Annotated in this window: 53 protein-coding genes and 1 riboswitch (2 of these 54 cut by a window edge); of the genes, 31 read left to right on the top strand and 22 right to left on the bottom strand. The window is 64.7% G+C overall.

What is annotated here, in order from left to right:
* Positions 1-1,783: the 5' portion of a M16 family metallopeptidase gene (locus FSZ13_RS14285; protein WP_145480826.1), read on the bottom strand. It extends 1,061 nt beyond the left edge of the window; the window shows 1,783 of its 2,844 coding nt (coding positions 1-1,783); it begins with the start codon at positions 1,781-1,783; its stop codon lies off the left edge, out of view.
* A 407-nt stretch (positions 1,784-2,190) separates the two neighbouring features.
* Between FSZ13_RS14285 and FSZ13_RS14280 the strand changes: the two genes are divergently transcribed.
* Positions 2,191-2,661, top strand: a complete 471-nt coding sequence (locus FSZ13_RS14280) for a hypothetical protein (RefSeq protein WP_145480825.1) — start codon at positions 2,191-2,193, stop codon at positions 2,659-2,661.
* Between the two features lie 58 nt (positions 2,662-2,719).
* Positions 2,720-3,199 carry a tRNA (uridine(34)/cytosine(34)/5-carboxymethylaminomethyluridine(34)-2'-O)-methyltransferase TrmL gene (gene trmL / locus FSZ13_RS14275; RefSeq protein WP_145480824.1) on the top strand — a complete coding sequence of 160 codons (480 nt, stop codon included), beginning with the start codon at positions 2,720-2,722 and terminating at the stop codon, positions 3,197-3,199.
* 10 nt (positions 3,200-3,209) lie between these two features.
* Here trmL and FSZ13_RS14270 read toward each other — a convergent pair whose 3' ends face one another.
* The gene (locus tag FSZ13_RS14270) at positions 3,210-4,373 is read right to left on the bottom strand and encodes an acyl-CoA dehydrogenase family protein (protein WP_145480823.1); all 1,164 of its coding nucleotides are present in this window, start codon (positions 4,371-4,373) and stop codon (positions 3,210-3,212) included.
* A gap of 287 nt (positions 4,374-4,660) precedes the next feature.
* Between FSZ13_RS14270 and FSZ13_RS14265 the strand changes: the two genes are divergently transcribed.
* Positions 4,661-6,337 carry an electron transfer flavoprotein-ubiquinone oxidoreductase gene (locus tag FSZ13_RS14265; protein WP_145480822.1) on the top strand — a complete coding sequence of 559 codons (1,677 nt, stop codon included), beginning with the start codon at positions 4,661-4,663 and terminating at the stop codon, positions 6,335-6,337.
* Here the strand turns inward: FSZ13_RS14265 and FSZ13_RS14260 are convergent, their stop codons facing one another.
* On the bottom strand, positions 6,338-9,916 hold the full coding sequence (locus FSZ13_RS14260; RefSeq protein ID WP_145480821.1) for an ATP-binding protein: 3,579 nt from the start codon (positions 9,914-9,916) through the stop codon (positions 6,338-6,340).
* Between the two features lie 78 nt (positions 9,917-9,994).
* Between FSZ13_RS14260 and FSZ13_RS14255 the strand changes: the two genes are divergently transcribed.
* The 10 genes from FSZ13_RS14255 (at position 9,995) to FSZ13_RS14210 (ending at position 20,370) form a co-directional block, all read left to right on the top strand.
* Positions 9,995-10,633, top strand: a complete 639-nt coding sequence (locus tag FSZ13_RS14255) for a response regulator transcription factor (RefSeq protein WP_145480820.1) — start codon at positions 9,995-9,997, stop codon at positions 10,631-10,633.
* Positions 10,634-10,652: 19 nt separating this feature from the next.
* Positions 10,653-11,786 carry a phosphotransferase enzyme family protein gene (locus FSZ13_RS14250; RefSeq protein WP_145480818.1) on the top strand — a complete coding sequence of 378 codons (1,134 nt, stop codon included), beginning with the start codon at positions 10,653-10,655 and terminating at the stop codon, positions 11,784-11,786.
* A 41-nt stretch (positions 11,787-11,827) separates the two neighbouring features.
* Positions 11,828-11,923, top strand: a riboswitch (TPP riboswitch).
* Positions 11,924-11,990: 67 nt separating this feature from the next.
* On the top strand, positions 11,991-14,159 hold the full coding sequence (locus FSZ13_RS14245) for a TonB-dependent receptor (protein WP_145480816.1): 2,169 nt from the start codon (positions 11,991-11,993) through the stop codon (positions 14,157-14,159).
* A complete protein-coding gene (gene pnuC, locus FSZ13_RS14240) occupies positions 14,156-14,740 on the top strand; it encodes a nicotinamide riboside transporter PnuC (protein WP_429000004.1) in 585 nt (194 codons plus the stop codon). Before FSZ13_RS14245 ends, pnuC begins: the two co-directional genes overlap by 4 nt.
* Before the next feature lie 10 nt (positions 14,741-14,750).
* On the top strand, positions 14,751-15,191 hold the full coding sequence (locus tag FSZ13_RS14235) for a helix-turn-helix transcriptional regulator (protein ID WP_145480814.1): 441 nt from the start codon (positions 14,751-14,753) through the stop codon (positions 15,189-15,191).
* 30 nt (positions 15,192-15,221) lie between these two features.
* Positions 15,222-15,653 carry a VOC family protein gene (locus tag FSZ13_RS14230; protein WP_145480812.1) on the top strand — a complete coding sequence of 144 codons (432 nt, stop codon included), beginning with the start codon at positions 15,222-15,224 and terminating at the stop codon, positions 15,651-15,653.
* A gap of 331 nt (positions 15,654-15,984) precedes the next feature.
* Positions 15,985-16,185, top strand: a complete 201-nt coding sequence (locus FSZ13_RS14225; RefSeq protein ID WP_145480810.1) for a hypothetical protein — start codon at positions 15,985-15,987, stop codon at positions 16,183-16,185.
* A gap of 66 nt (positions 16,186-16,251) precedes the next feature.
* Positions 16,252-16,896, top strand: coding sequence for a CPBP family glutamic-type intramembrane protease (locus FSZ13_RS14220; RefSeq protein WP_145480808.1), 645 nt, complete (start codon positions 16,252-16,254; stop codon positions 16,894-16,896).
* 118 nt (positions 16,897-17,014) lie between these two features.
* Positions 17,015-19,129, top strand: a complete 2,115-nt coding sequence (locus FSZ13_RS14215; protein ID WP_145480806.1) for a peptidase domain-containing ABC transporter — start codon at positions 17,015-17,017, stop codon at positions 19,127-19,129.
* Positions 19,130-19,263: 134 nt separating this feature from the next.
* Positions 19,264-20,370, top strand: coding sequence for an HlyD family secretion protein (locus FSZ13_RS14210; RefSeq protein WP_260844192.1), 1,107 nt, complete (start codon positions 19,264-19,266; stop codon positions 20,368-20,370).
* 99 nt (positions 20,371-20,469) lie between these two features.
* On the opposite strand, the gene FSZ13_RS14205 is transcribed toward FSZ13_RS14210, so the two are convergent.
* From FSZ13_RS14205 to FSZ13_RS14195, 3 genes are read right to left on the bottom strand one after another with little or no spacing between them, the layout of a single operon-like run.
* The gene (locus FSZ13_RS14205; RefSeq protein WP_145480802.1) at positions 20,470-23,535 is read right to left on the bottom strand and encodes an efflux RND transporter permease subunit; all 3,066 of its coding nucleotides are present in this window, start codon (positions 23,533-23,535) and stop codon (positions 20,470-20,472) included.
* Positions 23,532-24,629 (bottom strand): efflux RND transporter periplasmic adaptor subunit, encoded by a 1,098-nt coding sequence (locus FSZ13_RS14200; RefSeq protein WP_145480800.1) that lies wholly within the window; start codon positions 24,627-24,629, stop codon positions 23,532-23,534. The genes FSZ13_RS14205 and FSZ13_RS14200 overlap by 4 nt, the downstream gene beginning before the upstream one ends.
* Positions 24,630-24,673: 44 nt before the next feature.
* Entirely contained in the window at positions 24,674-25,306 is a 633-nt protein-coding gene (locus tag FSZ13_RS14195) for a TetR/AcrR family transcriptional regulator C-terminal domain-containing protein (RefSeq protein ID WP_145480798.1), read from the bottom strand.
* A gap of 256 nt (positions 25,307-25,562) precedes the next feature.
* Here FSZ13_RS14195 and FSZ13_RS14190 point away from each other — a divergent pair, with 256 nt between their 5' ends.
* The gene (locus FSZ13_RS14190) at positions 25,563-26,186 is read left to right on the top strand and encodes a response regulator (protein ID WP_145480796.1); all 624 of its coding nucleotides are present in this window, start codon (positions 25,563-25,565) and stop codon (positions 26,184-26,186) included.
* A 3-nt stretch (positions 26,187-26,189) separates the two neighbouring features.
* On the opposite strand, the gene FSZ13_RS14185 is transcribed toward FSZ13_RS14190, so the two are convergent.
* On the bottom strand, positions 26,190-26,723 hold the full coding sequence (locus FSZ13_RS14185; protein WP_145480794.1) for a hypothetical protein: 534 nt from the start codon (positions 26,721-26,723) through the stop codon (positions 26,190-26,192).
* 199 nt (positions 26,724-26,922) lie between these two features.
* Between FSZ13_RS14185 and FSZ13_RS14180 the strand changes: the two genes are divergently transcribed.
* Together FSZ13_RS14180 and FSZ13_RS14175 are read left to right on the top strand one after the other, a co-directional pair.
* Positions 26,923-27,747 carry an alpha/beta fold hydrolase gene (locus FSZ13_RS14180; RefSeq protein ID WP_145480792.1) on the top strand — a complete coding sequence of 275 codons (825 nt, stop codon included), beginning with the start codon at positions 26,923-26,925 and terminating at the stop codon, positions 27,745-27,747.
* Between the two features lie 33 nt (positions 27,748-27,780).
* Positions 27,781-28,701: an alpha/beta hydrolase gene (locus FSZ13_RS14175; RefSeq protein WP_145480790.1), complete on the top strand. Its 921-nt coding sequence runs from the start codon at positions 27,781-27,783 to the stop codon at positions 28,699-28,701.
* 76 nt (positions 28,702-28,777) lie between these two features.
* Here the strand turns inward: FSZ13_RS14175 and FSZ13_RS14170 are convergent, their stop codons facing one another.
* Positions 28,778-29,668, bottom strand: coding sequence for an AraC family transcriptional regulator (locus FSZ13_RS14170; protein WP_260844200.1), 891 nt, complete (start codon positions 29,666-29,668; stop codon positions 28,778-28,780).
* A 92-nt stretch (positions 29,669-29,760) separates the two neighbouring features.
* Between FSZ13_RS14170 and FSZ13_RS14165 the strand changes: the two genes are divergently transcribed.
* The 7 genes from FSZ13_RS14165 to FSZ13_RS14135 all read left to right on the top strand — a co-directional run bounded on the left by FSZ13_RS14165 (position 29,761) and on the right by FSZ13_RS14135 (position 36,281).
* Positions 29,761-30,297 carry a carboxymuconolactone decarboxylase family protein gene (locus FSZ13_RS14165; protein WP_145480786.1) on the top strand — a complete coding sequence of 179 codons (537 nt, stop codon included), beginning with the start codon at positions 29,761-29,763 and terminating at the stop codon, positions 30,295-30,297.
* A 70-nt stretch (positions 30,298-30,367) separates the two neighbouring features.
* On the top strand, positions 30,368-30,619 hold the full coding sequence (locus FSZ13_RS14160) for a hypothetical protein (protein WP_145480784.1): 252 nt from the start codon (positions 30,368-30,370) through the stop codon (positions 30,617-30,619).
* Positions 30,620-30,723: 104 nt separating this feature from the next.
* Positions 30,724-31,962: a GAF domain-containing sensor histidine kinase gene (locus FSZ13_RS14155; protein ID WP_145480782.1), complete on the top strand. Its 1,239-nt coding sequence runs from the start codon at positions 30,724-30,726 to the stop codon at positions 31,960-31,962.
* On the top strand, positions 31,934-32,362 hold the full coding sequence (gene arsN2, locus FSZ13_RS14150; protein ID WP_186308962.1) for an arsenic resistance N-acetyltransferase ArsN2: 429 nt from the start codon (positions 31,934-31,936) through the stop codon (positions 32,360-32,362). Before FSZ13_RS14155 ends, arsN2 begins: the two co-directional genes overlap by 29 nt.
* A gap of 268 nt (positions 32,363-32,630) precedes the next feature.
* Positions 32,631-33,878: an alpha/beta fold hydrolase gene (locus FSZ13_RS14145; RefSeq protein WP_260844191.1), complete on the top strand. Its 1,248-nt coding sequence runs from the start codon at positions 32,631-32,633 to the stop codon at positions 33,876-33,878.
* Positions 33,879-34,207: 329 nt separating this feature from the next.
* The gene (locus tag FSZ13_RS14140; RefSeq protein ID WP_145480778.1) at positions 34,208-34,474 is read left to right on the top strand and encodes a hypothetical protein; all 267 of its coding nucleotides are present in this window, start codon (positions 34,208-34,210) and stop codon (positions 34,472-34,474) included.
* A gap of 430 nt (positions 34,475-34,904) precedes the next feature.
* On the top strand, positions 34,905-36,281 hold the full coding sequence (locus FSZ13_RS14135; protein ID WP_145480776.1) for a hypothetical protein: 1,377 nt from the start codon (positions 34,905-34,907) through the stop codon (positions 36,279-36,281).
* 665 nt (positions 36,282-36,946) lie between these two features.
* On the opposite strand, the gene FSZ13_RS14125 is transcribed toward FSZ13_RS14135, so the two are convergent.
* Together FSZ13_RS14125 and FSZ13_RS14120 are read right to left on the bottom strand one after the other, a co-directional pair.
* Positions 36,947-37,333, bottom strand: coding sequence for a hypothetical protein (locus tag FSZ13_RS14125; RefSeq protein WP_145480774.1), 387 nt, complete (start codon positions 37,331-37,333; stop codon positions 36,947-36,949).
* A gap of 341 nt (positions 37,334-37,674) precedes the next feature.
* A complete protein-coding gene (locus tag FSZ13_RS14120; RefSeq protein WP_145480772.1) occupies positions 37,675-37,962 on the bottom strand; it encodes a hypothetical protein in 288 nt (95 codons plus the stop codon).
* 1,715 nt (positions 37,963-39,677) lie between these two features.
* Between FSZ13_RS14120 and FSZ13_RS18505 the strand changes: the two genes are divergently transcribed.
* The 3 genes from FSZ13_RS18505 (at position 39,678) to FSZ13_RS18905 (ending at position 41,468) form a co-directional block, all read left to right on the top strand.
* On the top strand, positions 39,678-39,818 hold the full coding sequence (locus FSZ13_RS18505; protein ID WP_186308951.1) for a hypothetical protein: 141 nt from the start codon (positions 39,678-39,680) through the stop codon (positions 39,816-39,818).
* Entirely contained in the window at positions 39,815-40,450 is a 636-nt protein-coding gene (locus FSZ13_RS18770; RefSeq protein WP_260844190.1) for a hypothetical protein, read from the top strand. The genes FSZ13_RS18505 and FSZ13_RS18770 overlap by 4 nt, the downstream gene beginning before the upstream one ends.
* Positions 40,451-41,255: 805 nt before the next feature.
* Entirely contained in the window at positions 41,256-41,468 is a 213-nt protein-coding gene (locus FSZ13_RS18905; RefSeq protein WP_429000010.1) for a metallophosphoesterase, read from the top strand.
* A gap of 783 nt (positions 41,469-42,251) precedes the next feature.
* Here FSZ13_RS18905 and FSZ13_RS14100 read toward each other — a convergent pair.
* Positions 42,252-44,093, bottom strand: coding sequence for a caspase family protein (locus FSZ13_RS14100; RefSeq protein WP_222116620.1), 1,842 nt, complete (start codon positions 44,091-44,093; stop codon positions 42,252-42,254).
* 78 nt (positions 44,094-44,171) lie between these two features.
* Entirely contained in the window at positions 44,172-44,423 is a 252-nt protein-coding gene (locus tag FSZ13_RS18900) for an MbcA/ParS/Xre antitoxin family protein (protein ID WP_429000009.1), read from the bottom strand.
* A gap of 550 nt (positions 44,424-44,973) precedes the next feature.
* Between FSZ13_RS18900 and FSZ13_RS14090 the strand changes: the two genes are divergently transcribed.
* The gene (locus FSZ13_RS14090) at positions 44,974-45,546 is read left to right on the top strand and encodes an Ax21 family protein (RefSeq protein ID WP_186308960.1); all 573 of its coding nucleotides are present in this window, start codon (positions 44,974-44,976) and stop codon (positions 45,544-45,546) included.
* Here FSZ13_RS14090 and FSZ13_RS14085 read toward each other — a convergent pair.
* The 7 genes from FSZ13_RS14085 to FSZ13_RS14055 all read right to left on the bottom strand — a co-directional run bounded on the left by FSZ13_RS14085 (position 45,536) and on the right by FSZ13_RS14055 (position 49,533).
* Complete coding sequence (locus FSZ13_RS14085; RefSeq protein WP_145480764.1) at positions 45,536-45,898, bottom strand: type II toxin-antitoxin system RelE/ParE family toxin; 363 nt, start codon at positions 45,896-45,898, stop codon at positions 45,536-45,538. The two genes, FSZ13_RS14090 and FSZ13_RS14085, sit on opposite strands and share 11 nt — an antisense overlap.
* Complete coding sequence (locus FSZ13_RS14080) at positions 45,895-46,179, bottom strand: ribbon-helix-helix domain-containing protein (protein WP_145480762.1); 285 nt, start codon at positions 46,177-46,179, stop codon at positions 45,895-45,897. The genes FSZ13_RS14085 and FSZ13_RS14080 overlap by 4 nt, the downstream gene beginning before the upstream one ends.
* Before the next feature lie 233 nt (positions 46,180-46,412).
* Entirely contained in the window at positions 46,413-47,438 is a 1,026-nt protein-coding gene (locus tag FSZ13_RS14075) for an NAD(P)H-dependent glycerol-3-phosphate dehydrogenase (RefSeq protein ID WP_145480760.1), read from the bottom strand.
* Positions 47,439-47,458: 20 nt separating this feature from the next.
* Positions 47,459-47,974, bottom strand: a complete 516-nt coding sequence (gene secB / locus FSZ13_RS14070; protein WP_068848278.1) for a protein-export chaperone SecB — start codon at positions 47,972-47,974, stop codon at positions 47,459-47,461.
* Between the two features lie 105 nt (positions 47,975-48,079).
* A complete protein-coding gene (locus tag FSZ13_RS14065; RefSeq protein ID WP_145480758.1) occupies positions 48,080-48,517 on the bottom strand; it encodes a rhodanese-like domain-containing protein in 438 nt (145 codons plus the stop codon).
* A gap of 77 nt (positions 48,518-48,594) precedes the next feature.
* Positions 48,595-49,032 carry a hypothetical protein gene (locus tag FSZ13_RS14060; protein WP_145480756.1) on the bottom strand — a complete coding sequence of 146 codons (438 nt, stop codon included), beginning with the start codon at positions 49,030-49,032 and terminating at the stop codon, positions 48,595-48,597.
* A 30-nt stretch (positions 49,033-49,062) separates the two neighbouring features.
* On the bottom strand, positions 49,063-49,533 hold the full coding sequence (locus FSZ13_RS14055; protein WP_145480754.1) for a YiiD C-terminal domain-containing protein: 471 nt from the start codon (positions 49,531-49,533) through the stop codon (positions 49,063-49,065).
* Positions 49,534-49,576: 43 nt separating this feature from the next.
* Between FSZ13_RS14055 and FSZ13_RS14050 the strand changes: the two genes are divergently transcribed.
* The 3 genes from FSZ13_RS14050 to FSZ13_RS14040 all read left to right on the top strand — a co-directional run bounded on the left by FSZ13_RS14050 (position 49,577) and on the right by FSZ13_RS14040 (position 52,804).
* Positions 49,577-50,353, top strand: a complete 777-nt coding sequence (locus FSZ13_RS14050) for a uroporphyrinogen-III synthase (RefSeq protein ID WP_145480752.1) — start codon at positions 49,577-49,579, stop codon at positions 50,351-50,353.
* A gap of 108 nt (positions 50,354-50,461) precedes the next feature.
* The gene (locus FSZ13_RS14045; RefSeq protein ID WP_145480751.1) at positions 50,462-51,433 is read left to right on the top strand and encodes a uroporphyrinogen-III C-methyltransferase; all 972 of its coding nucleotides are present in this window, start codon (positions 50,462-50,464) and stop codon (positions 51,431-51,433) included.
* A 3-nt stretch (positions 51,434-51,436) separates the two neighbouring features.
* Positions 51,437-52,804: a heme biosynthesis protein HemY gene (locus tag FSZ13_RS14040; RefSeq protein WP_145480749.1), complete on the top strand. Its 1,368-nt coding sequence runs from the start codon at positions 51,437-51,439 to the stop codon at positions 52,802-52,804.
* A 108-nt stretch (positions 52,805-52,912) separates the two neighbouring features.
* Here the strand turns inward: FSZ13_RS14040 and FSZ13_RS14035 are convergent, their stop codons facing one another.
* Positions 52,913-54,208 carry an acetyl-CoA C-acetyltransferase gene (locus FSZ13_RS14035; RefSeq protein WP_145480747.1) on the bottom strand — a complete coding sequence of 432 codons (1,296 nt, stop codon included), beginning with the start codon at positions 54,206-54,208 and terminating at the stop codon, positions 52,913-52,915.
* Between the two features lie 92 nt (positions 54,209-54,300).
* Here FSZ13_RS14035 and FSZ13_RS14030 point away from each other — a divergent pair, with 92 nt between their 5' ends.
* Positions 54,301-55,188 (top strand): hypothetical protein, encoded by an 888-nt coding sequence (locus FSZ13_RS14030; RefSeq protein ID WP_145480745.1) that lies wholly within the window; start codon positions 54,301-54,303, stop codon positions 55,186-55,188.
* A gap of 159 nt (positions 55,189-55,347) precedes the next feature.
* On the opposite strand, the gene FSZ13_RS14025 is transcribed toward FSZ13_RS14030, so the two are convergent.
* The gene (locus FSZ13_RS14025; protein WP_145480743.1) at positions 55,348-55,977 is read right to left on the bottom strand and encodes a superoxide dismutase family protein; all 630 of its coding nucleotides are present in this window, start codon (positions 55,975-55,977) and stop codon (positions 55,348-55,350) included.
* Positions 55,978-56,030: 53 nt separating this feature from the next.
* A protein-coding gene (locus FSZ13_RS14020; protein WP_145480741.1) for a superoxide dismutase family protein crosses the window boundary here: on the bottom strand, positions 56,031-56,372 show its 3' portion. The gene runs 228 nt beyond the window's last position; only the last 342 of its 570 coding nucleotides appear in the window; its start codon lies beyond the right edge, outside the window; the stop codon is at positions 56,031-56,033.

Below are 56,372 nucleotides of genomic sequence, written 5' to 3'. Positions count from 1 at the left end.
CCGACAGGTAAACGCTGGCGCCATCCAGCGAGGCCGAGGCGCCCAGGCTGGCGCCCAGCGCGTCGGCGGCATTGGCGAACGGCAGTGCGCCCAGCTTGCCGGCGCCTTCGCCCATCAGGTCCATGGTGAAGTTGGCGGTACCGGACTTGCGACCCTGGTCGGCGGTGAAGCCGCCCGGGAACTCATAGCTGAACTGCACCACCGGAATGTCGTGGCGCTCGGCCAGGATGACCTGGGTGCCGTTCTTCAGCGTGGCGCGGTGCAGCTGCGGGAACTTCAGTTCCGGGAAGCTCTTGGTCTGCGGCACGCCGGTGCTGCGGTCGAGCTGGGCAGCGGTGGTGGTGAACTTCGGGTCCACGGCCGGCACAGTGAACGGCTTGGGCGTGGCCGACGGCAGTTCCGGCAGCGCCACGCGGGCGCCCGGCTCGACCACCAGGGTGTGGTCGCCCGGGCCCAGCCACTTGGCGCCAACCGCGCGCACGTCGGCGGCAGTGGCCGCGTCGATGGTGGCCAGCGAGCGACGGAAGCAGCCCGGGTCGCCCTCGAACACGGTGCATTCGGCCAGCGCGTCGGCCTTGCCGCCGAAGCCGCCAATGCGTTCGATGCCACGGATGAAGCCGGCGCGGAAGGCGGTCTTGCCACGGCTCAACTCATCGGCGGTGGGACCGTCCTTGACCAGGCGGCGCACTTCCTCGTCGATGATCGCTTCGACCTTGGCCGGGTCCACGCCCTGCTTCACGGTGGCCATGATCATGAAGTTGGAGCCCAGCTGCGAGGTGTAGGCACCGGCGCTGACGTTGTCCACCAGCTTGTCCTGGTGCAGCAGGCGCTGGTCCAGGCGCGAGGATTTGGCCCCGCCCAGCACCTGCGCGAACAGCTGCAGCTGGTCGATGTCGGTGGTGCCGGTCTGGGCGACATTCCAGGCGCGGTAGATGCGCGCCTGCGGCACCTTGTCGGTCATCGTTTCGCGGGTCGACGCGTCGCGCCTGGCGACGTTGACCGCCGGCTGCGCCATGCTCGGGCCGGCCGGGATGTCGCCGAAGTAGCGGGCGACCTTCTCTTTTGCGGTGGCCACGTCGATGTCGCCGGCCAGCACCAGCACCGCGTTGTTGGGGCCGTACCAGGTGCGGAACCAGTTCTTGACGTCCTCCAGCGAGGCTGCGTTGAGGTCGTTCATCGAACCGATCACGCCGTGGTGGTACGGGTGGCCTTCCGGGTACATGGCGCGGCTGAGCTTTTCCCACACCTGGCCATAGGGCTGGTTCTCGCCCTGGCGCTTTTCGTTCTGGACCACGCCGCGCTGTTCGTCGAGCGCGGCCTGGTCGATCGCGCCGAGCAGGTGGCCCATGCGGTCGGACTCCATCCACAGCGCCATGTCCAGCGCGGTGGTCGGCACGTTTTCGAAGTAGTTGGTGCGGTCGGTGTTGGTGGTGCCGTTCTGGCCCGTCACCCCCACCTGCTTGAACGGCTCGAAGTATTCGCCGGCGTGGTTTTCGCTGCCCTGGAACATCAGGTGTTCGAACAGGTGCGCGAAGCCGGTGCGGCCGGCCGGTTCGTCCTTGCTGCCCACGTGGTACCAGACGTTCACCGCCACGATCGGCGCCTTGCGGTCGGTATGCACCACCACGCGCAGGCCATTGGGAAGGGTGAACTGCTCGAACGGAATGTCGACCTTGGCGACCTGCGCGGGCTTGGCCATCACCGGGGCCGGGGCCAGGCCGCCTAGTGCGGCAGAGAGCGCAACAGCCAGCAACGCGGCACGCGGTCGAAGTTGGGCGGTCATTCCTGTTCCTTGGTCATGAAAGTGAAGCCGGAATGCTAGCCCGCCCAGCCCGGTTACGGCATCGGCCAACAGTCATTGCCCTTGTAGGGGAACTTTCTGGACGCAGCGCACATGTCGCTTGCGGCGCTGGGACCTGCCTGAACGCTTCTGCGGCCAGCGCGGCGCGCCGGAATCGGACAGGTGTCCGGACAGCGGACACCTGTCTCCCGCATAAAAACCCTTTCAAATCAAGGATTAAAAGTTGGCACGAAGCCTGCTGTGCCCTACATGCAGAAAAAGAGCGATCAAACACAACATGACTGCTCGCTGAACAAAACACCAGATTTGAAGATTGTTCTTGCATCCCCAGATTCGGTGTACTACCTTACTACCACACCACCGCTCAACAACACTAAACAGGCCCCGTCATGAACACCAAGACCATCGCAATCGCCATCGCCCTCGCCGCCGGCTCCGCGTTTGTTTCGAACGTGCATGCCGCTTCCGCCATCACCACCCTGCCGACCGTGCAGGTCCGTCCCGCCGCCGACCAGCTGGCCCAGGCCGAGCTCGAGCGCTCCAGCAGCATCCCGACCCTGGCGCTGGTGGAAGTGCGGCCGACCGCCGGCCAGGTGGCCGAATACCGCGCCGAACTGGCCAACAGCCAGCGCGTCACCACCCTGGCCGCCGTTGAAGTCCGCCCGACCGCCGAACAGCGCGAAGCCCTGGCTGCCGAGCAGGACACCCGCAGCACCGATTACATGGGTGCCCTGGCCTCGGTCGCCGGCGTGCTGGCACGCGACGTCATCATCAACCTGCCGGCCCTGCAGGTGCGCCCGTCGCCGAACGACCTGCAGGCCTTCGCAGTTGAAACCGCATCGGTCCTGGTTCGTCCGTAACCGCAGGTATCGACCGACGGTCGATACCTGCCAGGGGGTCGCGGCGTAAAATGCACGAATGACCGCCAACCCTACGTTCCATGTTGTGTTGTTCCAGCCGGAAATTCCCCCGAATACCGGCAATGTGATCCGGCTCTGCGCCAACACCGGCGCGCGACTGCACCTGATCGAGCCGCTCGGTTTCGACCTGAGCGACAAGCAGCTCAAGCGCGCCGGCCTGGATTACCACGAATACGCCCGACTGCAGGTGCATCCGGACCTGGATACCGCCCTGCAGGTGATCGCGCCCAAGCGCCTGTTCGCGTTGAGTACCCGCGGCAGCGTGCGTTACGACACCCCACAGTTCGAAGACGGTGATGCGTTCCTGTTCGGCCCGGAAACCCGCGGCCTGCCGCAGGACGTGCTGGATGCATTGCCGCACGGCCGCCGCCTGCGTTTGCCGATGCAGCCGGACAACCGCAGCCTCAACCTGTCCAACACCGTCGCCGTGGTGATGTTCGAGGCCTGGCGCCAGAACGGGTTCGTCGGCGGCGCGTGACGTGGGTGCGTCAGAACGCGTTGATCCCCGTCAACTCGCGCCCGATCACCAGCTGGTGCACGGTCTCCGTGCCTTCGTAGGTGATCACCGATTCCAGGTTCAATGCATGCCGGATCGCGACGTGCTCGGTGGTGATACCCGCCCCACCCAGCAGGTCGCGGCATTCACGCGCGATGTCGATCGCCATGCGGCAGTTGTTCCACTTGGCCAGGCTGACCTGCTGCGGCTGCAGCTGGCCGGCATCCTTCAACCGACCCAGCTGCAATGACAGCAGCTGCGCGGTGGTGATGCGCCGGGCCATGTCGGCCAGTTTGATCTGCGCGCTCTGCGTGGCCGCGACCGGGCGCCCGAACAGCACGCGCTCCTTGGTATAGCCCAGCGCTTCGTCCAGGCAGGCCACCGCCGCGCCGATCGGGCCCCAGCTGATCCCGTAACGGGCCTGGTTGAGGCAGCCCAGCGGCCCCTTCAGGCCCTGCACGTTGGGCAGCCGGTTGCGCTCGGGCACGCGCACGTTGTCGAAGAACAGCGCGCCAGTCAGCGAGGCGCGCAGGCTCATCTTGTGCTTGATCTCCTGGGTGGTGAAGCCGGGCATGCCCTTCTCCAGCACGAACCCCTGGATGCCATCGTCGGTGTGCGCCCAGACGATGGCGATGTCGGCCACCGGCCCGCTGGTGATCCACATCTTGCTGCCGTTGACCAGCCAGTCGCCGCCCTCCTTCACCGCGCGCGTCTTCATCGCCGCCGGATCCGAGCCGCCGTGGGCTTCGGTCAGCCCGAAACAGCCGATCACCCGCCCGGCCGCCATGTCCGGCAGCCAGCGCAGGCGCTGCTCCTCGCTGCCGTAGGCGAAGATCGGGTACATGCACAGCGAGCTCTGCACCGAAACGAAACTGCGCAGGCCGGAATCGCCGCGCTCCAGCTCCTGGCAGATCAGGCCATAGCTCACCGCGTTCAACCCACCGCCGCCGTACTGCTCGGGCAGGCTGGAGCCCAGCAGGCCCAGCGAAGCGATTTCCGGGATCAGCTCATCCGGGAACCGGCCTTCGTCAAACGCGTCACCGATGATCGGCAGCACGCGTTCGTCGGTGAAGCGCGCCACGGTTGCCTGCACCGCGCGCTCCTCCTCGCTGAGCAGCGAGCGGACATCGAACAGATCGTACGGATTGAGGGACATGGGCAGCGACGTCGCGGGGCGGGAACAGGGCGCCCATTGTGATGCCTAGCTGATGGAGGGCCAAGGCGCGCCGCGCCAATCCGTACCTGCCACCGTGCGAACGGATTGATGCGCCGCAGCATCCGCTACTTCACCCGGCCGCAACGTCCTCGAACTAGGCGGATACGGCGGGTACCGGTACCCTGATGCATTGATCCAGCATTGCGCAGTGACCTGTCGCGCGCGATTCCCAGGCAACCGCCGTCGGCTCCGGCCGGGACGGCACTACCCACGAGTTACGCATCACCATGAGCGAAGACACCACTGCCCTGCCCCCGCGTGAAGCCATGGAATTCGACGTGGTCGTCGTCGGCGCCGGCCCCGCCGGCCTGGCCACCGCGATCCGCCTGCGCCAGCGCGCCATCGAAGCCGGCCGCGAGCTGTCGGTCTGCGTGCTCGAAAAGGGCTCCGAACCCGGCGCCCACATCCTGTCCGGCGCGATCATGGACACCCGCGCGCTGACCGAACTGTTCCCGGACTGGGCCGAGCGCGGCGCGCCGCTGAAGCAGAAAGTCACCCGCGACGAGTTCCTGTTCCTGTCCGAGGACGGGGCGCGCAGCACCCCGCATGCGCTGCTGCCGGAATGCTTCCACAACGAAGGCAACTACATCATCAGCCTGGGCGAGGTCACCCGCTGGCTGGCACAGCAGGCCGAAGCGCTGGAGGTGGCGATCTTCCCCGGTTTCGCGGCGGCCGAAGTGCTGTACGACGAGAACGGTGCGGTAATGGGCGTGGCCACCGGCGACATGGGCATCCGCAAGGACGGCTCGCACGGCCCCAACTTCGAACGCGGCATGGAACTGCATGCCAAGTACACGATTTTCGCCGAAGGCTCGCGTGGCCACCTCGGCCGCCAGCTGATCACGCGCTTCCAGCTTGACGCCGGCAAGGACCCGCAGGCCTACGGCATCGGCATCAAGGAGCTGTGGCAGGTCGATCCGGCCAGGCACGAACCGGGCCTGGTGGTGCATACCGCCGGCTGGCCGCTGGCCAGCGACACCTATGGCGGCTCGTTCCTGTACCACGCCGACGGCGGCAAGGTCGCGGTCGGCTTCGTGGTCGGGCTGGACTACCGCAACCCGTGGATGAGCCCGTTCGAAGAGTTCCAGCGCTTCAAGACCCATCCGTCGATCCGCAAGCACCTGGAAGGCGGCAAGCGGATCGGCTACGGCGCACGCGCGATCACCGCCGGCGGCCTGCTGTCGCTGCCCAAGACCGTGTTCCCGGGCGGCGCGCTGGTCGGCTGCGAAGCCGGTTACCTCAACGCCAGCCGGATCAAGGGCAGCCACGCCGCGATCAAGACCGGCATGCTCGCCGCCGACGCCGCCTTCGATGCGCTGGCCGCCGACCGCCAGCGTGACGAACTCAGCGCCTATCCGGCGGCCTTCGAAAGCAGCTGGCTGCACACCGAGCTGCAGCAGTCGCGCAACTTCAAGCAGTGGTTCAAGAAGGGTCGCAACATCGCCACCCTGATGACCGGCATCGAACAGTGGCTGCTGCCCAAGCTGGGCATCCGCAATCCGCCGTGGACCCTGCGCCACAGCACGCCCGACCACGCCTGCCTGGAACCGGCCTCGCAGCACGCGAAGATCAATTACCCCAAGCCGGACAACGTGCTCACCTTCGACCGCCTGAGCTCGGTGTTCCTGAGCAGCACCAACCACGAAGAAGACCAGCCTTCGCACCTGACCCTGAAGGACGCCAGCATTCCGGTGCAGGTCAACCTGCACGAATACGGCGGTCCCGAAGCGCGCTACTGCCCGGCCGGCGTGTACGAATTCGTCGGCAGCGAAGGCCAGGAACAATTGCAGATCAACGCGCAGAACTGCGTGCACTGCAAGACCTGCGACATCAAGGACCCCACCCAGAACATCGTGTGGGTTACCCCGCAGGGTGGCGGTGGGCCGAATTATTCGGGGATGTGATCAGGTATCAAGGCGGTCCAGGTAGGCCTGCAATGCCTGTTCGAAGGCATCGATCTGTGCTGCCGTAGCCGCGAGCCCCTGCTCGGGCACGGCCTGCATCAGGGTGCGTGCCTGTTCGGCCAGCGCTTCGGCGCCCAGCGTGCCCAACCCGCCGACAATGCGGTGCAGCACTTCCACCACCGTGTTGACGTCGTCTTGCGCGCGCGCGGCACGCCCGCGCTGCAGGTCGTCGGCGGTGGCCTCGCGCATGCTGTCGATCAGCACGCTGGCCACGTGTTCGGACCCGAAGCGGCGCACGATCGCCGCGCGGGTGGGCGGCTCCGGCGGCGCAGCCGCCAGCGGGGCGTCCTGCGCGGGCCCGGCATCGTCCTCGTCCGACGGCAGCCAGCGCCGTAGCGCGTGGCGCAGGGTGGCCAGGGCCACCGGCTTGGCCAGCAGGTCGTCCATGCCCGCTTCGCGGCACCGCTGCACGTCCTCCGCCAGCGCGCTGGCGGTCAGCGCCAGCACCGGCATGCGCTTACCGCTGCCTCGTTCGCGCTCGCGGATATGGCGGGTCAGGGTGTAGCCGTCCATCACCGGCATGCGGCAGTCGGTGATCACCAGATCGAAGTGGGACCGGTCCATCAGCGCCAGCGCGGCTTCGCCGTCCACCGCCAGTTCGTGCTGCAGGCCCAGCTGCTGCAGGCGCCAGCGCATCAGGGCCTGGTTGGTGGGATGGTCTTCCACCACCAGCACGCGCTGCCGCGCCTGGCCGGGCGGAAGCGGCTCCACGTCGCCACCGGGGCGCTGGTCGTCGCGCATGATTTCTTCGCCCGGTACCAGCGGCAGGCTCAGCACCACGTCCACGCGCGTGCCCTGGCCCGGTTCGCTGTGCATTTCCAGGCGCCCGCGCATCAGGCCGACCAGGCGCTGGCAGATGCTCAGCCCCAGCCCGGTGCCGCCGTAGTGGCGGGTGATCGCCACGTCGGCCTGGGCGAAGGGTTTGAACAGCCGCTCGCGCTGCTCGGCGGAAATACCGATGCCGGTGTCGATCACGCTCAGGCGCAGGGTCTGCGCGATGTCGTCGGCGCGCTCCACCTTCAAGGTGATGGCCACCGAGCCCTCGTTGGTGAACTTGATCGCATTGCTCAGCAGGTTGAACACGATCTGGCGCAGGCGCATGCCGTCGGCCAGGTGTTGCAGGCCTACCGCCGGGTCGACTTCCAGGCTGAGTTCCAGGCCCTTGCTGGACGCCTGCGGCGAAAGCAGCTGCTGCACGTTGTCGAGCAGGGTGCGCAATGCCACCGGCTGCGGCTCCAGCGGCAGGGCGCCGGCTTCGATGCGCGAGTAATCGAGGATGTCGTCGAGGATCTGGCGCAGCATCTGCGCGGAGTCCTCGATGACGCTGATGATGCGCCGCTGCTCGCCATCCAGCCCGGTGTGCGACAGCGCCTCCACCATGCCCAGCACGCCACTCATCGGGGTGCGGATTTCATGGCTCATGGTGGCCAGGAAGTTCGACTTGGCCGCCGTGGCGCGTTCGGCGTCGGACTTGGCCGCGGCCAGCGCGTCGGCCTGCGCGCGCGCTTCGGTCACGTCCACCCAGTAACCGCTCCACAGCACCGCGCCATCGGCCGCCGCATACGGCAGCGCGCGCGTGCGCACCCAGCGCACTACCCCGTGCGGGCTGGTGCGGAATTCCAGGTCCAGCGCGGAAAAATCGCGCGCGGCCTGGGCCAGGGCCTGGTTGACCGTCTCGCGGTCGCGCGGATCGATCTGCTCGGCCAGGCGGTTTTCATCGGCCATTACTTCGGCGGTGCTGACCCCGAACATCGACTGCAGGTCGCCGGTGATGTACGGGAAGGTGACCCTTCCGTCGCTGTCGCGGCGAGCCTGGTAGACGATCGCCGGCAGGTTGTCGGTGACCTCCATCAGGCGCTGCTCCAGCCCGCGCCGCATGCCCACTTCGCGGCGCAGCCGCCAGTAACCCCAGCCATGCACGACGATGCCGGTCAGCAGCACCAGCGACAACGGCACGGCCCAGCGCGCGACCGAACGCCAGTCCAGCCCGGTACGGTACTCGGCCAGCAGCCAGTCGCCGCGGATGGCGGCGTGTTCGCGCGGGGTCAGGTTGGACAGCACGCGGTCGAAGGTGGTGGCCAGCGGCGCGTACTGGCGCTTGACCGCCAGCGACAGCTGGTCGCTGAAGCCGGCCGGCGCGGCCACGTGCAGCTTGGCCGGGTACACCTCGCGCACGACGCGGTCGACCATGGCCAGGTTGCCGACGTAGGCGTCGGCATCCCCGTTGGCCAGACGCGACAGCGCCTGGTCCACACTGCGCGCCGGCACGATCCGCGCCTTCGGGGCGTACTGCAGGATGTAGCCGCGCAGGCGTTCGGGGTCGGACAGCAGGATGCTGCGGCCGTCCAGGTCGCCCAGGCCCAGCACCGAACGGCTGTTGTTGGGAGTGACGATGACATTGGGCACGCTGATGAAGGGTTGGCTGAAGACCCAGTCATCGCCCAGGTAATGCGCGTCGTTGGGCATGCCCATCACCACGTCCACCTCGCCCCGCCGCATCTGCTCGCGCACCTCGAACCAGTCGTGCGCCGGCACCCGGTTCAACTGCGCGCCGACCATGCGCAGCTGGCGCAGGTAATCGCCGGCCACGCCGCTGGGCTCGCCGGCCGCGTCGATGAACGACAGCGGCGCGCCGGTGGGCGCGTAACCCATGCGCAGCGGCGTGGCCAGGATGCGGCGCTCGGCGTCGCCCAGGATCAGGCGCGACTGCGCCGACCACTGCAGCGGCGGCAACCAGCGCTTGTACAGCGCTTCGCGCTGGGCGGCGGTGACCGTGGACAGCGCGCTGTCGAGCGCTTCGGCCAGCGGCTGGTGCTTGTTCGGCACGCCGAAATGAAGGCGTTCAGGGGGCAGGTCGCTGGGCCGCAACAGGGCAATCCCGTCAAGCGCCTCCTGGCGGATCAGGGTGTTGGCCACATGGGCATTGCCGATGTACACGTCGGCCCGGCCCTGGGCGACCATCAGCAGCGCGGCGCGGGTATTGGCCGCGGTCAGCTGCCGCGCGGCCGGGAACCGGGCCCGCACCTGGTCGTGGGTAAGGAACTCCTGTTCGGTCACCACGCTCAGCCCGGCCAGGTCGGGGTCGCTCGAGATCCGGGTGTCCCCGAGCCGCCCGACCAGCGCCAGCGGGGCATCGGCGTAGGATCCGGTATAGACCATGCAGCGGGTGCGGTCGGGGGTCAGGGTGATGTTCATCACCACGTCGATTTCGCCCCGGCACGCCGCATCCAGCACATCGGCCCAATCGCGATACACCCGCACTTTCACGTCCACCCCGAGCTGCCGGGTCAGCAGCATCAGGTAGTCGTAGCCAAGCCCGTCGGCGCGGCCGTTGTGCATGAATTCGAATGGTGGCCAGCCGCTGTCGTACAGGCCCAAGAAGATGGTAGGGTTCCGTTCGATCCAGTCGGCTTGGCGCGGCGACAGTGAAGGCGCAGGTGCAGGTGACGCGATGGCGGCGCTGCCCAGCGCCCACGCCAGCCCCAGCACGACCAGCCAGCGGACAACCGAGGTACGCATGCTGTCTGTTCTCCCAGGAGTGATCCGCCCACTGCGGCGTGCCCCAAGGGGCCGCTGCCTACCAGGCCATACTATTCCATGACCTTGCGCATAATCCTTGCCGACGACCATCCCGTTGTCCGGGTTGGCACCAAAGCCGCCATCGAATCCAGTGGCGTGGGCGTGGTGGTGGCCGAAGCCAGCAGCGTGGAGGAGCTTTTCGAGATCCTGAAGGAGCAGGAGTGCGACGTGCTGGTCACCGACTACTCGATGCCGGCGTCGAACAAGCCTGACGGTATCGACATGCTGGAGAAGATCCGTCGCCTGTACCCGGACCTGCGCGTGCTGATGCTGAGCGTGTCCCACAACCTGGGCATCCTGCGCATGGTGGTGGGCGTGGGGGTGCTGGGGCTGGTCGACAAAAGCTCGACCATGGATGAGCTTCCGGTGGCGATCCAGGCCGTGCACCGCGGCCAGTCCTATGTCAGCCGCAAGCTGCGCGAACGCATCGACATGGTCGGTACCCAGTCCATCGGCGACGACCGCACGCGCGCGCTGTCGCCACGCGAAGTGGAAGTGCTGCGCCTGCTGGCCAGTGGCCTGATGGTCAAGGAAATCGCCAAGAAACTGCACAAAAGCGTCAGCACCATCAGCCGCCAGAAGGGCGACGCCATGCTCAAGCTCGGCATGAAGGGCGATGCCGAGCTCTTCGACTACATGCGCGACAACAAGCTCTGAGCGGATCCTGCAGCGCCCGATGGAAACCGACCACCGTGTACAGGGCCTGGCCAACGACCAGGTTGCCGCCGACTGGCCCGCGCTGAGCGAAGCCGAACTGGCCTGGCTGCGCCACCACTACCCCGCGCTGGAAGACGGCTGCGACGTGCTCTGGCACAGTCCACGGCCGTTTTCCGCTGCGGCGCTGGTGCGGTCCGGCCCGCGCCGTTACCTGGTCAAGCGCCATCACGCCCGCGTACGCACGGCCGCGCTGCTGGGCGAGGAACATCGCTTCATCGCCCACCTGGCCGCCGCCGGGCTGCCGGTCGTGGACGTGCTGCACACCCGGCACGGCGCCACCGCGATCGAACGCGACAGCTGGACCTACGAACTGCATGCAGAGGGCGCGGGCCAGGACCTGTACCGCGACAGCCCGTCCTGGACGCCCCCGTCGGAACCCGCGCACGCGCGCGAAGCCGGCGCCGTGCTCGCCCGCCTGCACCTGGCCGCGGCCGACTACCACGCGCCCCAGCGCGGTACCCACCTGCTGGTGGCCCGCGACGACCTGATCCGCGCGCCCGACCCGCTGTCACTGCTGCGCAGCGAGCTGCCGGCCCGGCCCGGGTTGGCCGCGTACCTGTCGCGGCAGCCGTGGGAGCAGGACCTGCAGCGCGCGGTGCTGCCCTGGCACGCGGCGTTGGCCAACCGCCTGCAGATCGAACCGGTGCTGTGGGGGCATAACGACTGGCATGTGTCCAACCTGCTCTGGCTGGGCCAGGGCGCAGCGGCGCGGGTGGCCACGGTGTTCGATTTCGGCCTGGCCTCCCCGGCCAGCGCGCTGTTCGACCTGGCCACCGCGATCGAGCGCAATGCCATTGCCTGGCTCGATGCAGGCGGTGCCGGGCCGGTGGCGCACGCCGATATCGCGCTGGCGCTGCTGCACGGCTACCGCCAGGTCCGGCCACTGTCGGCCGCCCAGGTGCACCTGCTGGCCGACCTGCTCCCGCTCGTGCACCTTGACTTCGCCCTGTCCGAAGTCGAGTATTTCCAGGGGGTTACCGGCTCTTCGGCGAATGCCGACGTGGCCTGGCACACCTTCCTGCTGGGCCATGCGGACTGGTTCGCCGGCACCGCCGGGCGGGCGCTGCTGGACACCCTGCACGCCGCCGCCTGAGCCGGCGGGCTCGCCACGGGCGCCGATTGGTGTGAAAATGACCACTGAAGCGGGGGTGCCTGGATCTGCCAGGCTGAGAGAGTCCCTTGGAACCTGATCCGGTTTGCACCGGCGTAGGGAGCTTTGAGCAGCAGCCGCACCCCCGTTCCGGGCCGGTGCGTGTGCGTGCCTTCGCTTCGTCTCCTTTGGCTGATGACGAATCGAATGAACCGCTACCGCCTCACGCTGCTGACCGCCGCCCTCTGCGCCGCACTGCCCCTGCATGCCAGCGAAGCCGACACCGGCGCGGACCGGCGTTCGCCCACCGAGCTGGCCGCGGTCCGCGTGCAGGCCAACACGCCCACGGCGACCACCGCACCGACCAGCAGCTTCGGCAGCGCCGACTGGAAGAACACCCCGGCCTCGGTCAACGTGCTCGACCGCGCGCTGCTGGACCAGCTGCAGGTCCGCACCCTGTCGGAACTGGCCCGGCACGACGCCTCGCTGGGTGACAGCTACGCGCCGGTGGGCTACTACCAGAACATCGCCATCCGCGGCTTCGCGCTGGACCCGGCCACCGGCTACCGCTTCAACGGGCTGTCCATCGCCGGCGAACAGCGGCTGGCGCTGGAAAACGTGCAGCAGGTGGAGATCCTCAAAGGCGAGGCGGGCCTGGCCGCCGGCGTGATGGCCCCGGGCGGGATCATCAATTACGTCGGCAAGCGCCCGGCCAACGTGCGCACGGTCACCCTGGCGACGGATTCGGAAGGCTCGCGCTACGTCGCCGCCGACGTGGGCGGCTGGATCACGCCGCGCTTCGGCGTGCGCGTGAACGCGGCCTGGGACGACAGCGCCTCGTACATCGACCACGCCGATGGCCGCCGCAACTTCTACTCGGTGGCGGCCGACTGGCTGATCGGCGAGCGCGGCAAGCTGGAAGTGGATGCCAATTACCAGACCAGCGCGCAGCGCTCGGCCAGCGGCTACCAGCTGCTGGGCGGCAGCGCGTTGCCGCGGGGCGTGGACCGCAGCCGCATGCTCGGCCACCAGCCGTGGCAGCAGCCGGTGGGCATCGCCAGCACCAACCTCACCGCGCTGCACACCTACGACTTCAGCCCGGCATGGCAGTCGCGGGTGTCGGTGGGCCACAGCCGTTCGGTGATCGACGACAACGTCGCCTTCGCCTACGGCTGCTACTACGCCGCCGGCTGTGCCGACGGCAGCGTGCCGGGCAATTATTTCGCCCCCAATGGCGATTACGACATCTACGACTACCGCAGCCCGGACGACACCCGGGTCAACGACGAAGCCCGCGGCGAACTGCGCGGGCGCTTCGCCACCGGCACGCTGCGGCATGAACTGTCGGTCGGGCTCAGCGCGTTCCACCGCACCGTGGACAAGCGCCAGAACGTGAACGAATACGTGGGCACGGCGAACATCGCCGATGCGCAGGTGCCGGTGTTCGCACCTTCGCCGCTGCAGCCGGGCCCGTCGGCGCGGCGCCTGGACAGCTGGCAGCGCGCGCTGTTCGCACTGGACCGCATCCACGTGGGCGATGCGTGGCAGTTCCTGGCCGGTGGCCGCTACGTGCGCCTGGACGAGCGCGCCTACGACAAGCGCGGCGTTCCGGAGCGGCACAGCCGCCTGTCGCAGTTCCTGCCGCAGACCGCGCTGATCTGGCAGGCCAGCGAACGCGTCAATGTCTACGCCAGCTATGTGGAAGGCCTCTCGCTGGGCCAGGAAGCCCCGTTCTGGACCAGCAACGGCAGCACCTTCCTGCCGGCGATGCAGTCGCGCCAGCGCGAGCTGGGGGTCAAGTACGCCGCCGCCGATGGGCTGATGCTGGGCGCGGCACTGTTCCGCATCACCCAACCGTTCCAGTACGCCAAGCCCGATGCTAGCGATGTCGGCTTCATCTTCGTGCAGGAAGGCACCCAGGCGCACACCGGGCTGGAGCTGACCGCCAATGGCCAGCTCAGCGAGCGGCTGGCAGTGAACGCCAGTGCCAGCCTGCTGCAGGCGCGCGCGCGCGACGCCGGCACGGCGTATTACGACGGCCAGCAGCTGGTCAACGTGCCCAAGGTGCGCGCAGCGGTGCATGTGGACTACGCCCTGCCGTACCTCGACGGCCTGGCCGTGAGCGGCGGCTGGCGTTACGCCGCGTCCAATGCGGCCACCGTGGATGGCAGCGTGAAGGCCCCGGCGTACTCGGTGTTCGACGCCGGCGTACGCTTCCAGCATCAGCTGCGCGACCATGCGCTCATCTGGAGACTGTCGGTGGACAACGTGTTTGATCGCTTCTACTGGCGCGACACCGGCAGCACTGCCGGCGACTACTACCTGTTCCCCGGCGCGCCGCGCCAGGCGCGGCTGTCGGTCAGCATCGCCCTGTGAGCGGCGCCGTGCTCGAATGGACCGCGGTGGTCTTCAGCCTGCTCGGGGTCTGGCTGATGGCGCGGCGGCGGATGTTGGCGTGGCCGGTGGGGCTGGTCGCGGTGGGGCTGTATGCCACCGTGTTCATCGAAGCGCGGCTGTATTCGGACAGCCTGCTGCAGGTCGCCTTCGGTGGCTTCCTGCTGTACGGCTGGCTGAGCTGGCACCGGCATGCCGAACAGGACGGTGCGATCGTGATCGTGCCGCTGCCGCGCCGGCAGCTGCTGCGCGACCTCGCGGTGGGCATCGGTTTCGGCGTGGCGCTGGGTGCCGCCATGCACACCTGGACCGATGCCGCGCTGCCATGGCTGGACGCCATGCTGGCCGCGCTGAGCCTGGTGGCGCAGTGGTGGCAGGCGCGGCGGCATGTGGCCACCTGGTGGCTGTGGATCGTGGTCGACGTGGTGTACGTGGGAATGTACCTGGTCAAGTCGCTGGACGTCACCGCCGGCCTGTACCTGGTGTTCATCGGCCTGGCGGTGATGGGGCTGCGCGCCTGGTCGGCCGCCCGCGATGAGGGCGCCGTGCTGAAACCGCGTTAGCCTGTGCGGCATGAACCAGTCCCCCGAACTGCTGCGCCGGCTGCTGCGGGCCAAGGACCATATGGACCGCGCCCCGCACGAGGCATGGCCGGTGGCGCGGCTGGCGCAGCTCAGCGCGGTGTCGGAGGCCTATTTCGCGCGGCAGTTCCGCCAGGCGTTCGGGCTGCCGCCGCACCGCTACCTGCTCACCCGGCGCATCGAGCGCGCGGTGGCGCTGTGCCGCGACACCGGGCTGCCCATCACCGAGATCGCCCTGCAGACCGGCTGGAGCAGCCTGGGCACGTTCGGGCGGATCTTCCGCGACATCACCGGGCAGAGCCCGGGCGAGCTGCGCGCGAGTCTCGCCGCCGGGACTGCAGCGCAGGCGCCGGAGTGCATCGCGCGGGCCGCCGGCCGCCCCGATCTCAATACCTCAGTTTCGGAGAAGCGGCAGGGTACGCGACGGGGGTAAAAAGGAGCCTCATCCACACCGGAGGTTCCCATGAACCAGGGCATTGAAGTCGTCGGTCTTTACGTGCGGGACCAGGAAGAAGCGCTGGCGTTCTACGTAGGCAAGCTGGGGTTCGTGGTGCACACCGATGCCGGTAATGGCGATTACCGCTGGCTGACCGTGCAGCACCCCGGGCAGCCCGGTTTCCAGCTCGGCCTGTTCCGCCCTGGCCCCCCGGTGCACGATGCCGCCACCGCCCAGGCCCTGGAAGCACTGGTGGCAAAAGGCGCGATGCCGCCGCTGGTGTTGACCGTGGAGGATTGCCAGGCCACCTATAAGCGGTGGTCGGCCGCCGGGGTGGAGTTCAACCAGGAACCGGTGGAGCGTTACGGCACGGTGGATGCGGGGTTCCGCGATCCGTCCGGGAATGGCTGGAAGCTGATCCAGCGCGCGATACACCCTGCGCGCGATGCATCAACATAGTGCGGAAGGTCGATCAAGTTTGCACGATTCGCTTCCTAGCGCTCGCACGCGAATTGCAACTGCATGCGGCCGCATTGCCAGGCAGACGAATGGCACTTCAATCTCCGGGAGATCCACAGACTTCGAAAGCGTCTGGCAAACCGGAATCGATGGAAGATCGAGAGGTTGGATTTTTCTGATTGTTGGGTTCGCTCTACGCCAATAGACTTCGATGGTCGATCATCGCCGACCAATAGCCGAGGCCCATCACCTCGCACTTCGGTGACGGACTGCTACTGAATCGAGGGATCGGCACATCGGAAGTGCTTTCTACTAGTCCATGGAGTTCCACATGCGAAATCTTGATACGATGGAAGTGAACAGCGTCGCTGGCGGCGAGCTCAACTACTCGCTCAACCTGGGGCCTGTCGGCATCAGCGGGACGTTCGATGATCTCGGCCAAGCTGCGAAGGCTTATGGTCGTTTTGCCCCCTTCAGCGGCATCGCTTATGTGGGCGACCTGTATGATCTTTATAACCTGATGGCCAAGTGACGTAACGTTCCCGGTGCATCTGCACCGGGAACACCGCTTTGTACTTGCCTTATTCAGGGAATATGCTTGAAGAAGCCCGCTCCAACTCCAGAAAACCATGTGATCTTTGCGGCTATCATATGGGTGGCAGTTTCGTTCCTGGGTATGGCTCTATCCGACTCAGGAATTTACGGCTCCAAGAGCATTGCGGAAGCTCTCGCATTAGCCTTTATGATCTACCTGTTTCCCAATGAACCAAGTAGAAGGTGGTCACTGGGTGTCGTGGGGGCATGCATAGCAATTGCTGGAATCTTCCTTACCGTTTGGCTTCTAGCTTACGGGCTTCCTGGTGCGAGCGGCTTTAAGTTTCAGGGTTTCAAAGACTTCAGGGCTATCGATGTCATTAGCGGATTTGTCGCGACGGGGATCATCGCACCTCTCTTTGAGGAGAAGCTCGCAAGACACCTTGCCCTGAGGGGTATCGCAGGAATGGTTAGTCCTGCCATTTCACGTCGAATTCCTGCAGGACTAGTCGGCACTCTCATAGTCTCTGCCATCTTCGCAGTAGCACATCCCACGCTGATGCCAATTGCCTTCGTGCTGTCCATTGTCCTGTGCTACTTGGCGCTGAAACATGAGTTCAGCTTTATGCAGCGAGCCCTTCTCCATGGGCTACTCAATTGCTCGATCATGACCTGGTACTTGACGTACGGATTCGGACTTCAATCCTAGGTAATCTCCGCGCTCCTTACAGTCGACGAACGGCCCGAAACCGCTCAGGGATCCCTCGTTCTTCCAACAGTCGCACGGCGTTTGTGCCGTCGCCCTATCGCTTGTGTCGGAATTGCACATGGAAGTCATACTCCAGTCGGAAGCAGCAGAATGCGGGCTTGCCTGCTTGGCGATGGTTGGTGCCCATCACAACCAGCACACAAGCTTGCGGGAGCTCAGGCTTCGTCATCCATCATCTTTGAGGGGAAGTACCCTCGCCCAAGTTATTGATATTGCCGGCAAGATGGGCTTTTCATCGAGGCCGCTTCGCTTGGAGCTGCACGAGCTCTCTCAGCTCAGGCTTCCGTGCGTCTTACACTTTGACCTCAATCACTTCGTCGTGTTGTCCCGTGTCACCAGAAAGGGCGTCGTGGTGCTGGACCCGGCGTCCGGCCGACGAAAATTGACGATTGAAGAGATTTCACAGCGCTTTAGCGGAGTCGCACTGGAACTCACTCCAACCATCTCGTTCGCCCGTGCTGAGCGACCACGATCAATCACCATATCGCAACTGACAGGTCCTATAAGCGGCCTCTGGCGATCACTTGCTCTAGTTCTCCTTCTTTCAATTTCGCTGCAAGTCTTCGTCGTACTCGCCCCATTCTTCATGCAGTGGACGGTCGACCATGCACTGGTTTCCGCAGACCGAGACCTCCTGACAGTTCTCTGCCTTGGCTTTGGACTCGCACTCTTGCTCCAAACTGCAATAAGTTACGTCCGCGGAATATCGGTAATATTCCTGTCCAGCCAACTCGGAGTTCAATGGGGAAACAATGTTTTCAATCATCTGATACGACTTCCTCTCGACTACTACGAGAAGCGGCACCTCGGAGACGTAACATCTCGAATGGGTAGTATCCAAACCATTCAGAGGACGCTCACGACCAGCTTTATCGAAGCGCTGATAGATGGCTTGATGGCACTTGTTACATTGCTAATGATGCTGTTGTACAGCTGGAAACTGGCACTGATAACCGTTGTGGCGGTGAGCGCCTATTTCAGCGTGAGGTGGATCGCTTTTGGGTCGCTGCGCGCTGGCACACAGAGCCAGCTGGTCTCAGCGGCCCGCCAGAGCAGCCATCTCCTTGAGTCAATCCGAGGGATCCAATCCATCAAGGTTTCAGGCCGCGAGAATCTTCGTAGCTCGGGATACCACAACTTAGTTAGTGACACCTTCAGTCGCGACGTCTTCCTTCAGCGCATTGGGCTTGCGTTTTCAAGTGGCAACCAGCTCATTTTCGGCGTCGAACGGATCGCGGTCGTGTGGGTTGGCGCTCTCCTTGCAATGCAGAGCGTATTCTCTGTGGGCATGTTGATAGCGTACTTGGCTTACAAGGATCAGTTTGCACAGAGAGTTGGTTCGCTCATTGATAGGTTCATCGAGTTCCGAATGCTGCGCCTCCATCTGGAGCGCCTTTCCGACATTGTGCTAACTGCACCAGAGGAACCCACGTGGAGCGGGATCTCGGAAGAATTGCCAGCCAGGTTGCGGATAGAAGTAGATGACGTGAGCTTCAGATACGCGGACGGCGAGCCGTGGGTCCTAAGGAATTGCTCCTTCGATGTAGAGCCTGGCGAGTCCGTTGCAATAACCGGCGCCTCCGGCTGCGGTAAGACAACACTAGTTAAGCTTCTATTGGGACTCTTGCTGCCCACGGAAGGGGATATTCGCGTGGGCGGGGTCTCGCTTCGGAAGATACCGCCGCACTACTATCGATCTGTAGTCGGGGCCGTACTGCAGGAAGACCAGCTCTTTGCGGGAAACGTAAGTGACAACATCGCCTTTGGCGAGGAAGATGCCGATCAGAATCTTGTGCGATTGGCTGCAACACTTGCGTCAGTGCATGACGACATATCGTCCATGCCAATGGGCTACAGCAGCTTGGTTGGTGACATGGGGACAACTCTCTCTGGCGGGCAGAAGCAGAGAATACTTCTTGCTCGCGCACTGTATCGCAGGCCAAGGCTGCTTTTTCTTGACGAGGCTACCAGCCACCTTGACGTACACCGAGAGCGATTGGTTAACGAGGCCGTTAAACGCCTCGATCTGACCAGGGTGATCATTGCGCACCGAGCCGAGACAATCGCCAGCGCAGACCGCATCATCTCATTGCGGGGCGGCCGTGTTGAGCCCACAGCGCAATGCGGTAACTCCGAGACTTCTGACCATGCTTCAGAGCGATCATTCGCATGACGGGACTCTTTCGTCGAGAAGTCGTTGACGCCGCGCGAGGGAGCTGGCTCGGGAGCATTTCCCTTGTACAACCTGTTCGCCACTGGGTGATATCTGCACTGGCGGCCGGATCGGCCCTGTCTGTAGTTCTGTTCATGACTCTGGGTGACTACACCCGCCGCAACCGGGTTTCAGGCGAGCTCGTTCCGGATCTTGGGCTATCGACCGTAGTAGCACCAGCAAGCGGAACCGTATCGGCCCTCTACGCGAGCGAAGGTGACCAAGTGGGGAGGGAAGCCGCCTTGGTCCTCATCAGCATTCCCAAGGTCACCTCAGCTGGCGACGACACGCTGGGTGTGCTGCGGACCGAACAGGCAGAGCGAACAGCGAGCCTTGGTGCCCTCCGCGATTCACAGTCTCGGCAGCTGGAGAAGCAGGAGGATGGGCTCAGGACACAGCGCGCAGTCTTGCTTCGTGAGCTGTCGCAGATGCAGGGAGAGATTGATACCCGTAGCGAGCAGGTCAGGCTCGGACGTGAAATCGTGGATAGGTATCGCCAGGTTGCCGATCAGCGTTACGTCAGCTTGGTTCAGCTTAGCCAACAGGAGCAGTCGGTCCTTGAACTTCTGAATGCCCAGCAGACACTTCAGCGGCAGGCACTGACGCTACGCAGGACGCTAGCGCAGCTTGACCAAAGCCTATCCGAGCTACCCGAACAGCGCAGGGCCGCCAGTGCGGAGTCCAGTCGCGAACTCGCCACGCTTCGGCAAGAAGCCGTAAGAATGGAAGCAGATGGAGAGATGCTACTGCGTTCACCAGTTAAGGGTATTGTAGCGACACGATTGGTAGAGCCTGGGCAGACAGTCCAAATCGGGCAGCCTGTCATGTCCCTCCTCCCTGGAGGTTCTGTATTGCGGGCTCAGCTATTGGTTTCTAGCGCGGCGATCGGTTTTGTGAAGGCTGGAGATCGAGTGATGTTGCGCTATGAGGCGTACCCATACCAGAAGTTTGGGAGCCATAGCGGCAAGGTGATTCAAGTTTCAAGGAGTGCGGTCACCCCCGGGGTGGCTCATAGTCCTGGTACCGAGCCAATGTACCGGATCCTCGTTGCACTCGATAAGCAAACCGTACTTGCCTACGGCCGAAACGAACCGTTGCGGCCTGGAATGCGGATCCAGGCGGATATCATGAGCGAAAGGCGCCCACTCTACGAGTGGGCGTTGGAACCGCTCTACTCAGTGGTTGGCCGTACGAGCAATTAGTAGAAGCTCTTCCGCGTCAACCCCAGCCTGGTTCAAGCGGGGAGCTGCTTGCTCCCCTTTCTGTTCCAAGGGGAGGTCACAGTTTGCTCGAGCGCTCAGTTATGCCTGACCGTGCGTGGACTTGTGGCGGAACTTCCGCGACATCCATTCGCCCAGGTCGTCCATTACCGTGAACGCGGCCGGGATCACGATCAGGCTCAGCAGCGTGGAGGTGATCAGGCCACCGATCACGGCGATGGCCATCGGTGCGCGGAAGCTGGAATCGCCAGCAAAACCCAGGGCGATCGGCATCATGCCCGCGCCCATCGCCAGGGTGGTCATGATGATCGGCTGGGCGCGCTTGCGGCACGCGTCGATCAACGCGTCGTGCTGGCTCATGCCCTGCTCGTCTTCGGCCATGACCGCGTAGTCCACCAGCAGGATGGAGTTCTTGGTGGCGATGCCGATCAGCATCAGCAGGCCGATCAGCGCTGGTAGCGAGAGCATGTTCTGGGTGATCAGCAGCGCGCCGAACGCACCGCCCGCACACAGCGGCACCGCCGCCAGGATGGTCACCGGCATCAGCGCGTGGTTGAACAGCAGCAACAGCACCATGTAGATGCAGATCAGGCCAGCGGCCATCGCCAGCATGAAGCCGATGAACAGCTCCACGAACACTTCGGCGTCGCCGGTGTTGAGGAACGTTACGCCCGGTGGCAGCTGCTTCACGCCGGGCAGCGCCTGCACCTCGGTCATCACATCGCCCAGCGGGCGGCCGTTGAGTTCGGCGGTGAGCGTCACGTTGCGCTGGCGCTGGTAGCGCGAAATCTGCGAAGGGCCACTGCCCTGGCGGATCTCGGCCACCGCCGCCAGCGGCACCGGGCCGTCGCGGCCGGGCACGCGCAGCTGGCCGATCAGTGCCGGGTTGGCCAGCGCGGCTTCGGCGAAGCCGACCCGGATCGGCACCTGGCGGTCGGGCAGGTTGAGCTTGGCCAGGCGCTGTTCGTAGTCGCCGGCGGTGGCGATGCGCGCGGCTTCGGCGATGTCCTGCGTGGCCACGCCGAGGTCGGCCGCACGCGCCGCGTTCGGCACGATCTGCAGTTCCGGGCGCAGCAGCGATGCGGTGGAGGTCACGCTGCCCAGCCCCTGGACGCCGCGCAGGTCGCGCTCCAGTGCGGTGGACGCTTCCTGCAGGCGCTGCGGGTCGTCCCCGGACAACACCAGCTGCAGCAGGTTGCCCGGCTCGGAGCTGACATAGCTCACGCGCACGCCGGGCAGGTTGGCCAGGCGCTCGCGCGCATCGCGTTCCAGCGCGCGCTGGTCGCGGTCGCGGTCGTCGGCCACACCCCAGTCCAGGATCAGCGTGGCCTTGCGCGGTTCGCCCACGCCGGTGGCGCTGGGGTCGCCCAGGTCGAGCACGGCGCCCACCGCGGTGTAGACCTGCTTCAGCTCCGGCATGTCCTTGAGCAGCGCGCGCGCACGTTCGGCCACGGCCACGGTTTCCTGCAGGCGCGTGCCTGGCGGCAGCTCCAGGTTGAGGTTGCTGCGGCCGAGGTCGGACTGCGGAATGAAGGTGGCCGGGATCAGCGGTACCAGCGCCAGCGAACCGACGAACATGGCGAAGGCCAGCCACAGGGTCCAGCCCCGGTGGCGCAGCGCTTTGTCCACCCAGCCCAGGTACCAGCCCATCAACTTCGATTCGGGCTTCTCCTCACCATGTGGCTTGAGCAGGTAGGCGGCCATCATCGGCGTGAGCAGGCGTGCCACCAGCAGCGAGAACAGCACCGCCGTGGCGGCGGTCCAGCCGAATTCGCGGAAGAACTTGCCGGCAATGCCCGGCATGAATGCCACTGGCACGAACACCGCCGCCAGGGTCAGGGAGGTGGCGATCACCGCATTGCCGATCTCGCCGGCCGCTTCGCGCGCCGCTTCCAGCGGCGGCTTGCCCATGCGTAGGTGGCGCACGATGTTTTCGATCTCCACGATCGCATCGTCCACCAGGATGCCGACCACCACCGACAACGCCAGCAGGGTGATGATGTTCAGGGTGAAACCGAAGAAGTACATCACCGCGAAGGTGGGGATGATCGACAACGGCAGCGCCAGCGCCGACACCCAGGTCGCGCGCCAGTCGCGCAGGAACAACCACACCACCAGCAGGGCCAGCAACGCGCCCTCCCACAGCATGGTCATCGAGGAATCGTAGGAGCGGTGGGTTTCGTCGATGGCGGTGGTGACCAGTCGGAAATCGATGCCGGGGTGTTCGGCCTTGATCCTGTCCAGCGCCTCATGCACGCCGGCTTCCACCTTCACTTCGCTGGAACCGCGGGTGCGCGACATCGAGAACGCCACCACCTTTTCCCCGTCCAGCAATGCAGCTTCGGTGGGGTCGGCAGCTGCGTCGGTCACATTTGCCAAGGTGGAAAGCCGCACCGCGCGCCCGTCCGGCAGGGCGATGGAGTAATCGCGCAGTGCCTGCGCGTCGCCCACCGTGCCCAGCGTGCGGATGGTCTGCTGCGCGCCTTCGATTTCGGCCTTGCCACCGGCGCGCTCCACCTGGATGCGGGCAAGCTGCTGCGACACATCACCGGCGGTGATGCCCATCGCGATCAACGCGTTCGGGTCGAGGTCCACGCGCACCTGCCGCTGCACGCCGCCGACCCGGGTCACCCGGGCCACGCCCGGCACGCCGTACATGGCGCGCGAGATGTCGCGGTCGACGAACCAGCTGGCTTCGTCCGGAGTCATGTGCGGCGCGACCAGCGCATAGGTCATCAGCGAACCGCCGATGTCCACCTTGGAAATCACCGGTTCCTGGATGTCCTGCGGCAGGTCGGTGCGGATGCGGGTGACCGCATCGCGGGTATCGTCCAGCGCGGTGGCCAGGTCGGCTTCCAGCTGGAACTCGATCGTGGTGGTGCTGACGCCTTCGCTGACCGAGGAGATCACGCGCTTGACGTTGTTGACCGTCGCGACCGAGTCCTCGACCTTGCGGGTGACCTCGGCTTCCAGCTGGCTGGGCGAGGCGCCCGGCTGGGTCACGGTGACCGTGGTCATCGGGAAGGCGATGTCGGGGAAGCGCGCCACCGGCAGCTGGTAGAAGCCCCACAGTCCGGCCACGCACAGCACGAAGAAGATCAGCAGGGCAGGCAACGGGCGCTTGATCGCCCAGGCGGAGATATTCATTTGGCGCTGGCCTTGGTATCGGTCACCACGCGCACGCGGTCGCCTTCACCGAGGAAGCCGGCGCCTTCCACCACCACCCGGTCGCCGGCCTTGAGCCCTTCCAGGATCGCGGTGCGGCCCTGCACGGCCTGGCCGGTACGCAAGCGCAGGCGCGCGGCCTGCTGCTTGTCGTTCACGGTGAACACGTAGCTGTGGCCGTCGCGCTGCACGATCGCCGCGGTCGGCACGGTCAGCGCCGGGCCTTCGCCGATGACGATGCGGCCCTCCACGTACACGCCCGGCTTGAGCGTGCCCGGTTCGGGCAGGTCGGCGAAGATGGTGCCGGTGCGGGTCTGCGCATCCACGCCGGGGGTGACCGCACGGATCCGGCCAGTGACCACCGCGTCCGCATAGGGCAGCTCCACGGCATTGCCCACGGCCACACCGGTGAGCTGGTCTTCGGGCAGCTCGGCGCGCCATTCCAGGCGACCATCGCGGATCAGGCGCAGCAGCTCGGTGCCGGCCGACACCACCTGCCCCGGCTGCACCAGGCGCTTGGAGATCAGGCCATCGGCGGGCGCGCGCAGGTCGGCGAAATCGCGGCGCAGCTGCGCCGCATCGCGCGAGGCACGCGCGGTGGCGGTCTGCGCTTCGGCATTGATGCGGTTGGCACGCAGTTCGTCCAGGCTGCTTTCGCTGATCAGCTTCTGCGCCGCCAGTTTTTCGCTGCGCTGGTAGTTCAGTCGTGCCAGTTCCTGTGCCGCCTGCGCCTGCTTCAGCGAGGCGTCGGCCTGCGCCAGCTCACTGTCCAGGGTGCGGTGGTCCAGCTGCAGAAGCACCTGGCCCTTCTTCACCCATTGGCCGACGTCCACCGGCAGCGCGGTTACGCGCTGGCCGCTGATCTCCACGCCCAGCTGCATTTCCTCGTACGCGGTGACCGGTCCGGACACCAGCACCGTGCGCGCCATGGTCTGCTGCTGTACGGCAGCCAGCGACACCGGCAGCGCCGAGTTGGCGGCGGCCGCGGCGGCGTCCTGTTCGTCTTTGTTGCCGCAGGCCGCAAGCAACACGGCCAGCAGCAGGAGGGAAGTACGGCGGAAAAGTGAGGCACGCATCGGTGAGCTTCCGTGTCGGAACTGCGGTAACGAGGGAAAGGAATTCAGGGGGCGCGGGCCAGGCGCTGTTCGATGCCGTCCAGCATCAGGCCGAGGCCCTGTTCGAAGCGCGCGTCGAAATCGACCTCGCTCCAGACCTCGCGGGCGCTCCAGCAAAGCGGGAAGCGCGCTTCGGCCAGGGCCATGAAGGACGCGCCGAGCGCTTCCATGCTGCCGTCGCCGGGCCAGGACTGTTCTTCAATCACAAAGCCCATCGTGTAGTACACCAGGTCCATCGGTGCCGTCGCGGCCACCCGCACCGACGCCCCCGCGCCGACCAGCGCAGCGATGCAGGTCTCGCCCACCCGCAGCACGTTTTCAGTGGCCAGGAAGGTGCCGGCGTAGACCCGGGCCCCATCGCGGCGCGCCTTGAACGCGGTACGGAACTCGCGCGCGACCTGCAGCAGGGTCTGCCGCCAGGGCTGGCCATCGGGGATGGCGCGGGCCACGTCCACGATCATGGCGTCGGCCATCGCATCGACCAACGCCTGCTTGCTCTTGAAGTGCCAGTACAGCGACGGCGCGCGGATACCCAGCATGCAGGCCACCTTGCGCAGGGTCACGCCCTCCATGCCGGCTTCGTCGAGAAGCTTGAAGGCGGCCGCGACGATGTGGTCCCGGGCAATGGGTTTGCGCACTGGAGGGAGTCTACCTAACGTTGTTAGGGAGCGAATCTAACAGTGTTAGGTTTGGCGGCGCAAGGGGAAGAGCGGGCGGTAGGGTCGGTCGAAAGACGACCGCCGATAAAGATGATCGCAGCTGGAACGGATGACCCAGGAAGAGGCCAGCGCTCTTCGCAGGTGGTGCTTCCTGCCGCAAGGGCGGCCCTTCGGTAAATACGCTTGCGTTGGGGCGCAGCAGGCGGCACGGTTCACTCCTGACCCGGACCCGACCATGACCATCCGCATCCTCACTGTCGACGACCACCCGCTGATCCGCCAGGGCATCGCGTCGATGCTGGCGCTGGAGAGCGATATGGAGCTGGTCGGTGAAGCGGCGGACGGGAACGAGGGCATGGCAGAGTTCCGTCGCCTGCTACCGGATGTCACCCTGGTGGACCTGCAGATGCCCGGTATCGACGGCATCGAACTGACCCGCCGCCTGCGCGGCGAGTTTTCGGAGGCGCGGATCATCATCCTCACCACCTACCGTGGCGATGCCAATGCACGCGAGGCGCTGGCCGCCGGTGCCTGCGGCTACCTGCTGAAGAGCTCCCTGCGCGGCGAGCTGATCGGTGCGGTACGCCGCGTGGCGCAGGGCAAGCGCTGCCTTTCGGCGGAGATCTCCGAGGAGATCGCGCAGCACCTGGGCGAAGAGGCGCTGACCGCGCGTGAGCTGTCCATCCTGTCGGCGCTGGCGCAGGGCTGGGAGAACAAGCGCATCGCCAACACGCTGGGTATTTCCGCGGAAACGGTGAAGTCGCACGTGGCGCGCATCTTCGAGAAGATCGGCGCGCGCAACCGCACCGAGGCGATCCATATCGCACTGCGTCGCGGCCTGGTACGGCTGGAAGATTGAGCGCTAGCGCTTCAGCATCGGCAGCGGCCGCAGCGGATGGCGCAGGCCATGCCTGAGCGAGAACTGCAGCAGCCGTAGGTGGAAACCGAGGCGCGGAAAGCGCTGCACGGTGCTGCGGAAGTCGTCCGCGTGGAGGTCGAAACGCAGCGTGCCCAGCGACACGTCGATCCAGTCGGCGCGCCGGAACATTTCGATCCGGCGGTCCTGTTCGGCGGGCAGGGCCGATATGCGGTGGTGCTCGCGGATCATCGCCTGCACCAGCGGAATGTGCGCGGCGCGGTCATGGTCGACTAGGTACTGGCGGGCCAATGCCTCGGAGGGTTCCAGGTAATCGAAGGTGCCGGCGGTCCAGATGCCCAGGTCGTGAAAGGCCACCGCAACCGACAGCACGTACAGGTCTTCCAGCGTCCCCGGCAACAGGCACCAGTGGAAGTTGGCCACGCGGTAGGTGTGGTTGCGGTACGGGTGGAAGTCGCGCCCCAGCACGGTGGCGTGGGCGTCCAGGATCTCATCCAGCACAGCCAGGCGATCGAGCATGGCGTTCTCCCTGCGTGCACCGAGGGTGCACTGGCGTCCAGCGTAACGCGGGGCGTTGCGATGGCCGCTGCCGGCCGGGGCATGCGTAGTCCCCCCATGTGGGGGAGCGCATCCGCGCCCGAACGACCGATGCCCGGCACCGGCCAGGGTGTGAGGCTGCACCGTCGCCACCCTTTCCCCTATCGGCATCGAGAAGACCATGAGCACCTTCACTACGTCCGACGGCACCTCCCTCTACTACAAGGACTGGGGCACCGGCCCGGTGGTGTCCTTCAGCCACGGCTGGCCACTCAATGCCGACGCGTGGGAAGCGCAGATGTTCTTCCTGGCCAGCCACGGCTTCCGCTGCATCGCCCACGACCGGCGCGGCCATGGCCGCTCCAGCCAGCCATGGCACGGCAACGAGATGGACACCTACGCCGACGACCTGGCGCAGCTGTTCGAACACCTGGACGTGCGCGACGTGACCATGGTCGGGCACTCCACCGGCGGCGGCGAAGTCGCCCGCTACATCGGAAGGCATGGCACCGCGCGCGTGTCCAAGGCGGTGCTGATGGGCGCGGTGCCGCCGATCATGCTCAAGACCGCCGATAACCCCGACGGGCTGCCGATCGAGGTGTTCGACGGCTTCCGCGCCGCTTACCTGGCAGACCGCGCGCAGTTCTTCCTGGACGTGGCCACCGGTCCGTTCTTCGGCTTCAACCGACCCGGCGCGAAGGTGTCCGAAGGCCTGATCCGCTCGTGGTGGAACCAGGGCATGCAGTCCGGCCACAAGAACGCCTACGACTGCATCAAGGCGTTCTCGGAAACCGACTTCACCGAAGACCTGAAGAAGTTCGACGTGCCCACGCTGATCATCCACGGTGACGACGACCAGATCGTGCCGATCAAGGCCGCCGCGCTGCGTTCGGTCGAGCTCGTCAAGGATGCGGAGCTGAAGATCTACCCGGGCGGCGGCCACAACCTGGGCGACACCGCCAAAGACCAGCTCAACCAGGACCTGCTCGCTTTCCTGCAGAGCTGAGCCCTCCCCTCCCCCACGTTTCGAGGACCTGCCATGAACACTGTGCCCCCCGCCGCCCTGCACGCAGTGGCTTCCGAACCCCGCGGTTCGGGTCCGTCACGCAGCGAAGAATTCATCAGCGGCGGCGAGGGCGAGCTGTTCATCCGCAGCTGGCGCCCCAGCGGCCCGCCGCGCGCGGTGCTTGCCATCGTGCCCGGCTTCAATTCGCACAGTGGCCATTACCAGTGGGCGGCAGCGCAGTTCACCGCGATGGGGCTGGCGGTATACGCAGTGGACCTGCGCGGCCGCGGCAAGTCCAGCGGCCCGCGCTTCCACGTGAAGCACTTCGACGACTACCTGGCCGACGTACAGTCGCTGTTGGACGTGGCCCGCACGCGCGAACCGGGCCTGCCGGTGTTCCTGCTGGGGCACAGTGCCGGCGGCGTGATCGCCTCGGCCTACACCCTGGCCCACCAGGACGAGCTGGCCGGCCTGATCTGCGAGAGCTACGCCTTCCAGGTGCCCGCACCGGCTGCAGTGCTGTCGCTGGTGCGCTGGCTGAGCGGCCCGTTCCCCACCCTGCGCGTGCTGAAGCTGCCCAACAAGGAATTCTCGCGGCTGTCAGAGGTGGTGAAGGCACTCAATGCCGACCCGCTCATCGCCAACGAAAAGCAGACCGCATTGACCGTGGCGCAGATGCTGGTCGGCATCGACCGCCTGCGCCGCGGCTTCCCCACGCTGCGCTTGCCGGTGCTGGTGATGCATGGCACTGCCGACAAGGTCACCGTGCCCGCCGGCAGCCAGGTGTTCCAGGACAACGCCGGTTCGGCCGACAAGACCCTGCTGCTGTACAAGGATCATGCGCATGACCTGCTCAATGACCTGGGGCGCGAGGAGGTGATCGGTGACATCCAGCGCTGGATCGACCGGCATCTGGCCGCCGGTGCCGCCAACAGCGTGGAGCGGAGCGCATGAGTGCTGGCGCAGCACCAGCACCCTGTTGCCGGCGCGGAAGCGAACCGCAGCTGCGTTGATCATGCAGGCGCCGCGCTCAGCCCTCGTTCCCTTCCTGGGTCGGGCCGCGCGCGTGCACCCACTCGCGCGGTGACGCGCCGGTACGGCGACGGAACGCCCGCGAGAAGGTGGGCGCGTCGGCGAAGCCCAGTTCCAGCGCTACCTGCTTCACCGGCCGCCCCGCGCGCAGCAGCGAAGTGGCTACGTTGAGCTTCCAATCCAGCGAATAGGCCGCCGGCGTGGTGCCGGTGGCGGTCTTGAACGCGGCGGCGAACGCGCTGCGCGACATGCCGGCCAGGCCAGCCATGCGCTCCAGCGTCCACGTTTCCCCAGGTGCGGCGTGCACCGAAATCAAGGCCCTGGCCAGGCGTGGGTCGGACAGGCCCAGCATCATGCCGGGCGCCACCCGCGCCTGTTCCGGGTGGTCGATGATCCAGCGCAGCACCTGGATCAGCACCACTTCGAACAGGCGGTTGGCCAGCAGGCGCGACCCGCAGCGGGTGCGGTCGGATTCGGCGAACAGCAGCTCCAGGGTGGCCTGCAGCCCGTCGATGGCCTGCAGCGGCAGCACGATCACGTCCGGCAGCGACTGCACGATCGGGTTGCGCAGCCCACCGTCGAAATCCAGCGTCGCGCAGGTGAAGTCGGAGCCGTCCACCGGCGGATTGATGAACTCGTGGTGCACCGCGCGCGGAAACAGCAGCAGCGTGGGTTCGCACAGATGGGTGCGCGCCAGCTGCTTGCCGTCCCGGTACAGCAGGTCCATTTCGCCCCGCCGCAGCACATGCAGGAAGCCGCGCCCGGGCTGGGCGTCGAAGGTCTGCAACCCGCACAGCGGGCCGGCATGGAACAGAGTGGCCTCGACCCGGAACCGCTCCAGGACGGGGCTGAGACGGTCGATAGCGGTGCTGGACGAATTGACATCTATCAGCGACATAAAGACACCAAACGTCCTGATCGGGTTCCTATTATGCCCATCAACCGGCCACTCCGCGCCGGCATCCAACAGGAAACCCAGCCATGTCCCGTATCCCCCTTGTCACCCCGCAGGACGCCACCGGCGAGACCCAGGCCCTGCTCGGCCAGATCCACGGCGCCTTCGGCGCCACCCCGAACATGTTCCGCGCCGTGGCCAATTCCACCGCTGCGTTGAAGAGCATGTGGGGCTCGTTTGGCGCCCTGGGTGCCGGCGTCATCCCGGCCGCGCTGGGCGAGAAGATCGCCGTGGCCATCGCCAACCGCAACGCCTGCGAGTACTGCCTGGCCGCGCACACCGCACTGGGCCGCAAGGCCGGTGCCAGCAGCCAGGAAATGAGCGCCGCGCAGGGCGGTGAATCGGACGACCCGAAGACCGCCGCCGCACTGCACTTCGCCCTCCGCGTGGTGGAAGGCCGTGGCCAGATCGACGATGGCGACGTCGCCCAGCTGCGCAGCGTAGGCTTCAGCGACGGGGAAATCGTCGAGATCCTCGCCCACGTCGCGTTGAATCTGTTCACCAACTACGTCAACGTGGCCTTTGCGGTGCCGGTCGATTTCCCCGGCGTCAAGCTGCGTTGAATGATGTGCACAGGCTGGCCGGCGACGCCGGCCAGCCCACCGTGCCACCCGCACCCCTGGAGGCAAGCCCATGTCCCGCCCCTACCAACCGATCAACTGCGAGTTTCACGATGTCCTCGAGGCGGTCGCCACCGGCGGTCGGCGCGTGCCGATCGTGCATGCCACCGCCGGCGCAGCGCCGGCTGTGGTCGTGGCCCGGATCACCGACCTGGGCGCCAGGGACGCCGTCGAATACATGCACCTCGATGACGGCAGCCAGATACGGCTGGATGACATCGTGAGCGTGGACGGCATCGACCAGCAGGCATTCGACCCGCGCTGACCGCGGTACCGGCTGTCCCGCTTCCGACATCGCCGCCGCGGGACAAGTGCGGCGCCTGCTTTCGTGGGATCATCCTGCGTTCCAGAGATACCTCCACCCGCCCCATGCCTGTGCTGACCGACCCGGCCCTGCTGCGCGACATTGCCGACATCAACCGGATCCGATCGGTACCGCGGATCCTGGAGACGGTTGCCCACATCACCGGCTCACGGTTCACCGCCATCGCGCGGGTCACCGACACCACCTGGACGGCATGCGCGACTTACGACACGTTGGGATTCGGCCTGGTGCCCGGCGGCCAGCTGGTGCTGGAGACCACCCTCTGCGATGAGATCAGGCAATCCTCCACGGCCGTGGTGTTCGCACACGCCAGCCAGCATCCGCTATATTCCCGGCACCACACCCCACGCATCTACGGGCTGGAGAGCTACGCTTCGGTCCCGATCTTCCGTCCGGACGGAAGCTTCTTCGGCACCCTGTGCGCGATCGACTCGGCGCCCGGCAATTTCGACGAAGCGCACGTGCAGCGTTCCATGGAGTTGCTGGCCGAACTGGTCGGCAACTACCTCGACAGCGAAGACCGCCTGGTGGAGGCCGCCGCGCAACTTTCGGCAGCGCATCGCGTCGCCGACCTGCGCGATCAGTTCGTCGCCGTACTGGGCCACGACCTGCGTAGCCCCCTGCAGGCGATCAGCATGGCGGCCGATTCGCTGGACATGTCACCGCTCACGGACAGCCAGGACCACATGCTGGGCCACATCCGCGCCGGCGTGGACCGGATGGACGGGCTGATCAGCGACGTGCTCGATTTCGCGCGCGGGCGCCTGGGCGGCGGCATCCCGGTATTGCTGCGCGATTGCGATTCGCTGGAACAGGCGTTGCGCAAGGTGGTGGTGGAAGTGGAGGTGGCGAGCGGTCGCTCGGACATCACCGCACACGTAGACATCGACGGACGTGTTTACTGCGACGCCAGCAGGCTTGCCCAGCTGCTGGCGAACCTGCTGGGCAATGCCGCACAGCACGGCGATACGTCCCGCCCCATCTCGGTCGACATACGCGCCGATTCGGACGCGCTGTCACTGGTGGTCCGCAATGGCGGCCAGATCCCGTCCGACAAGCTGGCGGACATCTTCAGCCCGTTCTCCCGCGAGAAGGGCGACGACCCGCGACCGGGCCTGGGGTTGGGCATCTATATCGCTGCGGAAATCGCCCGTTCGCATGGTGGCTCGCTCGACGTCGTATCGGACGCCGGGACAGGAACGGCGTTTACGTTCCAGATGCCGCGCAACGCTGCGGCGCGTTCGGAGGAGCACCGTGACAACATTCACCCGGATCACGCTTGATGCGGACGCGCTGTCACTGCTGACCAGCGCCGGGCTGCCGGTGGCTGACCTCGAGGATGCCGTGCCCAAGGTCTTCGGTGGCCTCTACGAGGACGACACGCTGATCGGCATTGTCGGTGTTGAACTGCATCTGCCATTCGCCCTGTTGCGTTCCCTGGCGGTTGAACGAAGCCGCCAGGGGCGGGGGGCTGGCGCTGCCCTGGTGCGCCACGCGGAGCGCTTGGCCGCCGATGCGGGCGTTGCGGAGCTGTTCCTCCTGACCACCACGGCGGCGACGCTGTTCGAACACTGCGGTTACCGCCATGTGTCGCGGGACGAGGCGCCGGATGCATTACGGCAGTCACGGCAGTTCGCTGGAATATGTCCTGGAACTGCAGCCTTCATGGTCAAGCGACTTTAGTGCCCGATATTCGCATCCAGAATTCAGCACGCAGCGCGCGAGCCCGAAGCGCTTACTGACCTCGTGCCCTGGCGTGACTTCCGGCATTCGTAGCAGCTGCGCCAACGCCCCATCGTAGCCATTCATTCAGGCCTGGGGATGGCTTATGGGTCGCAGTGCGTTGTGGGCAGCTTTGCTTCTTCTCTCACCATTCGTCGCCAGCGCGTCCGAACCCAAGGCGCAGCGGTGTGGTGATGCCGAGTCGCCGGCTCTGCATGGGTCCCGCTGCATGACGGTGGAAGTTCCGCTGCGGCACGCCGATCCCGCTGGCGAGAAGCTGTCCCTGTTCGTGCGCCGCATACCCACGACAGCCGGCGAAGCCAGGCGTGGCGAGGTCTGGCTCCTATCAGGCGGACCAGGTGAGTCAGGCGCGTCGCTGTATCCGATGATCGAGACCTATCGACGCGCGTTCCCCGGTTTCGATCTTGTAATTCCCGACCACCGCGGCACGGGGAGGTCGTCGCGCATCTGCCCCGTAGAGGAGGGGCGGGAAAGCCCCGCTGGCACGGCGCTGGCGGGCGCGGAGTGGGTTCCTTGCATCGGCTTCATGTACGCCAACCTGCAGCGCACGTCGGCATTCTCCATCACCGAGGCCGCGCAGGACCTGGGCATGCTGATGTCAGGCGCGGATCGACGCGGCGAGGTGCTGCTGTACGGCGTGTCTTACGGTACCCAGTTGGCGCTCCGGGCACTCCAGCTCCAGGACCTGAAATTGGACGGGCTCCTCCTGGATGGGCTGGTGCCGCTTGAGGACACCTCGACATGGGACCTCAGCCGACGCACGGCGCTGGTCGATCTGGTGGGTCGACAGAGCATGGATACGATCAGCCTCGAGCGCTATCGAAATCTGTTGCAGGTCAAAGACCCTGCCTGGCTCAAGGACGTACCGGGCAGCGACCTGCGCCGGTTCTTTGCTGCGTTGCTGAGCTTCCCGACATTGCGCGATCGCATTCCGAAGATCGTGCGGGACCTCTCCGATGGCGATACCCGCTCGCTGGTTGCAACCGCGAAAGACTTGAACGATGCGCTGGCAAAGCTTGGGCAGAGTGGGAACGATCAGCCCGCATTGCCGCTGGTCATGCTCATCGCCGCCTCGGAAAACAACGCGCGCCCGGAACTCACCCTGTCCACCGTCAATGACGAGGCAAAGGACGCGCTGTTCGTTAGCCCCATCCCCGCGCTGCTCGTCGCCGGCTCCGTACCCCGCTACCCACGCGACACATGGTTCGGCAGGCATCCGGACACGCTGCCGCGGACGCTGATCCTCCAAGGCACGCTGGACCCCAATACCGCGTACGCCGGCGCGGTGGAGCATGCTGCCGTACTCGGCAAAGCCGGGCCCGTCACCTTCCACACCGTCGAGCGCGGGGCCCATCTCCTGCCGCTGGTGGCGCCGGCGTGTTTCACCGCTGCCGTCAACGCGTTCATTGCGGGCGGCGCGCCTGCGGAACGATGTGCGGAACCTGTGTCGGAGTGATCCCTGCAATTTCGGTCATTTGCGTAGACGGGCAACCACAGGTTTGTACTTCTGCTCAACCTATGGTTGCGCAAGGGCTGAAAACCTTTGGTTGCAGGAACCCAGAGGTGGATCTAGCGCCAGGCGCTCACTGGCCATCGCCAACGGCCCAGCCGGGGGCCTTCCTGATGCGGGTCCAAGCTTTTGGAGGATCGAGGGCAGTGAAGGTCGGACGAAGCATCCGGTTCCGTGGTCGCAAATCCGGAGCATATGGGCCGACATCGCCAAGGCAACGACTGCTATGGATCCGTCGCTGTCGCCCCCCAAGCTATCTATCCCTCGTGCCGCTGATGGCTGCTTCCCGCCAAAAGCAGACATCCGCCTTGACCTCGAAGAGTCTTCCTAATCACAAGCCACCCGGCAGCATTCTGCTCAACGTGGAGTGGAGCTTCGTGAAAGCGGTGCACATCGGCGAAACCATCACGGCAACCGTGGAGGTGCTCTCCGTACGCGAAGACAAGCCGATCTGCCAGCTCAGGACGACGGTGCGGAACCAGCGCGGCGAGGCGTGCCTGCACGGCACGACAATGAGCTACACCGTTGCCCTGGACCCGTGATGGTCGAGAGGATTCTGTAGTAAATCTCAAAGCACCATTACCACCTCGTGCCAGGCCATACCGCAGTGGTCGGAGTCGGACGGCTTGACGCACGCATAGCGCATGCGGCGGCACAGCTGCAAGTGGCGGTCATTGCACATCCGGTGGATTGTCTCTTTGCCAAGCGCACGCATGCGCTCCACGAAGGTCGTCATCAACTGCGTCGAGTATTGCGGTAAGCCTATCAAGGTGCCTGTGCGGCATACTTGATTCGTTGATTCGTTGATTCGTTGATTCGTTGATTCGTTGAGTCGCTACGCCACGGCAGCCCCTTCTGGCACAACCCGTTTGGCCAGTCATGTAGAGGTCGCTATGGCTCTACATAGGTTAGCCCAAGAGCCAATCTACACGACGTCGACTGCATGACCCCTCCAATTCTCATGGACTACCTATGAACCCTATCACCCTCGCGCGCTTTGATGCTCTTGCTGGCTACTGCAGATTCGGGCCTGGAATGGCGATCGCGGAGGAGTGTGGCTGGTATGAGTCTGCAGATGGGAGCCTCTTAGGGCTAATCGTGCGCGACCGGCAGGATGGAGACTATCAAGGGATTCTGTTGGCCCGTGACCGCGCTGACCGCTTCCGCTGGGTCAACGGAACCTCATTTTTTGAAGAGCCGGAGACGGCACTCATCGAGCTTCGTGCACAGGCACCTAGGGTTGCAGAGAAGATTGAGCATCAGCGCGGTCAAGTTGATGAGGCTTCGGCAGCCATGGACTTTTTCTTTCTGCGCGTTCCTCAGGCACGACTACATCCGAGCTTCACTGCTTTGAGCGAAACCGAGGGTTATAGCCCTGCCCGTGAACTGATTAGCTCCATGATGCGATGGCACGAAGATATTGATGGGAACTACGTTGAACAGTTTCAGTCCACGGCCTTCGATGCTCGGCTGTTAGAGCTATACGTGTTCGGTCTGCTTATTGAGAATGGGTTCTCGTTGGATCACACGCATTTCGCACCCGACTACTTGGCCAATGATGGCATCGCTGAGATTGCGATCGAGGTCACCACGTGCAACCCATCCTTGGATGGACGTGGCCAGGTTGTCCCTCCACCACAGCCCCGAACTGCCGCAGAGCAGTTGGATTACTTGAAGGAATACATCCCCATCAAGTTTGGGAGCGCGCTAACTTCCAAATTGGCTAAGCGGTACTGGGAACTTCCTCATGTCGCTGGCAAGCCGCTCGCGTTCGCAATTCAAGACTTCCATAAGCCTGGCTCAATGATGTACGCGCGCTCGGGCTTGAGCATCTACCTCTATGGATACGACTACGATTCCCATCACAATGAGCAAGGTGAGTTGGTGATTTTGCCACGAAAGATCGCGGAGCATCGCTGGCTCGAGAAGGTCATTCCATCAGGATTTTTCGACCTGCCGGGAGCGGAATACGTCAGTGCTGTCCTTTTCAACAACACTGCCACTTTGAGCAAGTTCAACCGGATGGGCTTTGTCGCCCGTATGGGCTCTGCAGACGTTCGAATGTTCGTGGAAGGCATGGCCCTTAGTCCTGACCCCAATGCCGCCGAGCCCATTCCGTTTGCTATTGCAGTAGATGGTGAGTATGAAGAGACGTGGTCAGAGGGGCTGGAGGTCTACCACAACCCTCGTGCGCTCCATCCGCTCGATCCGCGACACTTTCCGTCTGCCGTTCATCACCACTTGGCGGATGATGCAATGCTAAGGACCATGTGGAACGGATCCTTTCACCCTCTGGGCTCTTTTACCCAAATATTCACCTTTCAAGACAATCAACCTGCTGCCGAGTAGCGCGGGTGGCTTCGCGAGCAAAGTCGGCGCGTACTCGGCTTCCAACCAAGCTAAGAGTCGCTCTCGAAATCGGCGCGAGCAGCACGCAGTCACGGGTCGGTCAGTTGTGAGCATCGCGGCCGGAGTTGCGCCGTCAAGCAGCGCATGCGGGGAACGGAACCACTCGACCTCTCCCCAGCCGGCACTGCGACGTAGGCCGCCTGACTCACGCTGGAAAGGACCGAAGTCGCGCAGTACTCCTAGGAGCTCAACCAGGTGGTCCACAGGCTGACCATCAGAACGAAACTGCCAGCTTGGATAGCGGTAGCTTGGCAAGGGATGCATGAGATACACCCCCAAAAGCCTGTTCTCGCGCCTTAGCTGGCTCGCGTTATGTTCACCGCTTTGAGGCCGGCTGCAGAGCTGGGCACTTACCTGGGCCGCACTGGGCCAGTTTTCGGCCAACGCTGCTCGTTGGGCCACAGCGTCGAGCAGAATTTGCTGCGGTGCACCAATACCATCTCTGCTAGGCCTCCAGCGGCCGACGGAGACTTCAGGCAGCGGATGTTCATTAAGCGGAGACTGATGGCGTTGTTGCGCGCGACCTGCGGCATTTCCGCAACATTGAGAGCAAAGCAGCTCAAGGGCGGCTGCCATTGTGGACAGAGCCGTCGCTGACGGGTTGCTTAGCTCGAGCAACACGTCGCCTTCAGTGAGACCGGCTGGTCTAGCAACGAACTCAGGCCGTCACTCAGCGAATGGCTGAGTCGCTCCTGCAATTGACCTTCACGCCAGACCGCCCTCAGAGGAACACTCGTGGCATTCGCTGCGCCAGTCCGCAGTCGCGCTAGCTGCGTTACGCCGAATAGCGCAGCCCGTTCCAACTCTGCGCGAACGCTGGTCGGCACGCCTGGCAGCGCATCATCTATCTGGTTGACCAAGCGAAGACGATTGACCGTGCCAGCCAAGACCTGACGGTCCTGAGTGGCTGCTTCAGCGATGGATACTACGAGCAGCTGCTCAAGTATGTCGCCGTGCGGCGTTACGGTCAGTTCCAGCAGAGCCAAGGCCATTGTGTCTTCCCGCGTTGGGGTGGAGCGCCTCCGCCCCTGCGTTGCTCATAGTAGGCACTTGGAGGGTACAGCTCCACCTCTCCGAATCACTCATCTGACGATGGTCGAATTCGCCTTGAAGTAGGCTATCGCTTCGCACACTCAGGTCCACACATGGGCCCGTACAGGTGTTCCACGCGAGGTTGGTGTTCTTCGCCTCTAAGCGCTGGGTGCAACTCCAGCCAGGATCAGGCCATTGACATGGCCAAGGCCAGCGCTCTCAATTTTAAGCTCGGCGAGTGCCTGCATCAGGTCATCATCTCTGGCGTTCAACCATCGGAGCGTCATACCGGCGAACTCGTCTACCTCTTCGCTTTTTTGAGACTTAGCTCAATTCCCGCGCTATGGCAGGAGCTCTTGCTTGTTCGAGCCTGCTGCGCAACTTGGCCTGCAGGCGGTTCTCCCTCGCCGCTGGACACAGACTCTTGCACGGAGCAAAGCTCGAATTGAGCGCCCACAGATGACTGAGGGGAATAGGCAAGAACTACGCTGATGATGACGCTAGAAAGCGTAACCCTGATGCTGACGATGTTCTTATTGAAACTGTTTTTAATACTGAGATTTTTGAGGATATTCTTTACTGCGCTCATATGTTTTTCCTTATTAGAGGCAGTAGTACTTATCGCCACAGAATCTGCGTGAGCGGATTGTCAGTCCGGAGCATGGAAGTCCCTCGCGCACTCTCGGAGCGGTCCATCCCTTGGGTGGACAGTGATCCACGGTCAGCGGGCCGACCTCGCCACAGATGTTGCACCTCCCGACCTGAGTACCGCGCGCTTGTTTGATGGACATCGGGGCAATCCATTTGCTGGTTTCGAGGATGGTAGAGGTGGGACTGGCCACATTGACCAGGTTCTGCTGCCCCGAGTGGGAAAAGACTTCCAACTGTGGCGGATGCGCCGACGTGAGCCGCACTCCAAAAAAAAGGGCCCGCAGCAATGCGGGCCCTTCATTCATCATCACTTCTTCTTGGTGGGCGGCGGCGGCGGACGGTTGTGTTCCTTTTGAGTGGTGCGCGGGTGTGTCTCCGCGAAACGCTCGGTCACAAACCGGCCAGTCTCCGAGCTGCGGAAGTCCGCGGGGCCCTTCTTACTGGACATATCTGATCCTTTTTGCGAGATCTCTCCAGAAGATGCTCTGCTCCAAGTCCTAGGCACCCGGACCCAGTGACTGGGTCCGGGGCCTTCCTATCAACCCTTAACGGCGCGGATGGGAGCGGTAATGACGGATGACGTGTTCCACACGGCCGAATCGACGGCGGGTGTAAGCACGTACCGGTACATTCTTGGCACGCATAGCTCTCTCCTTCGGAGAAGGTGAGAGGAGCACGGTCTCGCCAAGAGAGGTCCAGGTCGCCCGGGCGTGTTGTTGACACGCTTCGGTCAACCGTGGAACCATTGTCCAGTCGATCGCAAACGACAAGACGGTTCTCGGCAGTCTGACAGGTGAGTCTCCTCTGGCACTCGCTCCTGTCCCCGGCCTTGTTACCTAGGAATCGCGCGCCAACGCGACCCTCGGTGACGTCTACATTGTTAAAGAACTGACCCTCGCCCTAAACAGCGGGGGTTTTTTCGTGGGCGTATCACACCCTTGACCAAACATTAACCGAGGTGACTTGGTTCAGTCAAGCGTTTTCGGTAGGTCGCGTACAAATCTTAACGTTAAGCCGTCTATTTGGCCCGTGGCGGCGATTCCAGCCCCACCAGCTTATCCTGACTAGCAATTGCTTTGGAATTGCACACAGCGCGTCCTAGGGCCATTCCGGCGGGGCATTACTTTTGGCCAGTGCGAGTGGCGATCCTCGCCCAAGTCCGGCCAAAGTCGGCAAACATCCGAGATAAATTCCTTAAAAAGCGCTCAATTTTGGGCAATCGTCAGCGAAAATTCCTTGCCGAAGCCGGATTCGGGCGATTTCACGATGGGAATTCTCTACCACGGCTTTTGTTCTCCCGCCTCAAACAGCGTCAACTGAGTTGCGCCAGCAAGAGCTTCGGGCGGACATTGGCACTAGGCATGAAGCAATTTGCATTGCAGCGGCACCTATGCCGCCCGTCAGGCGTCGGCGTAGACCTGATCTAGGAAGCAAATTTTGCGCACACCGGGGCCAGCTGGAGCTTAGACAGTAAACCGTAGAGCTATCTGATGCTTTCTCGTTTACTATGTTCTGACGTCGATTAATCCGGTAAAAGCCTTCTTGCACAAGGGTAAAAGCATCTTTTCTTCAAGAAATAGATGATCGCTCTATCTAGATGCTCCACCGATGGTGCTCTCTAATTTAAAGCACATCCTGACGTGGAACAATTTCGTGGAACAATTCGTCCAGCAATTCGGCACCATCAACCCCGCTGCATGCGCGATTTTTGTCTTGGCTCTCTGCGCCTTCGCATTGGCCTGGAAGGTCGTCCATATCCTCGGCAGGGTCATGCGCAATAAGGATGAAAAGTGAGTGCCTGGGGAAGCTTCCATTCATGGCCTGTAGGGCCTCTGGCCCTTGGCCCCTTGCGAGGTGGAGCCAACAAGCTGACCGGAAGGCACATCGCAGCGATAAAGGTCTTCATCGCGGTTGCGATCGAGGTGGACTTCACCACCCGATCAAGCGAAATCACCAACGATCGCCTGGCTCATCTGACTGGCTTGTCCCGTCCAATGCTCCTGCCAGCTGTGGAGATCCTGGAGGACAGGGGCGTCTTGAAATTCGACAACAGCGGATATCGCAATCGCTTCACACAGGCCCCCAGCGCCGAGGACAAGCGCTGGACGAAAGTGCCAGTGGACTTGGCAACCAAGGCAATGCAGCAGCTGCCAAATCGAGGCGTGACGGTCCTGGCTGCGTTGAAGATCTATCTGAAGCTGCTTGAGAGCCGCTCGAATGGCAACTCCAAGACGCTCATCTCCCACCGGAAGCTTGTGGAGGCCATGTCCTTGCCTTCTCGCGACGTTGCAGCCGGTATCGACCATCTGGTGGTCAATCGCCTCGTCCATGTAAGGCAGCACCCCGCGCTGAACAGCGCCGGCCACCCGGTCAATGAGTACAACCTTCTGGGGCCATTCAATGGCTACGGTGGATCAACTAACTGATGCATATTGAGCGATGCGGCACCCGGGCGCCCATCATCGAGGGTGCGCGATCCCGTCGCTAGACGGCGCCCCCTGCAATTGGGGTGCATGCGAGCACGCTGGCACCACTTGGATGAGCAGATGAAACCCTGCGATGCCTTTCAGCGTTGGAACTCCAAAGGTCATCCCTTCTGACTCTCTAGCCGGGACCAACTCCGCCTCGTCCTAAGGTGTACCAGTAGGCTCACACCTCTTTGCGTGCCGGGCGTGTCAGTAGGCTCACGATATGCACAAGGCACCGGCTTGCGAGCAATGTGTGCTCTCAACTTCTGCTGGCCGAGATGCCCTTATGCGGCCGACCGTACTTGCCTTGGACCTAGAGGGAACCCTCATTTCCAACGCCATCAGTCAGATCCCGCGACCGGGCTTGCGTCGATTTCTGGAGGAAGTGCGCTCAGAGTTCGAGCGCCTGGTCCTGTTCACTACCGTACCGAAAGATCGTGTGCGAGCTATTGCCACCCTCTTGGAAAAGCGAGGGAAGCGTTCCCGCGTGGTTCCCCGAGCTTCAGTACATTGAGTGGTCGGGCAAGACAAAGGACCTGCGCTGTGTCAGCCCAGTCATTGGCAGTGCTTTGCTGCTCGACGATCACGGTCCTTATGTCCACCCTGGACAGAGCCATCTCTGCGTTGGGATTCCGCTTTTCCGATCCCCTTATCCGTCGGACGACGACGGGCTACGCGTAGCGTCCCTCCGTCTTCGGGAGCGTGTCAGCGAGCTTGAGAGCGAAAACAGCAGCGGTCGGCCAACGGAACTACATTGAAGCGCGTGCTCGTCCTGTCGGACCTACACCGGGAAGTATGGCGCGACCTATCGGCTCACGCCCAAGATGCCTTGGCTGCGGTTCGGCCGGATCCAAGTCTCAGCCAGCCAGATGTGGTGATCCTCGCCGGCGACATCGATGTGGGGATTGGCGCTATTACTTGGGCAGACTCTGCATTTCCCAATATTCCGGTCATCTACGTCTCTGGAAACCATTAGGCGTATGGACGCAAGATTGGCGCAGTCAAAGAGGCGCTTGCACGAGAGCGTGCCGCCACTGGACATGTTCACTTCCTAGACAAAGGAGAGCTTGTGTTGGATGGCGTGCGGTTCCTTGGCGCTACCCTCTGGACCGACTTCAAACTACTGGGCTCTGACAGCTACCAAGATGTGCTCCAGGCCCCTACGTCCAGAATGAACGACTATCGTCGCATCAGGCTAGCGAAAGACGGATATCGTCGTATCCGACCACTGGACACCGCGCACTGGCGCAGGGAAGAGAGGATCTGGCTTGAGAGCGCGCTGAGCCAGACGTTTGCCGGACCCACTGTCGTTGTGACGCACATGGCGCCATCTGGTCGGTCAATTCCTGAGCGCTTTAATGGCGACGTACTCTCTGGGGCGTTCGCATCAGATCTAGATCACCTGGTTCGTCAATCAGATCTATGGGTCCACGGGCACGTTCACGACTCCATGGACTACACGCTCGGTGACGCCCGGGTCGTATGTAATCCGTTGGGCTATCCCATCAAAGGCGCTGATGGAAATCGGCGCGCTGAGAATCTTGACTACGATTCAAACTTTATTGTCGAGGTGTAGCATGCGCAAGGAGTACACGCGTAGGGGATTCAAGTAGTTGGTCGCCAACCTCATCTTCATTGACTGGAACGGCCGACGGGCTCCTGTGCAGCTAAGGCTCTAGTGATCACCCTCAGTACGGGCGTCACTCAGTCCAAGTCTAGCGGTGAACCGCTCATCGCCACGTGCCTTGCTGCCAAGATTCTAGAACCAATTCAGCCGAGCGATAGCTGATTTGTACTCTTCTGCCGCCTTCATGAACTCCTCGTGGCTGCCTCCAAATAGGCCTGCCTTGAACGGTGCCCACTGTTCACCTTCATCACGAGCGCGCACGAGCACTGCCTCAAGAGGCGCCCTAGAACTGCGGCGATGCTTCCATCCGAATCGACCGACCGGGCCCCATACACTTCGCTCCTCCTTCGCATATGCCTGGGCCGTCACGAGTGCTAGTAGAACCTCAAACTCATCAAACGCGTGCTCATAGGCACGCCCAATGAACAGTGCATCATCAAGTCGCGGTTGCAGCAACTTGAAGAGATAGTCGCTCATAGGAGTGTGATGGCGTTCGTAGCCAGGCAGATGTTTGAACAAATCGGTGCGAGTGAAGGCAAGGATAGCGTCGACAACCGCGCGGAATGCCGGACGAGATTCTTCAGCTGTATGGATCTCTGTGGCAAACACATCCGCCAGTGTGTCGTAGCGCCCCGCCGCCACGGCGGCGATGCCAGCGCAGTAGGACTGTAGGACAAGCGGGTACCAGCGAAGGTTCGACCAAACGGCCATTCCGCCACTCGCCTCCAAGCGATCAACGGAGCGAGCCAGGACCTTGCGCAGAACTGGCCGATGCGCATCACCTGCCCAGTACGACAGGCAGGCTTCAATCACTGACAGATCCAGCGTGCACTCCTCATATGCGGCAAGCCGTTGGGTAAGCTCCTCATCACTGTACGAGACATCGCGGTTGAAACTGTCCTGTGCGGTCGCGGAAAGAAGGCGCTTCAGCTCATCAATGACAAAGTCGTGCAGCTCAATCGCACGGTCGGGCTGGGCTAGCAAGTGCTTTGCCCGCGAGACCTTGGCTTCGAGCCCAGATCGCGTGTCCAGCTCCGCCGGGTACGGCACCACGAACAGCGCATCCTCACCGCCTGTGCCATCGGCGCCCGATACTTGTGGCATGCGGAAGATGAAGTCGCCATCTCCATCGATATGACCGAAGTGTGGCGTTTGGAGTGACCCTGCGTCTGCCGATACACGGCCGTACACGTATGCCATCAAGCCACTGGCGGTGAGCACTCCGTCCGCTGTTGCGGCGGCCCCGTCGAGTCCTTGCAGAAAATGTCCGGTGAACACAGAGTGGCCAGGTAGCGGCCCGCCAGCATCAGCGACGGTTTCATCTGCCTTCCCGGCAGTCAAGACCTGACGAGAGATTCGCTTCAGCATATCTTTGATGAAGCGAACACTGCCTGCACCAACGGCCCGGGTAACGGCCAAGCCTCCGTAGCAAGCATCCATCACAAACAACATGTGTTTGGCCGCGATGATCTCTGCATTACGCGTCAGCTCGTCCCATCGAAGCAGAGTCGAAAGATCACTCAAGTCGGCGTCGTGCGGAACTAAGTAGCCGATCTCGCCACGCACTCCACGTCGAGTGGTTCCATGGCCGGCGAAGAACACCACGACTCGATCATCAATTCCGACCGAATCCTGATCAGCGAAGCGAAGGAACGCCCGGCGAATAGCTTCAGAAGTGGCTTCTTCGTCCAGGAGCAACTGAACGTCCTCATTCTGAAACCCGTAATCGCGCGTTAGCCTGTCGTACACGGCATTCGCGTCGTTGACTGCGTAACCCAGAGGCCCAGCATTCTGATAGCGATTGATTCCGATGATCAGTGCGTGACTTCGACCATAGCGGGGCTTAAGAAGGAATCGGATGTCGCGCACACGCGTCTCCCTTTGCATGCGTGGGTTCTGCTGGATCGTATGCCCTGCGATGGCATCGAGCCACCGAAGCGTATCAGGATAGATGGTGACCGGGAACATCGACATTCAGTGCTCGCGTCGACCAGTTCTCGGCACACGATGTCTCACAAGTCATCTCGGCCACATCGGACGGCTGCAATCTAGCTAGGGGTCGAGTAGGCCACCGGCGTCCAAGTGGTTTCGGACTGCTGCTAAGTCTTCGATCCGACCACTACACATAAGCGCTAAGGCAGTAGACCCTTGAAACAGTGAAGCAGAGTTTGGCCGACGGACCCAACCGTCTGCCTGTTTCGGCTCGGGAAAAATTATGTGCGCTGCGCGGTATATTCGCAGAATATAACTGACTCGCTTCAGAGCCCCTGGGACAAGATCAGCGTTCCTCCCAGCCTCCAGCATTGCGTTCGCCACGCGGACGGGTTGCCCGAGAAGTGCCGTTTGCTCCAGTTCGGTTAAAGACCAAGCCTTCGATATCTCGGCGAACGCCCGTAGGGCTGGCCCGGCTAGGCTATCTTCTTCCTTCGCAAACTGCGTGGTCATACTTGTGGCCTGTGGGGATGCGCAGCTCATGCTAGCCCTAATTTGGGCGAACAAGTACCTAGCCCTCTTGATGCACCAGAAGGCGATTGAGACTCGGAAGCATGCTAGATAGGGTTGGTCGGCTATCTAAGAAGAGTGACTAAGCAAAGAAACGTATCGTGCAAGTTGCGAGTCTGCAGGAGATCATGCCTTCTGATGCCGTGAGACCGTTCCAAGCATGGTTGCGCGGCTATGCGACAAGCGCGGGAGGTTCCCTGAACACGCGCTTCATTCATGTACCGGTCAGTTCAATATTCAGGGTTGATTAGAACGCCTAACGGATAATTCACACCTGTCGACCACCCGCTTCTCTCCCTCCCCCGGAGCGGGTGGCCGGCGAAACCAAAATAAAAAAGGTGTGTTCCCGATGATGAAGTCTTCCCTGCTTGCCCTGGGTCTGGTCGCTGCACTGCCGTTCGCGGCGTCGGCCGCCGATGGCCTGTCCTACAACTACGTTGAAGGCGGCTACGTGAACACCGACACCAAGGGCGGCTCCGCCGACGGTTGGGCGGTGAAGGGCTCGGCCGCGATTGCGCCGAACTTCCACGTTTTTGGCGATTACAACTCGCAGGAAACCGACCGCGGCAATGTTGACGTCGACCAGTGGCGCGTCGGCCTGGGCTACAACTACGGCATCGCGCCGAACACCGACCTGGTGGCTCGCGTTGCCTACCAGAAGTACGATCCGAAGGAAGGCCTGGACTTCAACGGTTACGCCACCGAAGTGGGCGTGCGCACTGCGTTCACCCCGATGTTCGAAGGCTACGCACTGGCCGGCTACGAAGATTTCAGCGAAAAGCACGGCATCAACCCGGACGGCGAGTTCTACGGCCGTGTCGGCGCCCAGGCCAAGTTCAACCAGAACTGGGGCCTGAGCGGCGAAGTGAAGCTGGCCAAGGGCGGCGACAAGGAATGGTTCGTCGGCCCGCGCTTCACCTGGTAACACGCAGGTTGCAAGCTACGTTGTTGGATGGCGCGTGACCTCTCTCCCACGCGCCAAGAAGCCCGCCCCTCCGGCGGGCTTCGCTTTTGTGGGGGATCGACACCATGCACTTCTGATCATCCACGTGAAGCGCGATGACAGTGGTGCCTCTGAAGTTGGTGATCCGAAGTCCAGGCAGCACGTCATCTCGCTTGATTCCACGCATCGGAAACGAGGCGAGTGTCTCGCAGTAGGCGACGATGGCGTCAACGTAGCGCACGGCGGCAAGTGGCGAACCCGCCGCTTCAATATGGTCTTCGAGCGCTTCCAGTTGCTCCACCGCCGCTGGTGCGAACTGGATGCGGAACGTCATACCGGGTTGGGAACGTTGCGGGCTCGGCGCCTGCTGGTGAGACGCTCCTGCGCCTGTTCGAGCGACAAGGCTTGTGCCGGGTCAGCCTCAAGCGCGCGTGCTGCCGGTATGACCTGCTCCCGCAGCCACGCATCCATTGCCTTGTCGCGCGCCAGAAGTGCGCGAAGGCCATCGCGAATCACCTCGCTCTCGGTGGCGTACTCGCCGCTCGCGACCTTCGCGCGGACGGAGTCCGCCATCTCGTTTGGCAGCGTGATGCTGAACTGTTGGGTCGAGCGCATGGGGCGGCCCTTCACCTGAGTAGGATTCAATCCTACTCCTGTCGCAGCTTCGCTCAAAGCGGCCAAGCCCGATAGCTCAAAAATTTGCATACAGGTTGGACTCAGAGCAGAAGCTGGAGCCAGTCTGAACGCCTTGCCGGATGGCAGCACTGCAACTTGTTGCAGCAGCCCCGGGTTGTGATCGGAGCCCCCAAAAAAAAAGCCCCGGCCTTGGCCGGGGTTTCTTGATCGCATTACTTGAACAGCGTATCCGGATACTCCGGCTTCTGCTCCCGCGCCAGCAGCGCGCGCAGGCCTTCTTCCGGGGTCTGTTCGCCGTGCAGGACGGCGCGCACCCGGTCTGAGATCGGCAGGTCGATGCCGTGGCGGCGTGCCTGGCGCATGACCTCGTCGGCGGTCTGCACCGATTCCACCACCTGGCCGATTTCGCGCACCGCGTCGGGCAGGCTCTGGCCGCGTCCCAGCGCCAGGCCGAGACGACGGTTGCGCGACAGGTCGCCGGTGCAGGTCAGCACCAGGTCACCCAGGCCAGCCAGACCCATCAGGGTCTCCGGCTTGGCGCCGATCGCGGCAGCCAGCCGCAGCATTTCATTCAGGCCACGGGTGATCAGGCCGGCACGGGCGTTCAGGCCCAGCTGCATGCCATCGGCCACGCCGGTGGCCACTGCCAGCACGTTCTTCATGGCGCCACCGAGTTCGGCACCCACCATGTCATCGCCGGTATAGGCGCGGAACGCCGGGCCATGCATGGCTTCGGCCACCTGCTGGGCGAACTCCGGGTCATCGCCGTGGACGGTAATGGCCGTGGGCAGGCCCTGGGTGACTTCCTTCGCGAACGACGGCCCGGTGACTACCGCCAGCGGCACGTCCGGTCCGAGGACCTCGCGCGCGACTTCGTGCAGGAAGCGACCGGAACCGGGCTCAAAGCCCTTGGTCGCCCATGCCACGCCGGCGTCGGCCGGGCGCAGCGGCGCCAGCGCGCGTACGGTTTCCCCGAACGCGTGCGACGGCACCACCACCAGGATCCACTTCGCACCTTCGACGGCCGCGGCCAGGTCGGTGGTGGCACGCAGCGATTCCGGCAGCGGAATGCCCGGCAGGTAACGGGTGTTCTCGTGGCGCTGGTCGATGGCGTCCACCATCGTCGCGTCGCGCCCCCACAGCACGGTCGGGTGACCGTGCCGCGCCAGCAGGCTCGCCAGGGCGGTACCCCAGGAGCCCGCGCCGAGAACGGCGATCTTGTCTGCGTTGTCGCTCATCGCAACCACTGCAGCGCCGATCAGGCGTTGCCGGCCGGCTCGGAATCGGCGAGCGAGGTTTCGCCCTGTTCCTGGCGCTGGCGCAGGGTTTCGGCGTACAGGCCTTCGAAGTTGATCGGCTGCAGGAAGAACGGCGGGAAGCCGCCGGCCTGGATCAGCTCGCTCACCAGCGAACGCACATACGGGAACAGGATGTTCGGGCACTGGGTGCCCAGCAGCACGTCGATCGACTGCGGGTCCAGGCCGACCAGGCCGAACACGCCAGCCTGCTGCACTTCGGCCACGTAGGCGGTCTTGTCGCCGGCCTTGCAGGTCAGGGTCACGGCCAGCACGACCTCGAAGGCGCTCTCGCCCAGGCGCTGCACGCGCTGGTTGAGGTTGAGCTGCAGCTCCGGCTGCACGGCTTCGTTGAACACGGCCGGGGCGTTGGGCGATTCGAAGGAAACGTCCTTGACGTAGATCTTCTCGACGGTGAACGCGGGGCCGGTGGCGGCGTCGGCCGGCGCGATGGCGCCGTTGGTGTTCGCTTCGGACATTTCCTGTTGCTCCAGATATTTACAGTCAATAATGGATTGTTACATGCCCTGCGATGGGGGCGTGTGGCGCCGCGCACAAGGCGCGCGGCCAAATCCGGTGAAAAATCAGTTGCGGCCCTTCACCAGCGGCAGTTCAGCCTGCTGCCAGGCCGGCAGCCCACCATCGAGCACGTGCACCTGCTCGAAACCGGCCTTCTTCAAGGCTTTGGCGGCGGTCTCCGAGGCGTTGCCGGTGCGGCACACCAGCACCACCGGCTTCTGCTTCGCGTTGGCGACGAGCTTGTGTTCGGGACCGAACTGGGCCGGCTGCACGTTGCGGCTGCCGGCGATATGGCCCTTTTCGAAATCGGTTCCCGCAGACAGGTCGATCACGACCGCGCCGCCGGCATTGATCAGCTGGGTCAGCTCGGCCGGCTTGATCGACTTGTAGCCGCGCATCAGGCGGCGCACCTCGGTGACGAGGATGGCTACGGTCAGGCCCGCGAAGGCCATCGACAACATCGGGTTTCGGCCGGCAAAGGCCAGCAGCTCTTCGTAATTCACTCAGATCACGGGTCGATTAGCGGGCGCCGATTGTCGCACATGCGGGCGAACCGGCGCCCAGCGGGCGGTCGGGGGGCTCAGCGCGTCTCCTGCCACAGGTCCGGCAGCCCGTTGGCCTGCAGCCAGCGCTTGTCCTCGGCGTCCCAGCGCCAGATCTCCTTGACCGTGACTTCCCGCTGCATCTGGGTATTGAGGTTGATCACCCCCACCACGGCGGGGCGGCCGACCCTACCGTCAGGCATGTTCACGTTATCGCCGGCGCGGTAGCTGGAGATCTTCACCTGCTCGTAGCGGCGCAGCTCCAGGTCGGTCAGCGGGTGTTCCCTGGTGTATTCCGGGTCCAGGTAAGGCAGCGCTTCCTCGGTGGTCCCCCAACGGATGGTGGACGCGTAGGCGACCTGGGTCTTTTCCAGCTCCACGCGCTGCTTGCGGGTCAGCTTTTCCTTGGCCGCCAGCGCGTTCACGCTGGTCAGCGCGAGCAGGGCGAGAAGCAGGATCTGGATGGTACGGCGCATGCGAATTCCCCAATCGGCAAGGCGCCCATCCTACCGCCTTGCGAAGGCAACGAAACGTCCGCTCAGTTCAGCCGCGGGTTTTCCGGCCTCGCCGGGCTGGCGCGCCACCACCTCGATCCGGGCCTTGCCGCGCTGGGCGAAGGTGGCCACGAACACGTCCCAATCCGCATCGTCGGCGGCCTGGGCCTGGGCCTGCAGGTCCTGATAAACCGGGGCCAGGTAACGCACGTGGCTGTCGGCCACGTAGACATCGGCGTCGAACCCGGCCAGGCGCAGGCGCAGGGTGACCAGCGCCCAGCCGGACAGGGTCAGGGCCGAAGACAGGCTGCCGCCGAAGGCATTGCCCTTGTCATTGACGTTGGCCGCCAGCGGCGCGCGCAGGGTCAGCGCGCCGTCGGCGTAGCCGGCCACCTGGATCTGCATGGCCGCCACCGGCGGCATGCGGTCGAGCACCTGTTGCAGGGCGGCCAGGTGCGCGGACGGGGAATCGGTTTCGGACATCGGTACGGCGACGTTGCGGCGAAGGCCTCGCATAATGCCCGCAATGAACCGCCCCGCACATGTGCCGGAATGGACCCTGCTGTCGCTGCGCCCGCGCGGCCAGCACGCAGCGCTGCGCCGTGCGGCAACCCCGCTGGGCGCGCGGGTCGTGGGGCTGTCGCCATGGGCCCTGGTGGCCCGGCACGACGCGGACACCCGGGCCGCGCTGGCGCAGGCCCTGCGCGCCGACCGGGTGGTCTTCAGCAGCCCGGCGGCGGTGCACGCCGCCGGGCGGCTGCAGCCGCTGGCTGCGCCCCACCCCGGCACCTGGCTGGCGGTAGGCGCCGGCACGGCGGCGGCCCTGCGCAGCCACGGCGCGGCCGACGTGCAGGCCCCGCAGCGGATGGACAGCGAGGGGCTGCTCGACCTCCCTGCGCTGGCCACGCTGCACGGGCTGCGCGCGGCGCTGGTGACCGCGCCGGGTGGGCGCGGGGTCATTGCCGAAACCCTGCAGGCGCGTGGCGCGCAGCTGCAGCGGGTGGATGTGTACCGCCGCCAGCCGCTGCGGCTGCCGCCGCGCGCACTGCAGCGGCTGCGCCGTCGAACCGGTCCCTGGGTGCTCGCACTGAGCAGCGCCGAGGCGCTGGGCCTGCTGCAGGCCCAGCTGCCGCCGGACCTGCTGGCACGGCTGCAGGACCAGCAGGTGGTGGCCGCCAGCCCGCGCCTGCTGGCGCTGGCCCATGATGCCGGCTTCACCCGGGTCAGCCTCGCCGAGGGTCCGCTGCCAGCCCAGCTGGCGCAGGCCGCACACGCCGCGATCACCACCTCCGCAGGTTCCTGAACAGGGGGCGTTCGCGGCCTTGCGGGGCGCCCGGGCGGCGGCGATGCTGTGCACCTGAGCGACCGCCAGCTCGTGAATGCACCGGCGCGGGCGACGAAGGATGACTGCATGAACGAGATCGATCCGCCCCCACCCCACCGACCGCTGCGCTGGATCCTGCCGCTTGCCGTGGCGGCGGTCATCGTGGGCGGTGCCGGTTGGGGCTGGACCCAGTGGCAGGCACAGCAGGCACGCGCCGCCCAGCGCGAGGCCGACGCCAACGTGCTGGTGCAGGGCCTGGCCGGCAGCGTGGAAGCGCTGCGCCGCGACCAGCGCTCGACCTCGCAGCGGGTGCAGGATGCGGCGGCCACCAACCGCGTGCTGCGCGACGAAATGCTGGGCCTGAGCCAGCGCAACGCGCTGCTGGAAGAGAACCTGGCACGGCTGGCCGACAGCACGCGCCACAACGCGCAGGCGCTGCAGCTGGAAGAAGCCGAACTGCTGCTCAGCCAGGCCGGGCAGCGGCTGGCCTTTGCCGACGACGTGGACGGCGCGCGCCGCCTGTACGCGCTGGCGGCGGCTGCGCTGGAGGAGCTGCCGGGCGGCGAATACCTCAACCTGCGCCAGGCCCTGATGCAGGAACGCAATGCGGTGGATGCACTGGGTCCAGGCCCGCGTGCGGAGACCCAGCAACGCCTGGCCCGGTTTGCCAGCGCGCTGGGCGCGCTGCCCGAGCAGATCGTGCCCGCCGCCGGCAGCGCGGCGCCGCCATGGTGGCAACAGCTGCTGGCACCGTTCGTGACCATTACCCCCACCGCCGCGCAGGGCCCGCTCACCGCCGCCGAGCGCTCCGCCGCGTGGGACGCGCTGCAGCTGGAGCTGACCCTGGCCCGGGCGGCGGTGGAACGCGGCAATCAGTCGGAATTTGAACAGTCGCTGGACCGTGTGGCGCTGTGGATGCCGCGCCTGTGGCCGGATTCACCCGGCCTGCGCGAACGACGTGCTGAACTGCAACAGTTGCGCGCTCGAGTGCTACGTCCGCCGCTGCCCGAACTGGGCAGCACCCTGCAGCAGCTGCGCGCCATGCGCGATGGGAGTTGAAACATGAAGCCGATTCATTCCGTGGTGGTGTTGTTGCTGGCCGTGGTTTTGGGCGTGGTGGCCGCCCACTGGCTGGGTGGCGAATCGATGCGCCAGTACGGCGAGGTGATCTACCGCGCCGGTGGCAACGACTACCGTTCCACCCTGCCGCAGGTGGCGCTGATGGCGCTGGTGGCGGTGCTGCTGCTGTGGCTGCTCTGGAGCCTGGTGGCCTCGCCGTTCCGCGCATGGGGCCGCTACCGCCGCAAGCAGGGCCGGGCGCGCCTGATCGAAGGCCTGCAGGCGCACGAGTATGGCCACTGGCAGCGCGCTGAAAAGCTGCTGGGCACCGCCGCCGAAGACGATGAAGTGAGCGCGGTGGCGTATGTCACCGCCGTGCGCAGCGCCGAGGCACGCGGCGACCAGGCGGCGGTGGACCAGTACCTGCAGCGCCTGTCCACGGCCGACGCCACCGCCTACGCGTTGCTGCAGGCCGAACGCCTGCTGCGCCAGGAGCGCCCGGTGGATGCGATCAACGCACTCGATGTTCCTGGCATCCAGCCGCTGCCGCCGCGCGGCCTGTGGCTGCGTACCGAAGCACTGGCCCGTGCCGAACGCGCGCACGAGGCTTACGGCCAGCTGGGCGCGCTGCGCAAGCAGAAGGTACTGCCCGACGACGCCGTGGCCGAGCTTGAAGTGCGGTTGGCGGCGCAGTCGCTGCTGGAAGCGGCCGACGTGAATGCGCTGGCCGCACAGTGGGAAGCCACGCCGAAGGCGCTGCGCAGCGACCCGGACGTGGCCTCGGCCTACGCACTCCGTGCGGTCGCGCTGGATTGGGACGAGCCGGCCCTGCTCAACCTGGAGCAGGCGCTGGACACGCGCTGGGACGAATCGCTGGTGACGCTGTACGGGCAGATGCCGGTGGAAAAGCTGGCCACCCGCCAGGCCAACCTGCAGCGCTGGCTGGTGCAGCAGCCGTCCAGTCCGGCCGTGCTGCTGGCGCTGGGCCGGATTGCGGCGCGCCAGGGCGAGCATGTGCAGGCCGAGGATTACCTGCATCGCGCCATCGCCGCCGGTGCCGGTCCGGAAGCGTGGGAAGCGCTGGGTGAGGTATTCACCGCCCGTGGCGAGCCGGCGCTGGCCGCGCAGTGCTACGGCAATGCGCTGCGGCAGTCGCGCGGGGAAAGCAGCGTGGTGCTGGTGCGCGAAGCAGCGGGGCAGAGCCCCGCTCTACATGCCGGCGCAGTGGGGCAGAGCCCCGGTCTGCATGCGGTGGTGCCGGAGCGCGCGACGGTGGAAGAGCAGTCGTTGATGACCGATCCGGTAGTGGTGCGCGAGGCGCGCATTGAACGGGTAGACCGCGACGAATTCGGCAACCCGCGCATACCCTGACGTAGAGCGGGGCTCTGCCCCGCTGCACAAAAAAGGCCGCCCAATCGAGGGCGGCCTTTTTTTTGTGCGCCGGAAACAGCAGCGGGGCAGAGCCCCGCTCTACGGGGTTCAGCGTTCTACGATCGCTACTACGCCCATGCCGCCGGCGGTGCAGATCGAGACCAGCGCGCGGCCGCCGCCGCGCTCGGCCAGCTGCTTGGCGGCGGTGGCAATCACGCGCGCGCCGGTAGCCGCGAACGGATGGCCGGTGGCCAGCGACGAGCCCAGCGGGTTGATCTTGGCCGGGTCGATCCGGCCCAGCGGCGCGTCCAGGCCCAGGCGGTTGCGGCAGTAGTCTTCGCTTTCCCATGCGCGCAGCGTGCACAGCACCTGCGCGGCGAAGGCTTCGTGGATTTCGTAGATGTCGAAATCCTGCAGGGTCAGGCCATTGCGCTTGAGCATTTCCGGCACCGCGATGGTCGGTGCCATCAGCAGGCCTTCGCCATGCACGAAATCGACCGCGGCCACCTGCGAATCGCGCAGGTAGGCCAGCGGTTCGTGGCCGTGCGCGCGCGCCCATTCCTCGCTGGCCAGCAGCACCGCCGAGGCGCCGTCGGTGAGCGGAGTGGAGTTGGCCGCGGTGAGCGTGCCACGGCCGGACACCTTGTCGAAGGCTGGCTTCAGCGTGGCCAGCTTTTCCAGCGAGGTATCGGCGCGCAGGATGTTGTCGCGCTCGACGCCACGGAACGGGGCGATCAGGTCGTTGAAGAAACCGCGCTCATAGGCGGCGGCCAGCTTCTTGTGCGACGACACGGCCCATTCGTCCTGCGAATCGCGCGAGATGTTCCATTCCTTGGCCATGTCCTCGCAATGGTCGCCCATGCTCTTGCCGGTGCGCGGTTCGGCCACGCCCGGGAATTCCGGCTTCAGTTCGGCCAGCTTGAAGCCGCTCACCATCGCCCGGATCTTGTCACCGGTGGTCTTGGCGCGGTTGGCCGCCAGCAGGCGCGCGCGCAGCTTCTTGCCGTACACGATCGGCACGTCGGAGGTGGTGTCCGAACCGCCGCCGATGCCGGATTCGATCTGGCCCAGCGCGATCTTGTTCGCCACCGCGATGATGGTGTCCAGCGAGGTGCCGCAGGCGCGCTGCATGGTGATGCCGGGGGTGAGCGGGGACAGGCCCGACGACAGCGTGGCTTCGCGGCCCAGGTTCCAGTCGCTGGAATGCTTGATCACCGCGCCCATCGCCACTTCGCCCAGCTGCTGGCCGTGCAGGCCGAAGCGCTCGACCAAGGCACCCAGTGTGCGCACCGACATGCCCAGGTTGCCAACATCCGAATAGGCGGTGTTCTGGCGGCAGAACGGGATACGAACGCCACCGAGGATGGCGACGGGACGAGCGTTGGGCATGGAGATACCTGGCATGGGAGGGGTGTCTGCAACATGGCCTGCACGAAGGAGCAGGCATAATGGCAGCAAGTGTAGCTGCCGCCCTGTGATGGGCCAACCGTGAACCCATGAGCAAACCCGACCCCGGCATGAATGCCCTTGGCGTACTGGCATTGGAACTGGCCGGAGGAGACGCCCCCCGTAATGCCGCCCTGACCTCCGCGCAGGCCGGTGAACTGGCCGACCGTGTAGGCCGCGACCTGGCCAAGCTGGTCCCCGGCGTGAGCGGGCTGGACTTCGTCTTCGCCGGCGCCCATTTCGACCCGGCCGAGGTGCTGCGCCCCGGCTGGCCGATCCACCGCCGCCTGGAAGAACTGCAGATGCGCGCGCCCGGCCGCAACGAGGGGCCTCGCCTGTTGGCGTTCGGCGCCGGCGCCGACGGCGACGTGCCGCTGCCGTTCCAAGCCGATGCCAGCCTCACCGGCGGCGGCCTGCGGGTGGTGCCGTTCCTGCTGACCGGCAGCGACGTGGCCCAGACCGCGGCGGTGGCCGAAGCACTGGAAGAGGTACTGCTGGCCCAGGGCATGGCCCAGGCCGACACCGCCCTGCTGGCGCAGAACGCATTCGGCGCGCAGATCGAGCACGCGCGCTACTTCACGGTGAATGACCTCGCCGCGATGATGTCGATGCAGTACGACAACCAGGGCCTGGCCGCGCTGTGGCCGCTGATTGAAACGGCATTGATGGCACCGCAGGTGGAACAGTGGCTGGACGCGGCCCCGGAGCCGCTGCTTCGATACGCTGATGGCGAAGTGCGTATGGCGCTGTTCGACCCGGCCGGCTGGTGCAATTTCTACAACCACGGCACCGGCGACTGCGACCGCCTGCAGGGCATCTACGAGCAGTACCTGATGCGCCAGCGGCAGATGGCGGCGGTGCTCGAAGCCCACGGGCTGCCGGTGCTGTTCGTGCATTGCGAAGCAGGGCAGGAGCCGAGGGACCTGCTGGCGCGGTGACGGTGTAGCGTGCAGCCACGCAGGGCGTGGCTCTACAACCGGTGTTGGAAGATCCAACGTGGCGCCACGCCCTGCGTGGCTGGCGCTGACACAACAACGCCGGCAATCGCCGGCGTTGTCGTTACCGCGTAGGGACACGCCATGCGTGTCCCACGGAGCTTACGGTGCGGCCTTGATCACCGCACACGCCAGGCGCGCACCGGCGTTGCCGGTCGGCTGGGTCTTGTAGTCGTCCGGGTCGGCATGCACGATCAGGCCACGACCGATGATGTCGCTGTCGTTGCCTTCGCCGATGTTGACGTTGGTCGACACGGCTGCATCCACCACCGCGTTGCCCTGGGCGTCGGCCTTGATGTTGGGGATGTCGCCACCGTGGTGAGGGGTGGTGGCCACGCTGCCGTGGTCTTCCTTGCTCGGGTTGAAGTGGCCGCCAGCGCTGTCGCCGTTCGGCGCGCTGCAGTCGCCCTTCTCATGGATGTGGAAGCCGTGTTCGCTGTTCGGCTTCAGGCCGCTGACCTGGCCCTTCACGTGGACCTTGCCGTCGACGACGCTGAAGGTCACGTTGCCCTTGACGTCATTGCCCTGGGTCGGGGCCAGCTCGGCGACGGCAGTGTGGTTGGCGTGCGCTTCGCTGGTCATCGCCGGCGGCGCTTCGGTGGTGCGCGCGGTTTCGGCGATCGGCGGGGTGGCGGTGGCGGGGTCGGCGGCGGGCGCATCGGCCGGCTTGTTGCAGGCGGTCAGGCCGATGGCGGCAATGGCAGCGAACAGTGACGTATGGATCAGGCGCATGTGGATCTCCTTGCGGGTAACGAGGGAAAAAGCGACGTCGCTGGGCAGCGCGTTCAGCGCGTGACCCGGATGACGCCGCAGGCGATTCGGGCGCCGGCGTTACCTGCCGGCTGGCTGCGGTAATCGTCGGCGTTGGCATGAACCACCAGCGCGCGGCCGACGATGTCGGTGGCTGCACCGCCGCCGAGGGTAACCGCTGGCAGGCGCACATCGACGCTGACCCGGCCCTGCGCGTCGGCGCGCAGGTTGTCCATGTCGCCAATGTGATGTACCCCAGCGCTGTTGCGGCCATGCGGCTGGTTGAACGGGTTGAAATGCGCCCCCGCGCTGCTGGCGTCAACGGCACTGCAGTCGCCGCGTTCATGCACATGGAACGCCGCCGCCTGCAGCGGCCG

The sequence above is a fragment of the Stenotrophomonas rhizophila genome (assembly GCF_007667275.1).
Lineage (GTDB): Bacteria > Pseudomonadota > Gammaproteobacteria > Xanthomonadales > Xanthomonadaceae > Stenotrophomonas > Stenotrophomonas maltophilia_AE.
This window is presented reverse-complemented; position numbering and strand designations above follow the sequence as displayed.

Coding starts and splice junctions, on each gene's coding strand:
- FSZ13_RS14155 (WP_145480782.1), top strand. CDS start 30,724: ATGCCTGTGCTGACCGACCCGGCCCTGCTGCGCGACATTGCCGACATC.
- FSZ13_RS14270 (WP_145480823.1), bottom strand. CDS start 4,373: ATGTCCCTCAATCCGTACGATCTGTTCGATGTCCGCTCGCTGCTCAGC.
- FSZ13_RS14075 (WP_145480760.1), bottom strand. CDS start 47,438: ATGAGCGACAACGCAGACAAGATCGCCGTTCTCGGCGCGGGCTCCTGG.
- FSZ13_RS14140 (WP_145480778.1), top strand. CDS start 34,208: ATGGCTGCTTCCCGCCAAAAGCAGACATCCGCCTTGACCTCGAAGAGT.
- FSZ13_RS14185 (WP_145480794.1), bottom strand. CDS start 26,723: ATGCTCGATCGCCTGGCTGTGCTGGATGAGATCCTGGACGCCCACGCC.
- FSZ13_RS14175 (WP_145480790.1), top strand. CDS start 27,781: ATGAACACTGTGCCCCCCGCCGCCCTGCACGCAGTGGCTTCCGAACCC.
- FSZ13_RS14035 (WP_145480747.1), bottom strand. CDS start 54,208: ATGCCAGGTATCTCCATGCCCAACGCTCGTCCCGTCGCCATCCTCGGT.
- FSZ13_RS14250 (WP_145480818.1), top strand. CDS start 10,653: ATGGAAACCGACCACCGTGTACAGGGCCTGGCCAACGACCAGGTTGCC.
- trmL (WP_145480824.1), top strand. CDS start 2,720: ATGACCGCCAACCCTACGTTCCATGTTGTGTTGTTCCAGCCGGAAATT.
- FSZ13_RS14040 (WP_145480749.1), top strand. CDS start 51,437: ATGAAGCCGATTCATTCCGTGGTGGTGTTGTTGCTGGCCGTGGTTTTG.
- FSZ13_RS14090 (WP_186308960.1), top strand. CDS start 44,974: ATGAAGTCTTCCCTGCTTGCCCTGGGTCTGGTCGCTGCACTGCCGTTC.
- FSZ13_RS14205 (WP_145480802.1), bottom strand. CDS start 23,535: ATGAATATCTCCGCCTGGGCGATCAAGCGCCCGTTGCCTGCCCTGCTG.
- FSZ13_RS14135 (WP_145480776.1), top strand. CDS start 34,905: ATGAACCCTATCACCCTCGCGCGCTTTGATGCTCTTGCTGGCTACTGC.
- FSZ13_RS14200 (WP_145480800.1), bottom strand. CDS start 24,629: ATGCGTGCCTCACTTTTCCGCCGTACTTCCCTCCTGCTGCTGGCCGTG.
- FSZ13_RS18900 (WP_429000009.1), bottom strand. CDS start 44,423: ATGCTGGAGGCTGGGAGGAACGCTGATCTTGTCCCAGGGGCTCTGAAG.
- FSZ13_RS14025 (WP_145480743.1), bottom strand. CDS start 55,977: ATGCGCCTGATCCATACGTCACTGTTCGCTGCCATTGCCGCCATCGGC.
- FSZ13_RS14030 (WP_145480745.1), top strand. CDS start 54,301: ATGAGCAAACCCGACCCCGGCATGAATGCCCTTGGCGTACTGGCATTG.
- FSZ13_RS14245 (WP_145480816.1), top strand. CDS start 11,991: ATGAACCGCTACCGCCTCACGCTGCTGACCGCCGCCCTCTGCGCCGCA.
- FSZ13_RS14260 (WP_145480821.1), bottom strand. CDS start 9,916: ATGCGTACCTCGGTTGTCCGCTGGCTGGTCGTGCTGGGGCTGGCGTGG.
- FSZ13_RS14215 (WP_145480806.1), top strand. CDS start 17,015: ATGGAAGTCATACTCCAGTCGGAAGCAGCAGAATGCGGGCTTGCCTGC.
- secB (WP_068848278.1), bottom strand. CDS start 47,974: ATGTCCGAAGCGAACACCAACGGCGCCATCGCGCCGGCCGACGCCGCC.
- FSZ13_RS14050 (WP_145480752.1), top strand. CDS start 49,577: ATGAACCGCCCCGCACATGTGCCGGAATGGACCCTGCTGTCGCTGCGC.
- FSZ13_RS14045 (WP_145480751.1), top strand. CDS start 50,462: ATGAACGAGATCGATCCGCCCCCACCCCACCGACCGCTGCGCTGGATC.
- FSZ13_RS14100 (WP_222116620.1), bottom strand. CDS start 44,093: ATGTCGATGTTCCCGGTCACCATCTATCCTGATACGCTTCGGTGGCTC.
- FSZ13_RS14265 (WP_145480822.1), top strand. CDS start 4,661: ATGAGCGAAGACACCACTGCCCTGCCCCCGCGTGAAGCCATGGAATTC.
- FSZ13_RS14210 (WP_260844192.1), top strand. CDS start 19,264: ATGACTCTGGGTGACTACACCCGCCGCAACCGGGTTTCAGGCGAGCTC.
- FSZ13_RS14190 (WP_145480796.1), top strand. CDS start 25,563: ATGACCATCCGCATCCTCACTGTCGACGACCACCCGCTGATCCGCCAG.
- FSZ13_RS14145 (WP_260844191.1), top strand. CDS start 32,631: ATGACGGTGGAAGTTCCGCTGCGGCACGCCGATCCCGCTGGCGAGAAG.
- FSZ13_RS14085 (WP_145480764.1), bottom strand. CDS start 45,898: ATGACGTTCCGCATCCAGTTCGCACCAGCGGCGGTGGAGCAACTGGAA.
- FSZ13_RS14255 (WP_145480820.1), top strand. CDS start 9,995: ATGACCTTGCGCATAATCCTTGCCGACGACCATCCCGTTGTCCGGGTT.
- FSZ13_RS14165 (WP_145480786.1), top strand. CDS start 29,761: ATGTCCCGTATCCCCCTTGTCACCCCGCAGGACGCCACCGGCGAGACC.
- FSZ13_RS14060 (WP_145480756.1), bottom strand. CDS start 49,032: ATGCGCCGTACCATCCAGATCCTGCTTCTCGCCCTGCTCGCGCTGACC.
- FSZ13_RS14120 (WP_145480772.1), bottom strand. CDS start 37,962: ATGAGCGCAGTAAAGAATATCCTCAAAAATCTCAGTATTAAAAACAGT.
- FSZ13_RS14280 (WP_145480825.1), top strand. CDS start 2,191: ATGAACACCAAGACCATCGCAATCGCCATCGCCCTCGCCGCCGGCTCC.
- FSZ13_RS14080 (WP_145480762.1), bottom strand. CDS start 46,179: ATGCGCTCGACCCAACAGTTCAGCATCACGCTGCCAAACGAGATGGCG.
- FSZ13_RS14180 (WP_145480792.1), top strand. CDS start 26,923: ATGAGCACCTTCACTACGTCCGACGGCACCTCCCTCTACTACAAGGAC.
- FSZ13_RS14125 (WP_145480774.1), bottom strand. CDS start 37,333: ATGGCCTTGGCTCTGCTGGAACTGACCGTAACGCCGCACGGCGACATA.
- FSZ13_RS14055 (WP_145480754.1), bottom strand. CDS start 49,533: ATGTCCGAAACCGATTCCCCGTCCGCGCACCTGGCCGCCCTGCAACAG.
- FSZ13_RS14160 (WP_145480784.1), top strand. CDS start 30,368: ATGTCCCGCCCCTACCAACCGATCAACTGCGAGTTTCACGATGTCCTC.
- FSZ13_RS14230 (WP_145480812.1), top strand. CDS start 15,222: ATGAACCAGGGCATTGAAGTCGTCGGTCTTTACGTGCGGGACCAGGAA.
- FSZ13_RS14225 (WP_145480810.1), top strand. CDS start 15,985: ATGCGAAATCTTGATACGATGGAAGTGAACAGCGTCGCTGGCGGCGAG.
- FSZ13_RS14235 (WP_145480814.1), top strand. CDS start 14,751: ATGAACCAGTCCCCCGAACTGCTGCGCCGGCTGCTGCGGGCCAAGGAC.